The organism is Psychromonas arctica (genome assembly GCF_038155225.1).
Taxonomy (GTDB): Bacteria; Pseudomonadota; Gammaproteobacteria; order Enterobacterales; family Psychromonadaceae; genus Psychromonas; species Psychromonas arctica_B.
This window is the reverse complement of sequence record NZ_JBAKBA010000037.1, coordinates 1-41,513: the sequence shown is the minus strand read 5'-3', so window position 1 is coordinate 41,513 and position 41,513 is coordinate 1. Positions and strand designations below refer to the sequence as shown.

Below are 41,513 nucleotides of genomic sequence, written 5' to 3'. Positions count from 1 at the left end.
CCCAGAGTCAAAGGCTCATAAACTTGTAGCAACAAGTCAAAACAACACACAAAACCGCTGCTGACTGAAGTTAAAGACTAATAATAGTTGTAGAAAGCTAAGAGGTTTCGGTGTGTTGATTTTGAATTGAGGTCGCTTGGCGAATTATGCGAGAGCCTAGTATTATGAGCTGAGGGACTCTGTGAGTCCTGTTTTTAGCTTGCAGATCTTTTGTGTGTTGGTTTTAGAATTTACGAGTTATGTTTTCAGTTTGTAGTTTTTGGTTTTAGGGGCGCACGCTTTAGCTTGCAGATCTTTTGTGTGTTGATTTTTAGGGGGGTGATATTGCCTCCATACTTTCTATTATTCAACTTAAAGCCAAATCAACACATAACCCCCGCAGACTAAAGTCAGCGCCCCGAAGTCAAAAGCTTCGCCTCATTCACTCGAAGTCGGTGACTTTTACAAAGTGTGTAAACTCTTTGAAGTCTACACACTAAAGTTAAAGCTACTGGCTGCAAACCAAACACCCTTACAAACCAAAACTAACTACCTGTAATAACAGTTCTCAATCCGTAATCTAATATCTTACCTGTTTGGCTTTTTACGCTTAGCGTAGTGACTTGTACTTTTTCGCCGTTACATAAATCACTGGTGATTTGACGGATACGTTCTGCATCTAGGCGAGGGGAGTAAGTGTTGGCAATAATAAAACCACCTTTGGCGCGTAATGCTAAGGCTGCTTCTATAAGCTCAGGGAATTTGTTTTCAATCTTCCAGCGCTCTTTCTTTGCGCCGATACCAAAAGCGGGGGGATCCATTATCAAACCTTGGTATTTTTTTCCGCGTTTGATTTCACGCTGGGCAAACTTAAGTGCATCTTCTAAAACCCAATGCACATCTGTTAAACCGGAGGACTCCATGTTCTCTTTGCCCCATTTAATGATTTGCTTAACAGAGTCACAATGCAGCACCTCAGCACCTTGATCTCTTGCCACTAATGAAGCTACACCCGTATAAGCAAATAGGTTTAAAAATCGATCACCAGATTGAAGATTATCAGCAATAAAGTCCCAATTAGCGCGTTGTTCTGGAAACAGGCCAACATGCTTAAACTTGGTTAGATGCAAATTAATAATGATGTTATTGAACTTAATCTGCCAATCATGTTCCAAATTACCTTGTAGTGTCTTCCATTCACCGGCACTACTACTACTTTCAATAAATTCAAAGTGTGCTTTATCCAACCACTGTTTTTTTGAAAGTACAGGCTCAAAGTAAGCATTCATTTCAGGGCGAATAGTATAAACATTTCCCCAACGCTCTAGCTTTTGGTTATTACCGGCATCGATTAATTCATAGTCATGCCAAGGAGTAGTAAAAGTGCGTTTGATCATAGGAATGTTAACTTTTATAGAAAGTGAATAGGAGCGACAGATTATCGTCAGTCATTTTTAATAAATGCGCTTTAAAGTAAAATACACATGAAATTAATTGATGCGATATTTTATATTAATGCCATCACGGTGTCACATTAGTCCTTAGTATATTGCGTTAATTTTTTAAATATAACTAAACGCCTTTATGCGGATCTAAATGCTATCTAAAAATAGACGGGTGTTTTTTAAAGATATTTTTTTGGTGTTTGATATTTTACTCAGTATGACGCTTTATTTTAAATTAGAGTATCATCTGCCATTTATTGATGGTGGTTAACGGAATAAATATAAAGGTTTATGTTTTTAAGATCGCTGAAAAACAGAGTATATTAACAAACGCTTATAGATTGCTCCAATAGCAGCCTTTTGTTATGATTCGTTTCTTTTTTTGTCAAAATTATCTTTTTTAGGTATTTTAAGAGTTGTTATTATGATTAATATTTTATCTTCTAAACATTATAAATACTTATTAGTGCCTGTGGTTTTAGCACTAACAGCGTGTACCAGTAAACCGAGAGAAGTGCATGCTTCTATTCCGCTTGTTAGTAGCAACGAAGCTAAACCTGACCAAACAATATTACCTGCAAACTTTTCATCGATATTAAGTAACCCATCTTCTACACAATTAACACATGGACAATATGACGTTACTGTCATGCCAACCTATGTGTCTGCATTGGGTTACCCCTGTCGTAAACTGATATTTTCAGCATCGAACGTGCAACCTAAAAAAAGAATTGCTTGTGAAATCACTTATAAAGAAAACGATAAATTAGCTAAATCTTGGTTTTTAGAAAATGCCATTATCGAATCTGACGATAATATTGCTTTATAAACATGGCTTTATAAACATGGCTTTGTAGACATTATTTATAAAGATAAAATAACTACCAGAGCAATAAGCGCTGTATAGAACCAAAGTAATTTATAGCATCACAAACTTTTTCAATATTGAGTTAAAAAATGAATTTATTAAAAATGGACTTACTAAAAATAGCCACGGTTGGATTACTTTCAAGCTGTTTTTTCTTGCCTAATGCATTTGCCGCTTTTGAGCCAAGCTCTATTGATCTACAAAGTGGAACAAGCAACGGTATACCGCAAATAGATACAAGCAATACTGAAACAAGCTTAGAAACAGGATCTTACCAAAAGCAAAATCGCTCAGGTGTGTTACTACCAGGTGAAGTAGATGTTCGTGAATTATTACCGTCATCAGGCGAAGATAACCCACCGCCATACGGTGCCAATCTATTTGCTGGTGGATATGAAACAGAACGTGTTGACGGTTTAAATGAAAACTACCTGATTGCCGCGGGTGACAAAATAAACATCTGGATATGGGGAGCGGTCACTTACTCTAATATCGTGACGGTTGATAACCAAGGTAATATCTTCATTCCTAATATTGGCCCTATTAACGTATTAGATGTCCCTGCAAGTAGCATCAATAAACTTGTCCAATCAAAAATAAAACAGACCTACACTAATAACGTAGAAGTTTACGTCAATCTATTAACGGCAACACCTGTTAGTGTCTACTTATCGGGTGCCATCATCCGCCCTGGTCAATATGCAGGTATGGCATCAGACAGTGTTCTGTACTTTTTAAAACGCGCTGGTGGCATTGACTCTGATCGAGGTAGTTACCGTAGTATTCAAATTATTCGTAATAACAAAATATTACAAGAAGTGGATTTATATACCTTTATACAAACAGGTCGACTACCTAACATTACCTTTAAAGATAAAGACGTCATTTTAGTTAAACCACAAAAATCAGCCGTCAACGTTGCCGGTGGTGTAAAAAACCCTTTCCGATTCGAACTAAAAAACCTTCAAACTAAAGGTAGTGAGCTGGCTCAATTTGCCTTACCGCTTGCCAAAATAAGCCATGTGGGTGTGTTTGGTAATCGAGCGACAGGTCCGTTCTCTGTTTATTTAGAATACAAAGACTTCTTAAACTACACATTACAAGACGGCGATAGTTTAGTGTTTAACGACGACTCTCACGCGCAAGTCATCGATGTTCAAGTATCGGGTAGCTATTTAGGCCCGTCATACTTTGCCGTCAAAAAAAGCGCGCGTCTGCATGATGTATTAAATGCTATTCCAATTGTACCGGCACTTACTGATAACAAGTCTATTTATATCCTGCGTAAAAGTGTAGCTGAGCGTCAAAAACAGATCTTAGATGACTCCTTAGACAGACTAGAACGAAGCATATTTACAGCGCCAGCGTCTTCTGATGGCGAAGCTTCTATTCGTGCTCAAGAAGCTGAAATGGTGATGAAGTTTGTTGAAAAAGCAAGACAAGTTAAACCACTAGGTAAAGTGATTGTGTCTGACAATGGTACCACCGCTAATATCTTATTAGAGAAAGGCGACCAAATCGTTATTCCGCATTACACAGACTTAATCAATATTGGTGGTGAAGTGTTAATGCCACAAGCGGTTGTGTTTAATCCTAACGCGACAGTCGATGACTATATTGCATGGGCAGGCGGCTTTACCGACAGAGCAGAAGATGAGCGTATTTCAGTTGTGCGCGCAAATGGCATTGTTATTTTTGTGAAAGAAGGCGAAGAAGCCAAAAACATGAAAATTCAACGCGGTGATCAAATTCTAGTGTTACCTAAAGTGGACACTAAAATTGTGCAAGCCGTGAAAGATATTACCCAAATAGTTTATCAAATTGCTATTGCAGCAAACGTGGCTATTCGATAATGAAAGTTCGTTTAAAAAAGGCTTTCGCAAATGTTGCTGCTCTACTATCAATGAGACTGGTTTAATGGCATCTGTACAAAAACGATCAACCCTAAAAGTATGGGGTGATGTGATATTTGCTATCTTTTTAAGGGAAATAAAAAGCCAATCGACCGATAAAATTGGCTTGACCTGGTCTGTTATATCTCCATTAATTATGATCGGAGGTATGACTGCGATAAGGACCTTTGCATCGGGTAATGGCGATACCCATGGAATGCCGACTATGTTTTTTATGGTATATGGGCTAATTCTTGTACAGTTTTTTTTGATGATTTTGAATAAATCAAGTGCAGCACTTCAAAAAAATAAACCCTTATATGCCTTTAGGCAAGTACAGCCTATTAGTTCTATCCTTGCGATTAGTTTCTTTGAGTTATTAGTTAAAATATTTGTTGTATTAACCATTGTTTTGATTTGTTTTGTTTTAAAAATTGATATCTATGTACATGACGCTATATCAGTTATTTTAAACTTTTTTAAAGTCTGGTTACTTGGGGTCAGTATTGGAACGGTATTTGGACTGGCATACTGCTATATTCCGGAACTAAAAAAAGTACAAATATTATTGTCTCGTCCGTTATTTTTTATCTCAGGTATCTTTTTTAGCCTACAAGATATCCCTCGAGAATATTGGCATTACCTAGATTGGAACCCTTTACTGCATGCGGTCGAGTTGACTCGTTATGCGGCTTATCCAAGTTATGGGCATGAAGGGGTGAGTTATTTCTTTTTAGATATGTGTGTGTTAGTGAGTGTGTTTTTTGCTCTCGCTTGTTATCACGTGAGTTGGAAACAGGCGATAAGCCGATAAATAATTGCTTGAAGACCGTATTGGTTAGATAGTTTCTTTTTATAACAAGCCTTTAAGCACCTAGCTTTGAGCCTTTATGTTAAATGATGACAGAACAACGATTTAAAGTATTAAAAAATTCACTTAAACCTGAACAGTTTAATAATATTGATTTCTTAACAAAAAAGACTGAAGAGTTAGCAAAAACTGACCCTGACTTGTCTGCTCGTATTTTAGCACGTGTAAATAATTTGAAAAAACAACAAGCAAAAGTAAGGTCTAACGCTAAAGTTAATCCTCCGAAAAACACGCATAAAGAAATGCAAGGTTCAAAAAATAGTAAGCAAAATACGCCGACAGAGAAAGGTGTACTCGCAAAAGTATTGAATCTGCCACCCTTTATACTTTTTGTCATTCTTCCGGTGTTAATTTTTTCTGGCTATCAATTACTTTGGGCAACCAACCGGTTTGAAAGCCAAGCAAAAGTCATAGTACAACAACCAGATAGTGCCTCTACATTAGATTCCGGTATGGCATTATTAACTGGACTAGGTGGCTCAGGCGGAGGCTCTGATCCTGATTTAGTGAAAGCTTATATCTATTCTAATGACATGATTGACTACTTAAACGATAAAATAGCACTAAGGGAGCATTACTCTCAATCGTTTATTGATTATTTCAGCCGTATTCATGAATCAGATTCACGAGAAGTATTAGACCAATATTATCAAGAACATCTCAACGTAATTATTGAAGATAAATCGGGCATTATTACCATTAGTGCACAAGCATTCGATAGTGAATATGCACAATTACTCGCTAATACTGTGGTAGAAAGAGCTGAGTGGTTTATTAACTCAATAGGGCATCAATTAGCGAATGCGCAATTAAACTTTATGCAAGGTGAGCATAAGCTAATAGAACAACGTTTAGCAGATGCACAAAAAGATCTATTAACCTACCAGCAGAAATATAATCTACTTGACCCAACGGCTGAAGGGACTGCAAAACAACAAATTACTTACACGCTTGAGAGTCAAATTGCCGTTAAGCAAACAGAAATAAAAACGATTAAAGCCATAATGAGTGCAAACTCTCCGCAAGTGAGAGGGTTGCAGAATGAGTTAAAAGCACTCAATGCGCAATTAGAGATAGAAAGGGATAAATTATCACAGTCAGGGTTAGATGAAATTCCAATTAGTGAACTTTTATCTAAATTTACTGACTATAAAATCAAAATGGATCTTGCATTACAGGCTTATACCTCTTCACAAATCTCATTAGAGAAGTCGAGAATAGAAGCTTACCGTCAACTTAAATACTTAATTGTGGTAGAAAAAGCAACATTAAGTGAAGACAGCAAGTACCCGGACGTGGTTTATAATATTTCGTTGTTTTTACTATTGTTAAGCCTAGCATTTGGTATAGGGAAAATAGTAATCAGTACTATTCGCGAATTAAAATAAGCTTTAATTAAGATAAAAGTTTTCAAAATATGAAAAGGAATTAGCATGAGTAAGAATCCATTAAACCGTAAAGGAATTATCTTAGCCGGTGGTTCAGGCACAAGGCTTTATCCGTTAACAAAAGTAGTGAGCAAGCAATTGATGCCTGTTTATGATAAGCCTATGATCTATTACCCGCTTTCAAATTTATTCATGGCTGGGATTACTGAAATATTAATTATTTCAACACCGTTAGAATTACCTCGTTTCCAAGAACTATTAAAAGATGGTTCACAATGGGGGGTTAGCATTGAATATGTAGTGCAACCTAGCCCAGATGGCTTAGCACAAGCATTCTTATTGGCCGAAGAGTTTTTAGACGGTTGCCCTGCTGCGTTAATTTTAGGTGATAACTTGTTCTATGGTCATGATTTAGCTAAATCATTACAAAGAGCCAATCAACAAGAAAAAGGTGCGACGGTATTTGGTTACTACGTTTCAAACCCAACGTCTTATGGTGTTGTGGAATTTGATGATGCCGGTCAAGCTATCTCGATTGAAGAGAAACCTGAAAAACCAAAATCATCATACGCAGTACCCGGGTTATACTTCTTTGATGCTGACGTTGTTGAATACGCAAAAAATGTAAAACCATCACCACGTGGTGAATTAGAAATTACAGACGTTATTGAGCAATACCTAACGAATGAAACGCTAAAAGTAGAAGTAATGGGTCGAGGCACTGCTTGGTTAGATACAGGTACATTAGATGACCTGCTAGATGCCGCATTATATATCCGCGCTATCGAAAAACGCCAAGGCTTAAAAGTATGTTGCCCAGGTGAAATCGCCTTCCGCATGGGATACATCGACGAGCAAGGCATCAGAAAACTCGCAGAACCATTGAAAAAATCAGGCTATGGCGAATACCTACTAAGCCTTTTAGAACGTAGAATTTTGCCAAGTACCTAGCTAATTATAACCTTAATAGTATGCTGATTTTAGCTAGTAGTATTGTGGCTTTCGCGGCGTTTAGCTGACAGGTCAAGGTAATGAGAAGAAGAGCTCTGCGAGTCTTTTTCAACTTGCTTGTTTTGATTTTAGTCTTTAGATTTTGGTGTTGATTTTGGTATAACGTAATTGACGAACAACATTGTAAGATATGATACATCTTGTAAGGGGCGCTGGGCGAATTAACCGAGAGGTTAGGGCAATGAGCGGAAGAGCTCTGCGATTCCTTTTTTTAGCCTGTTTGTTTTGACCTTAATCTTTAAGTTTTGGTGTTAATTTTTGTTATAACGTAATTGACGAACAACATTGTAAGATACGATACATCTTGTAAGGGGCGCTGGCTTCAGACTGCTTGTTTTGACCTTAATTTTTAATCTTTAATCTTTAGTTTTTAATCTTTAGTTTTTGGATTTTGGTATTGTTTTAGTCATTTATGGTTCGCTTTGCTCAGCGAAGTTAATCGTTGTATGCGATAACTCGCATACTGGCAGGCTAAAGCCAGCGCCCCGAATATCAAGCGACGCTTGATAGCTATCGCAATTATGTTGAGATGAGCGAGGGTGTTGATTTTTGTTATAACGTAATTGACGAACAACATTGTAAGATACGATACATCTTTTAAGGAGCGCTGGGCGAATTAACCGAGAGGTTAGGGCAATGAGCGGAAGAGCTCTGCGATTCCTTTTTTAGCCTGCTTGTTTTGATCTTAATCTTTAGTCTTTAGGTTTTAGGTTTTGGTATTGTTTTAGTCATTCATGATTCGCTTTGCTCAGCGAAGCTAATCGTTGTATGCGATAACTCGCATACTGGCAGGCTAAAGCCAGCGCCCCGAGTTCAAAAGCTTGCAGTGTTTACATGTATTAGTTTTTTTTACTTTGTAGTTAACAATTAAAAAACAACACACAAAACCCTACAGGCTAAAGCCAGCGATTAGAGTTCAAAAGTTTAACCGACTCTGCGTATGAGTTCATAACCTTGAACTTCTTAGCTGCTGTGTTTGAGGCTTTAGAGTTAGTTTTCCAATATTATTAAGTGTTATCTAATTTATAACTGAGTGTATATATGAAATTTATAGAAACAAATATTCCTGATGTAAAAATTGTTGAACCACAAGTGTTTGGTGACGAACGTGGTTTCTTTATGGAAACATTCCGTACATCATTATTCAACGAACATTGTGGTGAGCGTGAATTCGTTCAAGAAAATCACAGCAAATCAAGTCACGGTATTTTACGTGGCCTACATTACCAAACTGAAAATACCCAAGGTAAATTAGTCCGCGTAACAAAAGGTGAAGTATTTGATGTTGCCGTTGATATGCGTAAAGACTCACCTACATTTGGTCAATGGGCTGGTGTTTTACTATCAGCAGAAAACAAACGTCAACTTTGGGTACCAGAAGGCTTTGCACACGGCTTTTATGTCACAACTGATGAAGCTGAGTTCGTATATAAATGCACAGACGTCTATAATCCAAGTGCAGAAGTGTCAATCAAATGGGATGATCCTGAAATTAATATCGAATGGCCAATCAACCCAGATCAAACACCATTGTTATCTGCAAAAGATGAAAACGGCTTAAGCTTCTCTGACGCGCCGAAGCTGTAATTAATGCGCATATTTATCTCAATAGTATCCCATCGTCATCATGATGTGATCATCAATTTAGGCACCATTAAAACATTATCTAAATACGATGAAATAACCATCGTCTGCAGAGATAATGACCCTGTCGGTAAGCTAAAAAAATATTGTGATAAATATGGCGCACATTATATTGCAAATAGCCACGAACAAGGATTTTCTGCTAATAACAATGCTAATTACATGCATTGCAAGTTTGAGCTGGGCATGGAAGAAGATGATTACTTCATACTATTAAATCCTGATGTGTTTATTACCAAGCCCAATATATTGACGTTAATTGAACGTTTAAAAAAAGCGACTACATGCTTAGGCGTTGCTAACCTATATCTTGATAGAGAAGAAATGGTGCAAGACGATAATATACGCCTATATCCTAAATTTTTTAGCTTCATAAAAACCTATTTACTCAATGACCGTTCTACCATGATAAATCGTAGAAAAGGCTTATCACCAGATAAAGAGTATTGGGCAAGCTGCGCGTTTATGGTTGTAAAAGCAGATGTTTATAATCAACTTAATGGTCTAGATGAACGTTATTATATGTACTGTGAAGATATCGATTTTAGCTTTAGAGCCAATAAGGCAGGCTTTCCACTTGAGTATTTTGAGGATGTTAAAGCCGTTCATTTCAGACACTGTTCAAGTAAGCAGTTCTTAAGTAAATTCTTCTTTTGGCATGTGCAAAGTGTCTTCAAATATTCATTTGGTAAAAAGCAAGAGTCAGCATCCAATTCTAGCCTCGAATATCAAAACCGTTATAAAAAATGATTGATATCGTACTAGCGACCTATAATGGCCAAGCTTTTTTAGCAGAGCAGATAAAATCAATACAAGCTAATATCGGCTATCATAAATGGGTTAATACAATCATTGTCACTGATGATGGCTCAATAGATAACACACAAAATATTGTTGCTACATTAGCCGAACAAGACAATAAAATAATTTGGATTGAAAATACAAGTGGCAAAAAAGGGCCTAAAGATAACTTTGCTTTTGGATTAAGTCAAAGTACTGCTGACTACATTATGTTGTGTGACCAAGATGATATTTGGTTACCTCATAAAATAGAACTCTCTATGCAACACCTAAAGCAAGCTGAAAGTTCGTTACCACCTCACACACCGTTATTGATTTTTAGTGATAAACAAATTGTAGATGCGCATTTGCAAGAGATTTGTAGCAGCTATTTCAAACTAAAAAATATCAGCAAAAAATGGCATATTAAGTTTAATCAATTATGCCAACAGAACGTCATATCAGGCTGCACCATGTTATTTAATCGTGCATTAATTGATAAAGCCTTACCGATGCCAGAAAAAGCCTACATGCACGATTGGTGGATAGCATTGGTTGCGCACCGCTGCGGTGAAATCGTCTTTATTGATCAAACACTCATTCAATATCGTCAGCATCATGCTAATGTCATTGGTGCAAAGCACCGAGGCCTGTTCTCTTTATGCTTTCAATTTTTTAAACATTTGAAAGCATTTAAAAAAAGCCAACAAGCGCTTATTAATCAAGCAATTGCTTTTAAAGTATTTGAACAAACAAATAAAATGATACCAGATGAAACAATTAAGGTGTTGAGCAGTCTGAATTACCTGCCTATACACAAAAAAATATCTTATTTTTGTAAAGGGAATGTGACTCGTTCTCATTTTTTAGGTAGACTTGCTCTTTTGATATTGCTTTTAACAAGTAAACGTCAACGGCATTAAAAAATACACAATTAAAAATGAATAAGGTTGTTATGAAAGTATTAATTACAGGGAAGGGCGGACAGTTAGCTTGGGAATTAGAACAACTAGCGCCTAAAAATATACAGCTACTCAGTTGCTCTGCACAAGACTTAGATATTACCGACGTAAATCAAGTTAACCATACGATTGAACAATTTCAACCAGATATAGTGATTAATGCGGCTGCTTATACGGCAGTAGACAAAGCAGAAACCGATACAGAAACAGCTTATGCGGTTAATGATCTTGGCAGTGAATACCTCGCCTTAGCTTGTAAAAAAATATCAGCCAAGTTGATTCATGTATCAACGGATTTTGTTTTTGACGGTACCAAAACAACCCCTTATCAAACAGACGATTCAGTTAACCCTATCAACGTTTATGGCGCGTCAAAACTCGCTGGTGATAGTAAAGTTAATGCTATTTTAGGGTGTCAAGCGACCATCATTCGTACCGCTTGGGTATATTCAGTGAATGGCAATAACTTCGTCAAAACAATGCTACGTTTAATGGCTGAAAAAGAACAATTAGGCATTGTTTACGATCAAGTCGGCACACCGACGTGGGCAAAAGGCTTAGCGACCATGATTTGGGCGTTAGTAGATAAAAACCAAAGCCCGCAAGAGACTGAGTCAGCACAAACATCAAACACAGCTCAAATCTTACATTGGACTGATGCCGGTGTTTGCTCATGGTATGACTTTGCCGTCGCTATTCAAGAATTAGCGATAGAAAAAGGCATGCTTGATAAAGCCATTCCAGTACGTCCGATACCAGCAAGTGCTTACCCTACACCAGCACAACGTCCAAGTTTCAGCGTGATTGACAAACAGTCAGCTGAGCAAGCAAGTGGCGTAGAAACAACGCATTGGCGCAAGCAGTTATCAGAAATGATGAATGAGTTGAAAAGTACAAGTTAAGAGATTGAAGATACAAATTAGAAGATAAGATATAGACGAAAGAGACAAGATAAAAGATGCAGTAACAACAAACAAGATGATAATTTTTTGGTTTAGAATTCCATCTTCGTGTTCTCTGTGAAGCGCAGCGCTTCGTGGTTACTTTAAAGGTGAGAGTTTAGGGTTTTTCTTGAAACTTGAATCTGCTTCTGAATCTTCCAATTAAAAATATTTAAAAGACTGTTTTATCAGTCTTCACAACATGAGAGAAAGAAAATGGCAACTCGACACTTATTAGTAACAGGTGGTGCAGGTTTTATTGGCGCCAACTACGTTTTATATTGGCTAGCAAATAACCCTCAAGATAAAGTAGTGGTATTAGATGCATTAACTTATGCAGGTAACCGTGAAAGTCTTGCGTCAGTTGAAGACAACCCAAATTTCGTATTTGCACAAGGTGATATTTGCGATACAGCGTTAGTAGAAACGTTACTAAAAGAACATAGCATTGATACGTTAGTGCATTTTGCTGCTGAATCACATGTTGACCGTTCAATCACTGGTCCAGATGCGTTTATTGAAACCAATATTATTGGTACTTACAGTTTACTTAAAGCCGCTAAAAAAATCTGGATAGATGAACCGAAAGCAAACGGTCAAGCACCGCTTAAGCATCGCTTTCACCATGTATCAACAGATGAAGTGTACGGCGAACTAGGGCCAAACGATCCGGCGTTCACTGAAGAAACAGCTTATGCACCAAATTCCCCTTATTCAGCGTCTAAAGCAGCATCTGACCATCTAGTACGTGCTTATCACCATACTTACGGTTTAGAGGTGACTACGTCTAACTGTTCAAATAACTATGGTCCATATCATTTTCCAGAAAAATTGATTCCGTTGATTATTACTAATATTCTGCATGATAAACCACTGCCAGTTTACGGTGATGGCCAACAAATTCGTGATTGGTTATATGTAGAAGATCACGCGCGTGGCATTGAACTTGTTTTAAACAAAGGTCGTCTAGGTGAAAACTACAATATCGGTGGCCATAATGAATGGGCTAATATCGATATTGTTAAATTAGTTTGTGAACTAATGAACGAACAGTTCCAAAAAAATCCTGCACTTGCGACTGCATATCCACTGGCTAAAACAGTATTTGAAAATAAAGCTGAACAGTTAATTACCTTTGTAGAAGACAGAGCGGGTCATGATTGGCGTTATGCGATTGATGCGACTAAAACCAATAATGAATTGGGTTATAAGCCTGTAGAGTCTTTTGAAACGGGTATTCGTAAAACGATTGAGTGGTATTTAGAAAATGAAAGTTGGTGGATTGAGTTACTTAAGGTTAGTGAGATTTAATTATGAAAAATGATATAAAAGAAACCTCTAATACCGATGATAAAGCAATCATTAGAGGCGTTGTTGATTCATGGGATGGTATGACAATTAGCGGTTGGGCTGTTTCTAGTGATAGCGATAATTTTGAATTGTGCATCTTAGCTGATGGTATTGAGATTAAAAGGTTTATTCCTGATCAATATAGAAGTGATTTATACGAACAAAAAATTTCTACCACAGGGTTTTCAGGGTTTAAAGTTGAGTTAAATGTATACGAACTAATAGATAAAAATTTTTCAGAAATAGAAATAATTGAATGTGAAACTAAATCTCCACTAGTTGGTGTTCCGTTAAATATTTATTCTCCTGTAATTAAAGGGCATATTGATTCCCAATCTATATATAACATTATTGGATGGTGCTTTGATAAGTCTTACCCAGACAGAAATGTAGACATTGATGTTTATGTTAATGAATCTTTAGTTACGACAATCGCAGCTAATATTCTAAGGCATGATTTAAGAGATGCCGGTATTACTAGCTTTTCATCTGGATTTTCTTTAAATATTGGCCAATATATCGACCATTTAAAATTAAATTCAGTTGTATTTAAAGTTGCAGGTACACAACAAATTATTCTAGATGAAGTTAAATTGTTTCCTAAAACAGCGAGAATAAATACACTTGTTAAATTGCAAAATATAGTAAAAAAAGCAACCCTGTTAAATGATAGTCCTGAGCTTACTTGGTTAACACAAAGTATTATTCCAGAATTAATCGATAAAACGAGAGCAGATCAATTTGCCCAAGGCGATTATTCTTTTGCAGATAAAACATTAGTTACCAACGGTAAAAAAAGCATTGATATTATTGTGCCTGTTTACAAAGGATTTGAAGAAACAATTAATTGTATACAAAGTGTTTATGATGTTAATTGTAAGCAAAATTTTAATGTTATCGTAATTAATGATTGTAGCCCTGAACCAGAATTAACCGACAAGTTACGCAACTTAGAGAAAACATTAGGCTTTATTTTATTAGAAAATGAATTTAATTTGGGGTTTGTTGGAACTGTTAATAAAGGAATGAAATACAGTGAAACTAATGATGTTCTACTATTAAATTCAGATACTGTTGTTACAAACCATTGGTTAGATAAAATTGTAGGTGCAGCTTATTCTGATGAAACAATCGGTTCTGTCACGCCATTCTCAAATAATGCGACTATCTGCAGTTACCCTCGCTTTTGTGTTGATAATGAATTACCTAAGCAAATTAAACTTAATGAACTAAGTGAAGTTTTTGCAACTGAAAATAAAAATAAAGTTGTAGATCTTCCTACTGCACATGGGTTTAGTATGTTTATCAAACGTTCGACGCTTAAAGATGTTGGTTTTTTTGATGAAAAAAAATGGGGCAAAGGTTACGCTGAAGAAAATGACTTTTCATTAAGAGCTGCAAGATTAGGTTGGCGAAATGTGATGGCGATGGATGCCTTTGTACAGCACTTAGGTTCGGTATCATTTGCTGGCAATACAGATGAATTTATTGCAACAAATTTGAGAAAGCTAAATGGGATTTATCCTGATTATCCTCAAGCTGTAGAGTCTTTTATAAATGAAGATCCTATAAGACCATTTAGAAATAATGTCGCATTTAACTTATTACAAAAAGAGCAACTTAATACCATTAATAAAAATAGAGAAAATTTAGGCTCTATTTTATATGTATCTTTAACAATTGGTGGAGGTACAGAAGTTGCAACAAATGATATAGCGGCTATCAATAGAAGTGAAGGTAAAAGCGTCTTTATGCTAGTCGCACCCTCAGAAAATATGTGGGAGTTGAAAAGTTTAATTGATAATACAGTAGTGCAATACAAACTACCAGAAGATGAATCTATGTTAATTAAACATTTGAAATCATTGAAAGTAAATATCATTCATTATCATCATACAATACAATTCCCCAAATTTGTGTGGGAGTTATCAGAGCAGTTAAGTGTACCTTATGAAGTTATTTTGCATGATTATCATACTATTTGTCCTCGAGTTAACTTAATTGATGAAACTAAGTCATATTGTGGAGAGCCAAATAGCGATGCTTGTAATAGATGCATTAAACGCAATGGTGTGCATAATGCGTCACTACTTAGTTTTGATGACTTGGGAGGAACCATTGATAGCTGGCGTAATTATTACTTTGAAAAGTTACAAGGTGCCCAAGCAGTAATCACTCCGAGTGTAGATACTCGTGACAGGATTCTTAAGTATTTTGATTTAGATAATATTGAAGCTCGTTACCACCCAGAGTCTGAATTTATTTATGAGCCTATTTCTTTAATAGATGCTAAAGTTTTAAATATAGCTTTTATTGGTGCAATAGGAGTCCATAAAGGATTAAATGTATTAAAGGAATGTGCGAAATATGCTTATAAATTTAATTTACCAGTTAAGTTTATTGTTATAGGTTATACAAGTGATGATGAATATTTTAAAGAACTACCAAATGTAACAATTACTGGTAAATATGAAAAAGAAGAACTTCCTGAGTTATTTAAAATTCATGATTGTCATATTGCAGGATTGTTTAGTGTCTGGCCTGAAACATTCTCTTATACATTAAGCGAAGCTTTGAGGGCAAATCTAAGAATTGCTGCATTCAATCTAGGAGCTATAAATGAAAGGTGTAATGTAGATTATTTAAATGAAATTGGTACTCCTTCAAATGTAATTATGAAAAACATATTAGGTATAAATTAAAATGAAAATATATTTACATATAGGCACGCATAAAACTGGTAGTACTTCTATTCAGAATGTCCTTCATAAAAATAAAGAGGTGCTTATTAAAAATGGATTTTATTATCCAGAGGTAATTGATAACCATACTGGTCAACACCATTTGGCTTGGATGTTAATTGGTAATGATTTTGTAAATGCAGAAAAGTATCTCTCTACTGAAGTATCAAAAGCTATTGAGTTAAATTGCCATTCAATTGTATTAAGCTCTGAAGAGTTTGAGTTTTTAAATAGTATTGAAAGAATCAGCTTTTTTAATAACTTCGGTGAAGTTGAAGTTATTATAATGTTGAGAAGACAAGATGACTTTTTAGAAGCAGAATATAATCAGTCAGTTAAAATGCCAACTGTTAGATATCCAAAAGATATCTTTCATTTTTACATAGAAAAGAATTTTTCAAGTCGAATAAACTATGCTCATTTATTGCAAAATTGGATTACAGTATTTAAAGATGATGCTATAAAAATTGTTTCCTATGATTTTGAGAGAAAAAAGCGAACACTGCTACCTACTTTCTTTAATTTATTAGGGCTTACTGTTGATGACTTTCCTGTTGAAAAAAATTATACCGCTAATGTTTCACTACCAAATAATGCATTAATTTATTTGTCACGCCTAAATAAAGATAAAAATATACCTACGAATAAACACTTAGAAGCTATTAATTATCTATCTGAGAAATTTAAGGGTAGCCGTGATAGTTTTCTCGATAATGAATTAAAAGAAATATTATTCGAAAGGTACAAGAATATGAATATAAAACTATTTCATAAAATAGATTGTCAACTTGAGAGTTTTTATTCAACTGAGGTAAATCAAAGAAAACTTATTAATCATTATGAAGATTTTCAACCTGATGTTTATAGTGCTTTATTGAAGCATTTGGATCTTTAGTTTGCGTATTATATTTGAAGATGAAAACATTGCGCTGGGGGTAGATGAAAAAAATAATACCCCCACAGCTATAATAACATTTACTTCGTTATTTTTACCTAACCAAAGGGTTAAAGATGACTCTTGGAATTCTTTTTCATTTGGTTTTAATGAAAAATATATTTCTACTTTAGATATAAATGCTTTTTATTTTGTATCAAAGAAAAACAATTGGTATGAATCTATTAGTCTAGATTTGGCTTTAGAGTGTTTATTTAAAGATGCTTTTTTTTTGTTTATAAATACAAAAGTGTTACATTCAACTTCTATGGGGGCGTATGGTTGCCTGAAGGTTTGTAATAAATTATCTGTTGATTATCTATTTCTTGGTTCTCCTCAATTTTCTATAGACAATAAAATAGCCTTGAACGAAAAACGCTGGAGTGAATTAACATCAGATTTGACTCTTATACATAATGATGCAATTCAGAATATAAATAAATTTACAGGTAAAATAATAATAATATTAGACCCAAATCATTTTTTAGATATGAAACAACTTGAACTCGCCAACCTGAATTTTGCAGAAGATATAATTTTTTTACCAGGAGCAGGTCATATGCCATTTCAATATTTAATGAAGGCTGGTATTTTAGAATTATGCTGTGATCTCGCATTTAGCTTTGATGATAGTAAATTTTACTCTATTAGAAATGTTATTAATGATTTTTATCAAAAAAAATTAGATTGGGATCTTGTAGAAAAAGCTTTGTCGTTGCCTGCATACGCAGATACATGCAGAGAACTAGCATTAATTGATTCCTTTCCTCCAGGCTTGAGAATGATATTAATAAAAAAAGCTTTGAAAGAAAGACCAAATGGGCCTTATATAAAAGCAGTATATAAAAAATTAAGTGAAAAATTAATTAAGTAACTTTTTTATGGGGGCAATAATTAACAATATTTTTTACTTATATAAAGTTCATATTAGATCTCCATTGTTCCAATAAATATAACCAAGCAAACAGATTTAAATTGTCATTATTTTTGATTAAACCTACTGCGACTCAATATTTATAATATTACCATTCATTTTTTGTAAACTATCTTTTCAAGTTACAACTAAATATTCGTATACTTCCATTTTTGAATTCCCTATTGATTTTTATTCGTTAGGGCTCGCATCTTATTGGGTGAAAATAACAAGCTTTTTTATAGTAAATTTTATAAAAAGTAAAAATATAAATATAGTCGTAATAAAAGCCTCGAACTAATACTTATTCTTTTGGTCTGAATATTTAAATGATAAAAAAACACTAACTTATTGATATAGTTGATGCTATTTTTGTGGCTTTTTATTACACTATTCATTCTTATTTGTTTGAAATGAAAACAATATTAATGGACTAAACTTCTCTTCTTAAGCGGTATTTTCATCATGAACTCAAAATTAAAGAAACTTTTTAGATTTGCTCAAAAACCAGCAAATGCTGACCAAGAGCAATTGAATATTATTAATGAATCTGGCTTATTTAATGAGGAGTATTACACAACAACTTATGGCCAATGTACTCCTTACAAAAGCGCATTAGATCATTACATTGTTGAAGGTGCTAATAAGTTTTATAATCCTCATCCACATTTTTCAACTGCTTTCTATTTATATGAAAATGCCGATGTTAAAGAATCAAACGTTAACCCTTTATTGCACTACGTTCTTCACGGTGAAGCAGAAGGGCGTAAACCTAATCCTTATTTTTCTCCTTCTGCTTATGTTGCTCAAAATCCTGATTTAGCAGGTTGGGAAGCCAATTTATTATTACATTTTGTTAATCATGGTTGTGCTGAAAATCGAGCTTATTGTGATTTTAGAACAGAGTCTAATTCAGCGACTTCTCAATCGTATCAAGAATGGGTTAATAATAATGAAGTCATGACCGCTTCTTTAGCATTGCAGAATATTAAAGCCTTTGAACATAAACCCCTTATTTCTATTATCGTGCCTGTTTATAATCCTGAAAAACAGTTGTTAATTGAATGTATTGAATCAGTTATTAAACAGTCTTATGACAATTGGGAACTTTGTTTAGCTGATGATAAGTCACCTAAAAAGCACGTTCGTGAAGTATTAGAAGACTACGCTGCGAAAGATAAGCGTATTAAAGTTATTTTCCGTGATGAAAATGGCCATATCTCTGAAGCAAGTAACAGTGCGCTAACTATTGCAACGGGTGAATGGTCTGCATTATTAGATCACGATGATGAGCTTCACGTACACGCTTTATATCATGTTGTTGAAGCCTTAAATCTTAAGCCTGAGACTGAACTTATTTACAGCGATGAAGATAAGATTGATGAAGACGGTATGCGCAGTGGCCCTCACTTTAAAGCTGACTGGAATTTAGACCTGTTATACAGCCAAAACTATGTGTCTCATTTAGGTATTTATAAAACAGATATCGTTAATAAAATTGGTGGTTTCCGTAAAGGCTATGAAGGCAGTCAAGACTTCGATTTGCTATTACGTTATTCACGTGAAATAGACCAAGCTAATATCGTGCATCTTCCTAAGGTACTTTACCATTGGAGAATGGTTGAAGGCTCTACTGCGCTTGCTTCTGAAGAGAAAACCTATACCACCGATGCCGGTATTAAAGCGTTACAAGATCACTTTGAAGCGTTAAATAAGGATGTCACCGTTGAGAAAGGGGCTGGTGCTAATATGTATAAGGTTAATTGGCAAATTGCTAAAGAGCCTTTGGTGTCGCTGATTATCCCTACTTATAATGGCTATGAGATTACTAAACAGGCCATTGATTCTATATTAGAGAAAACGACTTACCAAAATTATGAAATTTTATTAGTTGATAATAACTCTAATGACCCTATTGCTTTAGAGTACTTCGAAGAGCTTGATAAGCATGAAAAAATAACGGTGCTTCGTTATCCTTATCCGTTTAACTATTCTGCTATTAATAACTTTGCTGCGAAACAAGCTAAAGGTAAAATCATTGGTCTTGTTAATAATGATGTAGAAGTCATTACGCCTGAATGGTTAACTGAAATGGTTTCTCATGCGCAACGTGAAGATGTTGGTTGTGTCGGCGCTATGTTGTACTTTGAGAACGATACGATTCAACATGCTGGTGTGATTTATGGCTTAGGTGGTGTTGCGGGTCATTCTCATAAGTATTTCCCTCGAGACCACCCTGGTTACTTTTATCGTTTAAAACTAGTGCAAAATTTATCAGCAGTAACGGCCGCTTGTTTGATGGTGCGTAAGTCAGTATTTGATGAAGTTAGTGGATTAAATGAAGAAGATTTAACGGTTGCATTTAATGATGTTGATTTTTGCTTGAAAGTGCAAGCTGCAGGTTATAGAAACCTATGGACGCCTTATGCAGAGTTATATCATTATGAGTCAATCAGCCGTGGTGCTGAAGACAATCCTGAAAAAGTAGCGCGTTTTAATAAAGAAGTCGATTACATGAAAAATACATGGAACACAGATAAAAAATCGGATCCTTGCTATAGTCCAAACCTTAGTTTAGAAAGAGAAGATTTTTCATATAATGCATAAATTAATTTATAGTAAAAGTGAGTGGAGTAATACACAGTATCGATTTCATCTTGATAATAATGTGAACTGTGATGTTTCAACTTCTATTTTAGCTGGATGGTTTGTCAATCTTGATGATAATAATTATGTTGTTAGAGTTATTGATCAAGCAGGCCTGTTAGTTAATGCAATTGAATATTCAAAAAACAGACCTAAACTTGCAAAAATTTATTCTGATATTAATGATGTTAGTACTGCAGGTTTTGAGATTGATATGAGAAAGCTTGATAAAAATAGTCGTTATTCCATTGCTATTTTTAATGAGAATGAGTTAATTACAAAAGTACTTGCTTTTGTTCAAAAAACACCACTTCTTTATATACATATTGCTAAAACAGCAGGTTCTACAGTCAATAAGGTTCTAAGGGAATGTTTCGGTACAGAAAACTCTTTAGTTCATGCTGAGTCAATCCCTGATTGGCCTGTGCAGGTTAAAGAAAATAAAATTGATTTTTTATCAGGACACATTCCTTATCAAGCATTTATTAAAGCTAAAGAATTACAGTGCTATAAAAAAGCAATTACTTTTAGAGAACCTTATTCCCATGTTGTTTCTCATTTATCTTGGATTCGAGCACTTGCATTAGACGAACATAAAAAACGTTATGATGCTCATCCTGAATATATTCAAAAGTTAAGTGATAAGTTAGCAAGCTATGATTTATCTTCACCTGAGCAAGTTAGCCATGTCATAAAGACATTTAATGGACTCGAACTTCGTTTATTAGATAACACACAAACACGTTATATAAGAACAAACTTAACAAAATTATTGGTCGATGAAGTTGATATTATTTCATCATTAGATAATTTAAAAAGTTTTGATTTTGTTGGCACTGATAATGATATTGATGCATTTCTCTCCGATATAACTAAATATTATGGTGTTAAATATGAAAATGAAGGTCGTAGAGAAAATGTACTTAGTAATAAATTTGGATTAGATATCAGCAATTTGGAAATCAAAAAAGCTTTATTACCATTGGTTAAATTTGATCTGGACTTGTATCTTGCTGTTCTGGCTTTGAATCCTTAACTGATAGCTGAAATTAATAAGTACGGAAGAATAATTATAATTAGGAAAACCATGAAAAATTTATATTTACATGTTGGTTTAAGTAAAACAGGCTCATCTGCTTTACAAAGTTGGTTGTCACTTAATGCGAGTGTGCTTGCTCGACAAGGTTATTATTATGCAGATTTAGTGCCTTCTGCAAAAGAAGGTAAAATAACTGCAGGAAATGGGGTTGCACTTTTTAATGCTTGTAAAAGTGAAGATTTTGTTGAAGTTGAAAGACTGATTGCTGATGTGTATTTTGGCTCTTATAAAAAAGCGATTATCAGCAGTGAAGCATTGCAAAATATTCCTCTTGAATCTATTTCGAAAATAAAAGAAATTTGTGACAGGAATAAAGTAAAAGTAACTGTTCTAGCTTATGTAAGAAGTGCCTATGAATTATTTTATTCAAACTATTTACAGGGTGTTAAACGTCATGGTTTTGATTATAAATTTGGTCAGAAAGGTGGTTTTTCATACTCAATGCAAACAAAGTTTTTAAAAAACTATTTAAGTGTTTTTAAAGAATCATTAATAGTAAATAACTATGACTTTGTGAAAAATGACATATTTATTTCTTTTGCTAATTCATGTGGTTTCAATAGCAAGCTAACAAGTATAAAAAATAAAACAGTGAACCGAAGTTTGACGCATAATGAAGCAGAAGTTCTTCGAAAAGCTAACGCTATTCACAGAGGACTTTTTTCCGCAGAAATATCTAATTATTTAATTGATAAAACTCCTGAGAAAAAAACTGTAGTTTATTATAGAGAAGAACTAATCAATAAAGTTATAAATAACTGTATTGATGATATTTCTTGGATAAATGAACAGTTTTTTATAGGGAAAAAGAGTCTAGATATCTGTTTGTATGATAAGACACTAACACCTATCAATGAATCTAATGATACGGTCAATGATGTTTATAAAATTATTGTTGAATGGTGCTTAGATTGCCAGAAATCCTCTAAAGAAAATGGCTTTGTTGAATTTATTCGCGATCTTGGTGTAAGCATTGAAAAAAACAATTTAGATCTAGCTTATGTCTTAATGAGAAAAGCACACAAATTAAGACCTAACGGTCCTTTTATAAAGAATAGATTAGCCATTTATGAGAAAAGACTAAATCAAATATAATCGTTTATCTGTCAAATTTCTTTATTTACGTAAATAGAAAATTGTAATTAGTTAAAGAATAAATGAAATAAGGTATTGGAAATGTATAGACTTTCTGTTGGTGCAATAATAAAAAATGAATCAACTTATATTTTAGAATGGATCGCTTATCACCTGCTAGTAGGAGTTGAACATTTTTATATTGCAGATAATTGTAGTGATGATGGGCAATATCAACTTCTTGAAGCATTGGAAAAGTTAGGAATTATTACTCTTATTCATCAAGGTAACTTGGAGAAATCTAGCGCGCAAGTAGCTGCATATAACAAGATAATTCAAATGTCAGTCGACAAATCAAAGTTGATTGCCTTTATTGATGGCGATGAGTTTATAGCTATTAATGATTTAAAAAAATTCAATAAAGAATTAGATGTTTTAATTTCAGATGATCAATATGGTGCAATGGCCTTAAATTGGAAAACTTTTGGCTCTTCTGGTAAAGCTAAATATGAAGATAAGTTAGTTATAGAGCGCTTTCTCCAATGTGGCAATGATCAATATAGAGGAAATTGGACTATAAAAACTATCTCTAAGCCTACTTTTGTTGAAAGACAACTTATTCATCATGCAGTTCTTAAAAAAGGGCAGTATAAGCATGTATCTTTAGATAAGATCTCTTTTGAAAATGGTGAGAATGAAGGTCCAAGAACCACTGATTTTGACTATAGTGTTGCCCAAGTAAACCATTATGTTATTAAATCGAAAGAAGAGTTTGTTCTAAAGAAAATGAATCGCGGCTGTGCAAACAGAGGGAAAGATAAAGTTAAGTTTTTGCAATACTTTGATAATCATGATGTAAATGACGAGTGTTGCTATCTTGCCAATAGTCTTGTTGACGAAGTTAGTCAAAAAGTTAAAGAAATAACTAATGAACTTGATCATTTAGGTTATTTTTCAAATTTTGATTTCAAGTTTGATCGTGCTGAAAAAAATGAATTTTCTGGATGGGTTAAATATAAAGATAAAATGGAATCTGCTAAGTTGAGAGTTTTGATCGACGATTCTGAAGAATTCTTTTTTGATGCTGATATGCATAGACCAAAATTATTTGAATTAAGTGGTGGGATATTTGGGAAGTATGGGTTTAACTTTAAACTTCCTCGAAAGGCGTTAAAAAGCATTGTTATTAATGTAGTAGGAAATCATGCCCCACCAATTTATATAGCCAAGATTAATTAAAGTTTATGTTTATGTTAATTGAGCTATTTTAAATTTTTTATCTTTAAGATTTATACCGTATGTATTTAATTAATTATTGGGCCCTCAACATATTAAAAATTAATATGTTGAGGGCCCAATAATTACTATTATCTATCTTTAACTTTTTACTCTTATAAGTTTTGTTTATTATGCAACTAGATTCATTAATCAATAAAGGCGTAGTGCTCGTTAATCCTAGTCAACAGGAACCTGCGAAAACTATCGTTGTTGTAGGCGTTGCTCGAGGAGGAACATCAATTATTGCTGGTTCATTAAGTCACCTTGGTGTTTTTATGGGTAATGCTTGCGATCCTGTCTATGAAGATACTCGATTAAGTTTAGCGTTTGAAAAGAAGACAAAAGAAAAGTATGAGTCTGTGATTGCAGGTTATAATCAACAACATGATACTTGGGCTTGGAAGCGCCCATCAACGCTTCATGAGTTAACGCGTATCGCTAAAAAACTGCGTAACCCTCATTTCATTTTTGTTTTTCGTGATTTATTGTCTGTTGCTAATCGTAATAAAATTTCTATGAAGCTAGGGGTCGTAGGTGGCCTTGAAGCTGCGTTAGATGATTATAAAAAAGTGCTTCGCTTTCTTAAAAAATCTACTTATCCTGCTTTATTAGTTTCCTCAGAAAAAGCGGTTAAACATAAGCAGGAGTTTGTTAATGCGTTAATTGATTTTTCAGCATTGACGCCCACACAATCACAAGTTGATAAAGCGATTTCCTTTATTACGCCTGACCCATCTGAATATCTTAAAGTAAGTAGAATTGACCGAGCTAATGGTTGGATAGATGAACAAAAATTACAAACAGGACATTTATTTGGTTGGGCTTATCAAGCACATAATAAGAAAACCATAGAATTGTCTATTTATATTAATAATGTACTGGTTAAAACATTACCTGCTTCAAACTTCTATGCCGATTTTAAAGGCAAAGTCCATCCTACTGGAGAGTGTGGTTTTTCTGTCAATTTGATTGAACTTGGGGCAAAACCAAGTGACCTGATCGAAGTGAAAGCAAAAGATGATGATGTCACTGTGTGCGGTATTGATGTTGACTTAAATGGTTTAAAAACGTGGCTAATACCTGGTCAAGTTCAGAAACAGGTTAAACCTAGAGGTGTAGTTAACTTAGCCTTGCTACAAAAGGGGCTATTAAGAGGATGGGCTGTATCACATCGCCATGATTTATATGCACGTGTCGGTATTTATATTAATGGCAATAAATATGCAGAAATTCCTGCATCTATTCTTCGTAAAACCTTAATCACTGCAGATATACATCCTACAGGGGAGTGTGGTTACGAATTTAATTTAAAGCAATTTAATGTTAAACCAGATGATGAGCTAGAAGTTAAGTTGGAAGATTCTGAGGTAGTTTTATACTCCCGTAAAAAGATGTTTCCTAATTTAAGTTCTTGGTCTGCTAAAGCGCCATCAAACAATAAAGGTAAACAATGATAGTTAATTACTTGCCGGCAGGACTTAAAAACGTTTTAAAGTCTATTCCAGGTGTGCATAAATTGTATCTTATGTTGTTTCGTTGTTTATCGCCTTACTTTAATCGACAATATAAACACTGGATTGCTAAGATCGAGCCTTCTTTATGGTTGCCTGTATTACCTGAACAAGATTTATGTTTGTCTATTATTGTGCCTGTTTATAATCCGCCTATTGCTTTTTTAAAGGCTTGTGTGAATTCTGTTTTAGAGCAAAATTATACTCACTGGCAATTGGTTATTGTTAATGATGCCTCTACCAACCAACAAGTTAATCGTTACCTTGAGTCGTTAAATGCTAATAACCAACAGGTAGTTGTGATTACTCATGAGCAAAATAAACATATTAGTGCTGCGACTAATACCGGTCTTGAGCATTGCCATGGTGATTATGTTTTATTATTAGATCATGATGATTTATTAGCACCACAAGCGCTTAACGAAGTCGCTTCATTACTTAATGAAAAACCTACTTTACAATGGGTATATAGCGATGAAGACTTTGTGAATAAAAAAGGCAGGCGTGTTTCTCCTCACTTTAAATCTGATTGGAATCCTTATTTATTAGAAGCTCATAATTATATTACTCATTTGTCTGTTTATAAGCGGTCGTTATTAATAGAGTTGGGTGGCTGTAGAATCGGTTTTGAAGGTGCGCAAGATTATGACTTGGCATTGCGGGTTGCTGAAAGGTTACAACCAGAGCAGATAGCGCATATTGCGAAAATATTATATCACTGGCGAGTGCATGATGGCTCGAGCTCATCGAGTAATGATGCTAAACCTTATACTGTTAAAGCAGGCCGAAATGCTTTGATTGAACATTTTCAACGAGTTGGTGTTAGCTGTCATATTGAAGATGGAAACTTAGATAATTTTTATCATGTCCAATATGTGCCTACCACCTATCCTAAAGTCTCGATTATCATACCTACCCGAGATCATAAAGAAGTGCTTGAGAAGTGTATTAGTAGTGTATTGGCAAAAACGGACTACGTAGATTTTGAAATAATAGTGATGGATAATCAATCTCAAGCACTGGACGCATTAAGTTATTTAACGGAAATAGCCGTTCATGAAAAAGTGTCTGTGATTGAACATGATAAACCGTTTAATTATTCAGAGATCAATAATCGCGCCGTTGAATTGGCCAGTGGTGAGGTAGTCGTTTTATTGAATAATGATACTGAAGTGATTAATCGCACTTGGTTAAAGGAACTTGTTGGTTTAGCGATGCAACCTGATGTTGGCTGTGTTGGGGCAAAGCTGCTTTACCCTGATAGTTCAATTCAACACGCGGGTATTGTTATGGGGCTAGGCGGGTATGCGGCTCATTCTCATCGATGTCTACCTCAAGGCAGTTATGGTTACTTTAACCGACCTCATATTAACCAAGTAATGTCTGGTGTGACAGGAGCTTGTTTAGCGGTACGTAAACAGATTTATAGGGATGTTGGTGGTTTAGATGAAGGCTATCAAGTTGCTTATAATGATGTGGATTTTTGCCTTAAAGTCATGGCATCTGGTTATTATAATGTTTATTGTGCGCATGCAGAGCTTTATCATTATGAGTCTAAAACACGCGGCGATGACGGTGATAATGCGGAAAAAATAAAGCGTTTTGAAAAAGAGAAGGCCTTACTGTTAAAACGATGGAGTGATGAAATTGAGATGGACCGTTATTATAGTTCACATTTAACTCGCTCAGCTGAAAATTTTTCAATAAGAACAGAATCTTATAAGTTAAAATAAAACTTTATCTTATAAGGAAATTAAACGTTATATTTCATTGTAAAAAGATATTGAATCTTCTCAGTACTACACCCTATAGTAAAAAATATGTAATCGGGTATGGTGTCTTCTCGTCATATTGTTACTTTTTTACGAAACCCGTTAGAAAGAGTTATTTGTCATTATAATCATAGTTTTAGTTATCAATATTTTAAATAAGATTTGTCGAGCTTTTTAAAACAACCCCACACCTCCAACCTTCAAAAAAAGATTTTGAATGCCTTACCATTTGGGTTGATCGGTTATATTGGTCTGACTGATTGTTTTGATGAAAGTATTAGCTTGATCAACGGTTACTACGGACTGAAGCTAGATGCTAAGAATACTAATGTGAATGATAAGAAGACGATTGAGAAAGAGGTTATTTCTATTGAGCTTCAGAAGGCAATTACTGAGCTGAATTTGTTAGATATTGCGTGTGTTGAACAGGCGCGTTTTTTACATCGTCAACGTGTTGCTTTGGTTAAAGAAAACAAAGAATGGGTTTATAGTCATTTCACGATTAATCCACATAATGTGTTAGTGGGTTGTGCTTATTATAGTCATTCTGCTAAGCCTGTAGAGTTTGAGTTTTTTTGTAATGGAGAACTGATCGATTCTTTTATTGCGCAAAGTTTTTATCATGGTTTTGCTAAGGTTAACTTCCCTCGTGAGCGTTATATTGGGGTTCATATACCACTGACTAAACTAACTAAGAAAGGCGATAAGTTAGAAGTGTTTGCTAAAGAAACAAGGCAGCAACTGACTTATAAACCTTTAATTGTTAAGAAGTGATGATTTACATTATTTAACGACTTAATTCATTTTTACCTTGTTGTTTAAGCATTTTATTAAAAGGCACTGAAATAACTCAGTGCCTTTTTTTCATTTTTTATTCCAATTTAGTGCTTCGTTATCCATTACCTTCTCATTTTTAAATATATTACCTCGCTATTTATTATCATTATTCTTACGTTGAACCATACTCAATAAAAATGCTTTGGGAGGGTTTATGCAGATACTTCATCATGGTGCAGTTAATGGAGTGACAGGGTCATGTCATCAGTTGATTGTTGACGCTCATAATAGTTTGCTAGTTGATTGTGGTTTGTTTCAAGGTGCTGAAACGTCTGGGCGAGGTGACGATGATTTGTTATCTATCGAGTTTGGTATTAGTACGGTTCAAGCTTTATTGGTGACGCATTGTCATATTGACCATGTAGGTCGATTGCCTTATTTATTAGCCACAGGGTTTAATGGGCCAATCATTGCTACGGAAGCGACTGCGGCTTTGTTACCGATGGTGATTGAAGATGCTTTAAAAGTAGGAGTCACACGTAACCAATCGATTATTAAAGCTTGTTTGGCTCGTTTAAAGGAACAGTTGATTACGGTGCCTTATCAACAATGGTTTGAGGTGACGTTAAAAGGGGCGAGTCGCACTAAAGTTAAGTTCCAACCAGCAGGGCACATTCTTGGTTCTGCTTATATTGAAATTGACGTTAAGGCTCATGTTAAGGGCTCTGAGCAGGCTGCTAAGCGGGTTGTTTTTTCAGGGGATCTTGGCGCCACTTATTCTCCATTATTAGCTTCTCCTAAAAGTCCTTATAAAGCAGATATTGTGGTTATTGAAAGTACTTACGGTGATAAGAACCATCAAGGGCGACGTGACCGTGCTAAGAGTTTAGAAAAGGTATTAGTTAAAGCGATCAGTGATAACGGTGTGGTGATTATTCCTGCTTTTAGTATTGGTCGTACGCAAGAGCTGCTTTATGAGTTAGAGCAGATCACCGCGAAGGCTAAGTTTAAGAAGCTCGCTGATATTGAAGTGATTGTTGATTCACCGATGGCGGCTAAATTCACTGAGCATTATCAACATTTTCAGACGTTGTGGGATGCTGAAGCTAAAAGACGAGTGAAGCAAGGCAGACAACCTTTAAACTTTGATAGTTTGTATACGGTTGATACGCACCAAGAGCACATGCAAGTGGTTGAGTATCTAGCGAATCGTAGTAAACCAGCGATAGTGATTGCCGCTAGTGGTATGTGCAGTGGTGGGCGCGTAGTGAATTACTTAAAGCGATTTATCAATGAACCGACGGCTGATGTACTATTTGTGGGTTATCAAGCACAGGGGACGTTAGGACGCCAGATTCAGCAATATGGACCAAGCGGTGGTTATGTGTTTATTGATGGTGAAAAGTTAGATGTGAAAGCAGGTGTGCATACGATCTCAGGTTACTCCGCACACGCAGATCAGTCTAACTTAGTGAATTTCATTAAACGCATTCGTAAAGGCCCTGAAAAGGTCATCATCGTACATGGCGATCAACAAGCGAAAGAAAGTTTGAAAGATAAGTTATTGGGGCTGGATAAAAGCATGCTTGTAGAGATAGGAAAAGGGTAGTTGTGTGATATTGGGTTTTAGATTTTAGGTTTGCTATTCGGGGGGGCATGGCTTTAGCCTGCTTGTTTTGACCTTAATCTTTTGAGCTTAAAGTTTGAACCTAGTGCCATTTATGATTCGCTTTGCTCAGCAATGCTAATCGTTGTATGCGACAACTCGCATACTGGCAGGCTAAAGCCAGCACCCCAAGGTCAGAGCACTGCGCCTCCTGTTTTCAGCTTGCAGATGTTTTTTTGTGTTGTTACTTTTTTTACATAAACTCAAAATGCAACAACCACTAAAGGAAAAATCACACGTCATCTTTTACAAAAAAACGAACGTTAAACTAAACTGAATTTCTAAAGCTAATTTCATGACATAGCGACGAGGTGGCGATGAGTGGTAATTTATTTCACATAGATCAGAAAAATACTGTTCAGTTCGTTACATTTAGAACACATGAAAGTGTTGCTTATTATCTCAAAAAACATAACAAGAAAATAATTGAAAGTACCTCAAAGCAACAGCATCAGTTAGATCAGTTTTTAGATACTAGCAGGGCAGGTGCAATATTAAATAATGAAACCATTCCTTTGCTTATTTCATTATTCAAATCTAAAGATAAAATCGAATACAACTTATTTGCAGTCTCTATTATGCCTAATCATGTACATCTACTTTTTCAGCAACTAAAGCCTCTAAGTCTGATCATGCATAACGTCAAAGGATCTAGCGCATTTATAATCAATAAATACAGTTCAGAATCAGGAAAGTTATGGGAGAAAAGTTATTATGACAAAGCCATCCGAACCGAAAAGCAGTTTCAAATGACTTATCAATACATTAAAAATAATGCATATAAAGCAGAGTTAGAAGATGCAAATAAACGATTCTATGGTGTTTATGAAAGTGAGTGATTAAATCTAGAGTTATGCTTAAGGGAACTCTGCAAATCCTGTTTTTAGCTTGCAGGATTTTTTGTATTGCTCTTGAATTGGATATTTCTATTCATAATTATTAATACAAAGCCAAAAGAATAAACCCTAACACCAGAAGCTCCGCAGGCTAAAGCCAGCGCGCCAAAGTCAAGAGATCTGTAAATTCTGTTTTTAGTTTGCAGGTGTTTTTTGTTTGGGGGCGCACGCTTTAGCTTGCAGGATTTTTTGTGTTGATTGTGATTGTATGTTTTGGCTGTGAAGATCAAAAAAATAAGGTCAAATGATTAAAGCTTAACACCAGAACCTCTGCAAGCTAAAGCATGCGCCCGAGGTTAAAAAATAAGGTCAAAAGAATAAGGTCAAATGATTAAACCTTAACACCAGAACCCCTGCAAGCTGAAGCATGCGCCCCGAGGTCAAAAAAATAAGGCCAAAAGAATAAGGTCAAAGGATTAGCTCTTAACACCAGAAGCTCCGCAGGCTAAAGCCAGCGCGCCAAAGTCAAGAGATCTGTAAATTCTGTTTTTAGTTTGCAGGTGTTTTTTGTTTGGGGGCGCACGCTTTAGCTTGCAGGATTTTTTGTGTTGATTGTGATTGTATGTTTTGGCTGTGAAGGTCAAAAAAATAAGGTCAAAGGATTAAACCTTAACACCAGAACCCCTGCAAGCTAAAGCATGCGGCCCGAGGTCAAAAAAATAAGGTTAAATGATAACCCTTAACACCAGAATCCCTGCAAGCTAAAGCATGCGCCCCGAGGTCAAGAGATCTGTAAATTCTGTTTTTAGCTTGCAGGATTTTTTTGTTTGGGGGCGCACGCTTTAGCTTGCAGGATTTTTTGTGTTGATTGTGATTGTATGTTTTGACTGTGAAGGTCAAAAAAATAAGGTCAAATGATTAAAGCTTAACACCAGAACCTCTGCAAGCTAAAGCATGCGCCCGAGGTTAAAAAATAAGGTTAAAAGAATAAGGTCAAAGGATTAAACCTTAACACCAGAATCCCTGCAAGCTGAAGCATGCGCCCCGAGGTCAAAAGAATAAGGTCAAAAGAATAAGGTTAAATGATTAAACCTTAACACCAGAATCCCTGCAAGCTGAAGTATGCCCCCGAGGTCAAGAGCTCTATAAATTCTGTTTTTAGTTTGGAGGTGTTTTTTGTTTGGGGGCGCACGCTTTAGCTTGCAGGATTTTTTGTGTTGATTGTGATTGTATGTTTTGGCTGTGAAGGTCAAAAAAATAAGGTCAAAGGATTAACCCTTAACACCAGAATCCCTGCAAGCTAAAGTATGCGCCCCGAGGTCAAAAAAATAAGGTCAAATGATTAAACCTTAACACCAGAACCCCTGCAAGCTAAAGCATGCGGCCCGAGGTCAAGCGAATAAGGTCAAAGGATTAACCCCTAATACTAGAAACTTAAGAGGCTGAAGTTAGCCTCAAGGCATGAAGCTTAATCGCTTATGCTTTGAGGCTAACTGCTTTTAAGGTTAGTGGTTTGCTCGGCGCATTTCTCTTTCTGCTATTTTTTGTGCGCTGTCTAGCGCTTGTTTTACGCTGATTTTACCTTCGAGTGCTTCTGTTATTTTTTGTCCTGCAAAGCCTGCGATGGAGACGAATTCAGGGATCGTTACAAATTGCACACTAGAGTAAGGCGATGGGTATAGCGTGTTGTTTTCTGGGTCTATGCCATTGAGTGCGGTTAGCTCTGCCTTGGCAAAGTCACCTACTGCTTTTACATAGTCTGGGTTGTTGTAGGTTGATAAACGTGTTCCTGTTGGTACATTCGCCCAACCATTTTTATCGGCAATACGTTTTATATAGTCTTTTGATGTAGCCCAGCTAATAAATTTCTTTGCTGCTTCAACATTTTTTGATTCTTTTGGGATTGCTAATGCCCAAGACCATAACCAGCTCGCGCCTCTGGTGGTTATTTGATATGGCGCTTCTGTATAAGACCACAGTGAGGCATATTTACTTTGTGTGCTGTCGGTTAAGAATGACGCGGCAATTGAAGCATCAACCCACATTGCACACTTTCCTTGTCGAGATAAGCTTAGAATTTCGGTAAAGCTGTTTTTTTCTGGATTCGGTGGACCGTAATTGTTGAGTAAGTCTACATAGAAGTTGACTGCTTTGTTCCATGCATTTGTATTAATTTCTGGTTGCCAGTCCATATCAAACCACCGACCACCAAAGCTGTTCGCTATGGTTGACACTAATGCCATGTTGTCGCCCCAGCCTGGTTTACCACGTAAGCAAATGCCATAAACTTCGTTGTCGGGATCGTGCACTGCTTTTGCTGCGTTTTGTATCTCGGTCCAGTTAGGTCTTTTATTAAAAGAGATATTGGCTTTATCTAGTATGTCTTTACGGTACATTAACATAGAGCTTTCACCGTAGAAGGGCGCTGCGTAAAGCTCTCCTTGGTATGACAAACCTGCTTTGATTGAAGGAAGCAGATCGTTTACGTCATAGCTACTATCTGGTGATAATGGGATTAACCAGTTTCGTTTTGCCCAAATAGGTGTTTCGTATAGACCGATGGTCACAACATCGTAGTGGCCACCTGCCGATGCAATATCTGCAATCGCACGCATTCGCAAACTACCTTCGTTATAAATATGCCATTTGAGTTTGATATCTGGATTATCTTTTTCGAAAGCTGGTGTTAATGCTTTCATTTCCATCATATGTGCATTGTTTACTGTGGCAATATTAAGATCTAGTGCAGAGACATTCGTGCTGAATGCTAACGACACTAAGGTGAGGAAAAGGGTAGATGTTTTTTTCATTTGGTTTCCATCCTGGAATTTTTTACAAGGTTAGTCGCGTTTGAATCATCGTGTGTGTATTCATCTATTTTACCGTCTATTATATATAAAAAGTGTTAGTTAATTGATGAAAGTAACAAAATAATAGCACTGCTAGTATAAAATCAAAGCTTAAAAATCGACTTGAAGCGGTTATTTTATGTGTTAATAATTTTATTATTCGATTTATTTGATAATTAATCTAAACTAATCAATTAGTTGTAGTTATTTGACGTTTAAATTTACAAAATACAAAAAATATAGTCAAATAGTAGAGTTATGATCTCTGTTATGGAAAGAGGGACAAATACGGATGAAAAGGGATTTATGAAAATATTTAATATTAATTTATCGACTAAAATCATACTGAGTTTTGGCTTGATTGGTTTTCTTTTTATTGGCATGGTTTTGTTTAGCTTTGTTAATGGAAAGCAAGTTATATCTGGTTTGACATTAATTAATAATGAGTCGTCACCGGTGATTAGTTTCTCTTCTAAAACTAATGAATTGGTTAAAGCCACTGAACCATTAATTTTAAAATTATTGGAGAGTGAAACAAACGAACAATACAAACAGACGTCAAATAAACTTACTGCTAATAATCAACAGATCGTTTCTACTTTACATGACTTTGGAGAGCTTAATTTAAGTCGTGAATTTTCAACTGTGGTTGATGAAACGTTATTGCAGTTAAAAAATAATATGCAAGAAGTGGAAGCAAATTCATTATTGTTGATTGAAAAGCAATCGCAAATAGTGAATGCCATTGAAAGTACACATAGTATTGTATTAACACTTGATGCTTTATTAGAAAAAATTGCACCATTGCTTTCTGATACGCTAATTGAGTTAGAAGATGAAGCAACCATTTCTATTGTCAATGAAGTTAATGCTTCAGTTATTTCGGGTATGTTGATTATTGAAAAGACCGCGAATGCTCAGTCTTTAGAAGCGTTGGCCAATAGTAACCAACAATTTGTTAGCTGGCAGAATCAACACTCTAGTTTATTACCTTCCCTTATTTTTGCTTCAAACGATGGGTTTTATCAAAACTTTGTTCGTAGGTTATCTGAGCTGACATTATCTTTATTAGACGCTATCGAGGGCGAACAAGGGTTATTGTCTATCCAGAAAAAAAGATTGGCAGCGATTAAACAACAGAAAGCTGATTTTGCGACATTAAAAGAGCAAACAGAGAGTGCTAGCGTGTTAACTGGGTTGTTATTAGATAAGTCATTTGCACAAAACAAAAAACTCGCGACTGATATCAATGAAAGCACACAAAGCCAAAATAATATTAGTATTGTTGTCGGCATTTTTATTCTGCTTTGTATTATCGTGCTGTCTACGACGATGACACGTCTTATTCGTCGTTCCATTAAGCAGTTTATGGGAGAGTTAGATGCGTTATCTAACGGCGTATTACGTAATATACCTGCCTCTAAATCAAATGATGAATTTGGGAAGTTAAATAATTATCTTATTAAGGTGATTAATAACTTAAAGCAGACGGTATTAGATATTGAAGATTCTTCCAAGAAAGTGGAAGAGTCTGTTGAGTCGGTTGTTAATACTTCTCAAAACACACTCGATATAGTTAACCAGCAAAAAGATGAATTGGACATGGTGGCAACAGCTTTGGTTGAAATGAGTTGTACTGCGAACGAAGTGGCTGAGCATACTGAAAAAACCCATGATGCGGTTATTAATGCGGTTGAGTTGTCTAAAAATGGCCGACAAAGCGTGTTAGATAATCACCAAAGTATTGAGCAGGTTGCTTCGCAAACCAAACTTACTTTATCGGCTATCAACAATTTACATAACGGTGTTAAAAGTATTCAAAATATTGTGGATACGATTACTGAAATTGCAGACCAGACCAATTTGTTAGCCCTTAATGCTGCCATTGAAGCAGCACGTGCAGGGGAGCAAGGAAGAGGTTTCTCTGTAGTAGCTGATGAAGTACGTACTTTAGCAACTCGGACACAAAGATCTACTTTAGAAATTCAAGAGAAAATATCGACGATGATCCTTGATTCTAAGATGACGGTGGATGCAACGACTAAAAGTGAAGGTTTGGTAAATGAAAGCCTTAAGCAAGCGAAACTAGCTGATGAAATGATCGCGAGTTTTGAAAGTAAAATGTCTGAGGTGCAAGATTTAAGTTATTTGATTTCTACTGCGACAGAAGAGCAAGCGGTAACAGTAACTGAATTAGATAAGAATATTAATAAAATAGCGATGCTGGCTAATGATACCAACAGCAAAGCTGAGTCAGCTAAAGATGAAGCAACGTCACAAATTTTTATTGCTAAAAACTTACAAGAGAATGTAGCAAAATTTGTTTTTGAACGTTAGGGCGTTTAAAGCTTTTGAACTTTGAGGCGCATGACAAATTAGGCGACAGCCTAGTGTTATGCGCGGAAGATCTCTGCGAGTCCTGTTTTCAGCTTGCAGGATGTTTTTCGTGTTGATTGTGATTGTTAGTTTGTTATTTCGGGGCGCACGCTTTAGCTTGCAGGATTTTTTGTGTTGATTTGTATTTTTTGTTTTGTTCGCGAAGGTCAAAAGAATAAAGTCAAATACATAAATCCTAACACCAGAATCCCTGCAGGCTAAAGCCAGCGCCCCAAGGTCAAGAGCGTTGCGAGCCCTGTTTTTAGCTTGCAAGATCTTTTGTGTTGCTTTTGATTGTGTGTTTGTTATTTCGGGGCGCACGCTTCAGCTTGCAGGTGTTTTTGTGTTGATTTGTATTTTTTGTTTTGATCGCGAAGGTCAAAAGAATAAAGTCAAAGACATAAATCCTAACACCAGAATCCCTGCAGGCTAAAGCCAGCGCCCCAAGGTCAAGAGCGCTGCGAGTCCTGTTTTTAGCTTGCAGGATTTTTGTGTTGCTTTTGATTGTGTGTTTTATGCTTTGATCGCGAAGGTCAAAAGAATAAAGTCAAAGACATAACCCTTAACACCAGAATCCCTGCAGGCTAAAGCCAGCGTTCCAACGTCAAGAGCGCTGCGAGACCTGTTTTCAGCTTGCAAGATCTTTTGTGTTGGTTATTTTGTGCTTTTTACTTTGAAAACGAAGGTCAAAAGAATAAAGTCAAAGATATAACCCTTAACACCAGAAACCCTGCAGGCTAAAGCCAGCGCCCCAAGGTCAAGAGCACTGCGACTGCTGTTTTCAGCAGCTTGCAGGATTTTTGTGTTGCTTTTGATTGTGTGTTTTATGCTTTGATCGCGAAGGTCAAAAGAATAAAGTCAAAGACATAAATCCTAACACCAGAATCCCTGCAGGCTAAAGCCAGCGCCCCAAGGTCAAGAGCGCTGCGACTGCTGTTTTCAGCAGCTTGCAGGATTTTTGTGTTGCTTTTGATTGTGTGTTTGTTATTTCGGGGCGCACGCTTCAGCTTGCAGGTGTTTTTGTGTTGATTTGTATTTTTTTGTTTTTATCGTGAAGGTCCAAAAGCATAAACCTTAACATCAGGAACCCTGCAGGCTGAAGCCAGCGCCCCTAGGTCAAAGTACTAAAGTCACAGAGGCAAAGGACTGAAATTACAGATCAAAGGGATAAAATCAGAAGGATGAAGTAAAGAACTGGTTGAAGTCGATTGTTCAAACTAACCAAAATTAAATAATCATTGTTTTATTTAGGGGGATCTTGCTCCCTTTTGTGAATAAAGATAAGCTAGCGATCCACTTTTTAATAAAGCTTTGTATAAAACTATGATTAAATTGCAAAACCTCACCAAGTATTATCCTTCTGATTTAGGCCCTCAATTTATTTTTCAGAATATTAATTTTGATATTCCAGATGGTCACAATATTGGCATTTTAGGATCGAATGGTGCAGGTAAGTCAACTTTATTTAGAATCTTAGCGGGCAGTGAGTATCCGAATAAAGGTAAAGTAGTGACAGATAAAGCTATCTCTTGGCCTGTTGCTTTATCCACTGGTATTCATCCGCAAATGACTGGTCGTGAAAATACGCGTTTTATTGGCCGTGTGAATGGGGTTGAGAATTTAGATGAGTATGAAGAGAAAGTTAAAAAATTTGCTGAATTAGGCATCAAATACGATTTGCCTGTTAAAAACTATTCAAGTGGTATGAAGTCTCGACTTGCTTTTGGTTGTTGTATTGCGATTGATTTCGATGTCTATTTAATTGATGAAGCGACTTCGGTTGGTGATCAAAAATTCCGAACCAAGGCTCGCCAAGCTTTGTTGGCTAAACGAAAAACGGCCAGTTTGATTATGGTGAGTCATGATCTTAAAGAAATTGAAGAGTTCTGTGATAGTGCGATTATTTTACATCAGGGGGAATTAACTTTTTATCCTGACTTACAGCAAGCTTTGAGTATTTATAAAAGCCTATAATTTTTTATAAGTAGTCTGTAATTATGCATTTATTTCACTCGTCGTTAGATAAGCTGTGTTTTTGCTTATTAAAATATAAATGAACTTATTAATCGTCAGACTCTCTAAAGTATTGACTATTTAGTTATATATGTCTGATTTTAACAGTGAAGAAGATACTTGTTGTTATAGGCTATATTAAAAGTACTTTAAAAATAGTTAGTTAGAGTGCTATTATTAGGACTCAAATGGAATTGCCACTTGCATGATAAAAGTGAACAATAAGTAAGTAAATAATAAAGGTGTCAGTTATGTTAGGTTCGATGATAATAACGTCGCTTATGTCTTTTGTTGTCTCATCTTTTCTGTTTTATTTTTTCCATCCTAAAGCGATTCAATTTGGGCTGGTGGATAAAGCTAACCATCGTAAACTACATAAGGGTAATATCCCTGTTATTGGTGGTCCTGCCATTTATATTGCGTTAGTTTGCGTCTTATTTTTCGAACAAAAATTTACTGCTGAAGTCTTGTATTTTGTCTTGTGTAGCGGTTTTTTAATGTTACTAGGCGTGATTGATGACAAAATAAATTTAAAGGTATCACTGCGCCTACTCTCCATTATTGCGATTACCACTTTCCTTTATCATTTTGCGCAATTTAAAATAAACTCTTTGGGGAATTTATTTTCCTTGGGCGACATTAATTTATATGACGCATCGCTGTTTTTTACGGTGATTGTGGTGATTGGGGTGATCACTGCTTTTAATATGGTTGACGGCGTTGATGGCTTACTGGGTTGTTTGAGTATCATCTCATTTTTATCTCTGGCTATGCTATTTGGTATAAACGAACAATTTAAGCTCACTTCAATTTGTATCTGTTTTATTGCCGCTTTAATTCCTTTTTTGTTATGTAATTTATCGATACTCCCTGGAAATCGCTATAAAGTATTTATGGGCGACTCGGGAAGCTTCTTCATTGGTTTTGTTGTTATTTGTTTATTGGTGGTTGGTAGCCAGTCTTCAATGTATGTAGACAGCCAAGCTGGAGAATCTGACTCATCACTTGCTTTTAGACCTATTACGGCTTTATGGGTGATGACGGTGCCATTATTAGATATGATTGCTAATATTATTAGACGTATAAGAAGCAAACGGTCACCATTCCAGGCTGATCGCGGGCATTTACATCATAAATTACAAGATATTGGCTTATCAGATAAACAAGTACTGGTTTTTATCTCTATCTTTGCTTTGATTGGGGCAACTATCGGCGTTGTTGGTGAAGTTTATCATTTACCTGAAATTGTTATGTCTAGCTTACTTATACTTTTATTTGTCGTTTACTTTCACTTTTATTCACATACTTGGAAAGTGAGCGGATTAATTCATCGTTTATTTGGTAACAAGTTACCGGTTTCATAGGAAAGGTTATTTTATGCATTATGATATTTTTAACGGGGATGCCGACGGCATTATTTCATTAATACAACTACGTTTATCTACCCCTTTGAAATCTTGTCTTGTTAGCGGTGTGAAAAGAAATATCCAATTGTTAAAAACGGTATCTGCTAATGCTGAAGATACGTTTACTGTGTTAGATATTTCAATGGAAAAAAATACGCAGGCATTAATTGATGTGCTTGAAAAAGGCGCTGAGGTATTTTATGCCGATCATCATCGTGCTGGCGATATTCCTGAGTATGAAAAACTAACGGCACTGATTGATTTAGATGCGAATACTTGTACTGCGCTGATCGTTGACCAACATTTAAAAGGACAATTCCATGATTGGGCTATTTGCGCAGCGTATGGTGATAATTTAATTGCTAAAGCTGATCAGTTAGCATCTGCAGCAGGTTATAGCGAAGCACAAGCAGAGCAGTTGAAAGAGTTGGGTACGTTAGTTAATTATAATGGTTATGGTGCTGATATTGCAGATTTACATTTTGACCCTGCTGAGTTGTTTACGGCTTTGTTAAAATATAAAAGCCCATTTGATGTGTTTGAAGATAAAGCATCGCCTTATTATGCTTTACAAGCGGCTTACCAAGATGATTTAGAGAACGCATTGGCTATTGCTGCTGTTTATAGTGGTAAAAAATTGAGTGTATTTGAATTACCTGATGAAAAATGGTCTCGTCGTATTAGTGGTGTTTACGGAAACTTACTGGCTAATCAACAGCCAAACAGTGCTTTTGCGGTCTTAACTAAGAATGAGCAAGGTGGTTATTTGGCTTCTTTACGTGCTCCACTAGAAAATAAACAAGGCGCTGGTGATATTTGTAGCCAATTTGAAACAGGCGGTGGCCGTGCAGCGGCAGCGGGTATTAATCACCTTCCTAGTGAGTCGTTACAACATTTTATTAATACTGTTGAAACTTATTACGCTTAATTATGATCTTAATAATGTGTATCGGTGAGCGCTACCGATATTAAAATATAACGTTTAATATATTGAAAACCTGAAAGTAAACATTATAAATAATTGCGCTTTACTCGACTTTCAACTTATCAGAACTGAGAAAATACAGATATAATCACCTTGTTCATATTTTATTAAGTGATTCACTATCTACACAGAGAGATTTAAAATGAGAAAAATAGCAGTTGCTGGTACCGGCTATGTCGGATTATCTAATTCAGTTTTATTGGCTCAACATAACCAAGTCATTGCTGTTGATGTTATTGCTGAGAAAATTGCATTTTTGAATCAAAAAAAGTCGCCTATTGCTGATGTTGAGATTGAAGACTTTTTAAAAAATAAACCATTAAACTTTACAGCTACGTTAGATAAAGAACTTGCTTATAAAGATGCTGAGTTTGTTATTATCGCGACGCCAACTGACTATGATCCAGAAACAAACTATTTTAATACATCTTCAGTTGAGTCTGTTATTAAAGATGTGATGGCGATTAATCCGAATGCAGTGATGGTGATTAAATCAACGGTACCTGTTGGTTACACTAAGAGTATTAAAGAAGAATTGGGTTGTGAAAACCTTATTTTCTCTCCTGAATTTTTACGTGAAGGCCGTGCATTATACGATAACTTACATCCTTCTCGTATTGTAGTCGGTGAACAGTCTGAGCGCGCTAAAGTGTTTGCTAGTTTGTTAGTGGAAGGCGCAATTAAAGAAAATATAGATGTATTGTTTACGGATTCAACCGAAGCAGAAGCGGTTAAGCTATTTAGTAATACTTACCTTGCTTTACGTGTTGCTTACTTTAATGAGTTAGACAGCTATGCTGAAGCACACAATTTAAATTCACGTCAAATCATTGAAGGTGTTGGCTTAGATCCTCGTATCGGTAATCATTATAATAACCCTTCTTTCGGTTATGGTGGTTATTGTTTACCTAAAGACACGAAACAACTACGTGCAAATTACGCAAACGTACCAAACAATATTATTGGCGCGATTGTAGATGCGAATACCACACGTAAAGACTTTATTGCTAATTCAATTATTGCAAAACAACCTAAAGTGGTTGGTATCTATCGATTAATCATGAAGTCAGGATCTGATAACTTTAGAGCCTCAAGTATTCAAGGCATCATGAAACGCATCAAAGCAAAAGGTATTGAAGTGGTTATTTATGAACCTGTATTTGAAGGTGAAGATTTCTTTAATTCTAAAGTCATTAAGTCTTTGGAAGCATTTAAAGGCATGTCGGATGTGATCGTTTCAAACCGTATGGTTGACGAAATCAAAGATGTAGCCGATAAAGTTTATACCCGTGATTTGTTTGGTAGTGATTAACTTATAGTTTAATAATCTCAGTGCTTCTGACTTCAAAGCGCTGATTTTATTCTAAGCCTTTGACCTCGGGGCGCTGACTTTAGCCTGCAGGATTTTGTGTGTTTGGTCTAGCTTTGAATGTTAGGCATGTGTCTTTGACCTCGGGGCGCTGGCTTTAGCCTGCAGGATTTTGTGTGTTTGGTTTAGCTTTGAAG

At 35.6% G+C, this 41,513-nt stretch carries 29 protein-coding genes; 27 read left to right on the top strand and 2 right to left on the bottom strand.

Annotated elements, in window-relative coordinates; translation table 11 throughout:
* Positions 1–524 precede the first annotated feature (524 nt).
* Positions 525–1,376: a class I SAM-dependent methyltransferase gene (locus V6255_RS14140; RefSeq protein ID WP_341628741.1), complete on the bottom strand. Its 852-nt coding sequence runs from the start codon at positions 1,374–1,376 to the stop codon at positions 525–527.
* 472 nt (positions 1,377–1,848) lie between these two features.
* On the opposite strand from V6255_RS14140, the gene V6255_RS14135 reads away from it, so the two are divergent.
* The 22 genes from V6255_RS14135 to V6255_RS14030 all read left to right on the top strand — a co-directional run bounded on the left by V6255_RS14135 (position 1,849) and on the right by V6255_RS14030 (position 30,381).
* Positions 1,849–2,253 (top strand): hypothetical protein, encoded by a 405-nt coding sequence (locus tag V6255_RS14135; RefSeq protein WP_341628740.1) that lies wholly within the window; start codon positions 1,849–1,851, stop codon positions 2,251–2,253.
* Between the two features lie 128 nt (positions 2,254–2,381).
* Positions 2,382–4,145: a polysaccharide biosynthesis/export family protein gene (locus tag V6255_RS14130; protein WP_341628739.1), complete on the top strand. Its 1,764-nt coding sequence runs from the start codon at positions 2,382–2,384 to the stop codon at positions 4,143–4,145.
* Positions 4,146–4,209: 64 nt separating this feature from the next.
* On the top strand, positions 4,210–4,998 hold the full coding sequence (locus V6255_RS14125; protein WP_341628738.1) for an ABC transporter permease: 789 nt from the start codon (positions 4,210–4,212) through the stop codon (positions 4,996–4,998).
* A gap of 86 nt (positions 4,999–5,084) precedes the next feature.
* Positions 5,085–6,443 carry a lipopolysaccharide biosynthesis protein gene (locus tag V6255_RS14120; protein ID WP_341628737.1) on the top strand — a complete coding sequence of 453 codons (1,359 nt, stop codon included), beginning with the start codon at positions 5,085–5,087 and terminating at the stop codon, positions 6,441–6,443.
* Between the two features lie 45 nt (positions 6,444–6,488).
* Positions 6,489–7,394, top strand: coding sequence for a glucose-1-phosphate thymidylyltransferase RfbA (rfbA, locus tag V6255_RS14115; protein ID WP_341628736.1), 906 nt, complete (start codon positions 6,489–6,491; stop codon positions 7,392–7,394).
* Positions 7,395–8,495: 1,101 nt separating this feature from the next.
* Entirely contained in the window at positions 8,496–9,041 is a 546-nt protein-coding gene (rfbC, locus tag V6255_RS14110; RefSeq protein ID WP_341628735.1) for a dTDP-4-dehydrorhamnose 3,5-epimerase, read from the top strand.
* 3 nt (positions 9,042–9,044) lie between these two features.
* Positions 9,045–9,848: a hypothetical protein gene (locus V6255_RS14105; RefSeq protein ID WP_341628734.1), complete on the top strand. Its 804-nt coding sequence runs from the start codon at positions 9,045–9,047 to the stop codon at positions 9,846–9,848.
* Positions 9,845–10,801 (top strand): glycosyltransferase family 2 protein, encoded by a 957-nt coding sequence (locus V6255_RS14100; RefSeq protein ID WP_341628733.1) that lies wholly within the window; start codon positions 9,845–9,847, stop codon positions 10,799–10,801. The genes V6255_RS14105 and V6255_RS14100 overlap by 4 nt, the downstream gene beginning before the upstream one ends.
* A gap of 32 nt (positions 10,802–10,833) precedes the next feature.
* Positions 10,834–11,742: a dTDP-4-dehydrorhamnose reductase gene (rfbD, locus tag V6255_RS14095; RefSeq protein WP_341628732.1), complete on the top strand. Its 909-nt coding sequence runs from the start codon at positions 10,834–10,836 to the stop codon at positions 11,740–11,742.
* Between the two features lie 255 nt (positions 11,743–11,997).
* Entirely contained in the window at positions 11,998–13,092 is a 1,095-nt protein-coding gene (rfbB, locus tag V6255_RS14090; protein ID WP_341628731.1) for a dTDP-glucose 4,6-dehydratase, read from the top strand.
* A 2-nt stretch (positions 13,093–13,094) separates the two neighbouring features.
* Positions 13,095–15,833, top strand: a complete 2,739-nt coding sequence (locus V6255_RS14085; protein ID WP_341628730.1) for a glycosyltransferase — start codon at positions 13,095–13,097, stop codon at positions 15,831–15,833.
* A 1-nt stretch (position 15,834) separates the two neighbouring features.
* Positions 15,835–16,767: a hypothetical protein gene (locus V6255_RS14080; RefSeq protein WP_341628729.1), complete on the top strand. Its 933-nt coding sequence runs from the start codon at positions 15,835–15,837 to the stop codon at positions 16,765–16,767.
* A 1-nt stretch (position 16,768) separates the two neighbouring features.
* The gene (locus V6255_RS14075) at positions 16,769–17,680 is read left to right on the top strand and encodes a hypothetical protein (RefSeq protein WP_341628728.1); all 912 of its coding nucleotides are present in this window, start codon (positions 16,769–16,771) and stop codon (positions 17,678–17,680) included.
* A gap of 504 nt (positions 17,681–18,184) precedes the next feature.
* Complete coding sequence (locus tag V6255_RS14070) at positions 18,185–20,326, top strand: glycosyltransferase family 2 protein (protein ID WP_341628727.1); 2,142 nt, start codon at positions 18,185–18,187, stop codon at positions 20,324–20,326.
* Positions 20,319–21,401 (top strand): hypothetical protein, encoded by a 1,083-nt coding sequence (locus V6255_RS14065; protein WP_341628726.1) that lies wholly within the window; start codon positions 20,319–20,321, stop codon positions 21,399–21,401. The genes V6255_RS14070 and V6255_RS14065 overlap by 8 nt, the downstream gene beginning before the upstream one ends.
* A gap of 51 nt (positions 21,402–21,452) precedes the next feature.
* Complete coding sequence (locus tag V6255_RS14060) at positions 21,453–22,559, top strand: hypothetical protein (protein ID WP_341628725.1); 1,107 nt, start codon at positions 21,453–21,455, stop codon at positions 22,557–22,559.
* 81 nt (positions 22,560–22,640) lie between these two features.
* Entirely contained in the window at positions 22,641–23,777 is a 1,137-nt protein-coding gene (locus tag V6255_RS14055) for a glycosyltransferase family 2 protein (RefSeq protein WP_341628724.1), read from the top strand.
* A 170-nt stretch (positions 23,778–23,947) separates the two neighbouring features.
* Positions 23,948–25,270, top strand: a complete 1,323-nt coding sequence (locus V6255_RS14050; RefSeq protein ID WP_341628723.1) for a hypothetical protein — start codon at positions 23,948–23,950, stop codon at positions 25,268–25,270.
* Complete coding sequence (locus tag V6255_RS14045; RefSeq protein WP_341628722.1) at positions 25,267–27,060, top strand: glycosyltransferase family 2 protein; 1,794 nt, start codon at positions 25,267–25,269, stop codon at positions 27,058–27,060. The genes V6255_RS14050 and V6255_RS14045 overlap by 4 nt, the downstream gene beginning before the upstream one ends.
* A 252-nt stretch (positions 27,061–27,312) precedes the next feature.
* Positions 27,313–27,873, top strand: a complete 561-nt coding sequence (locus V6255_RS14040) for a hypothetical protein (protein ID WP_341628721.1) — start codon at positions 27,313–27,315, stop codon at positions 27,871–27,873.
* A 217-nt stretch (positions 27,874–28,090) separates the two neighbouring features.
* Complete coding sequence (locus V6255_RS14035) at positions 28,091–29,485, top strand: MBL fold metallo-hydrolase (RefSeq protein WP_341628720.1); 1,395 nt, start codon at positions 28,091–28,093, stop codon at positions 29,483–29,485.
* A gap of 374 nt (positions 29,486–29,859) precedes the next feature.
* The gene (locus V6255_RS14030) at positions 29,860–30,381 is read left to right on the top strand and encodes a transposase (RefSeq protein WP_341628719.1); all 522 of its coding nucleotides are present in this window, start codon (positions 29,860–29,862) and stop codon (positions 30,379–30,381) included.
* 1,502 nt (positions 30,382–31,883) lie between these two features.
* On the opposite strand, the gene V6255_RS14025 is transcribed toward V6255_RS14030, so the two are convergent.
* A complete protein-coding gene (locus V6255_RS14025) occupies positions 31,884–33,188 on the bottom strand; it encodes a sugar ABC transporter substrate-binding protein (protein ID WP_341628718.1) in 1,305 nt (434 codons plus the stop codon).
* A gap of 345 nt (positions 33,189–33,533) precedes the next feature.
* On the opposite strand from V6255_RS14025, the gene V6255_RS14020 reads away from it, so the two are divergent.
* The 5 genes from V6255_RS14020 to V6255_RS14000 all read left to right on the top strand — a co-directional run bounded on the left by V6255_RS14020 (position 33,534) and on the right by V6255_RS14000 (position 41,319).
* Positions 33,534–35,564, top strand: a complete 2,031-nt coding sequence (locus tag V6255_RS14020) for a methyl-accepting chemotaxis protein (protein ID WP_341628717.1) — start codon at positions 33,534–33,536, stop codon at positions 35,562–35,564.
* Positions 35,565–36,926: 1,362 nt separating this feature from the next.
* Complete coding sequence (locus V6255_RS14015; RefSeq protein ID WP_341628716.1) at positions 36,927–37,577, top strand: ABC transporter ATP-binding protein; 651 nt, start codon at positions 36,927–36,929, stop codon at positions 37,575–37,577.
* A gap of 290 nt (positions 37,578–37,867) precedes the next feature.
* Positions 37,868–38,980, top strand: a complete 1,113-nt coding sequence (gene wecA, locus V6255_RS14010; protein ID WP_341628715.1) for a UDP-N-acetylglucosamine--undecaprenyl-phosphate N-acetylglucosaminephosphotransferase — start codon at positions 37,868–37,870, stop codon at positions 38,978–38,980.
* 13 nt (positions 38,981–38,993) lie between these two features.
* A complete protein-coding gene (locus tag V6255_RS14005; RefSeq protein WP_341628714.1) occupies positions 38,994–39,950 on the top strand; it encodes a DHH family phosphoesterase in 957 nt (318 codons plus the stop codon).
* A gap of 199 nt (positions 39,951–40,149) precedes the next feature.
* A complete protein-coding gene (locus V6255_RS14000) occupies positions 40,150–41,319 on the top strand; it encodes a nucleotide sugar dehydrogenase (RefSeq protein ID WP_341628713.1) in 1,170 nt (389 codons plus the stop codon).
* Positions 41,320–41,513 lie beyond the last annotated feature (194 nt).

Bases quoted from the DNA above. Each gene is read 5' to 3' on its own strand.
- V6255_RS14030 (WP_341628719.1), top strand. From the start codon at position 29,860: ATGAGTGGTAATTTATTTCACATAGATCAGAAAAATACTGTTCAGTTC.
- V6255_RS14025 (WP_341628718.1), bottom strand. From the start codon at position 33,188: ATGAAAAAAACATCTACCCTTTTCCTCACCTTAGTGTCGTTAGCATTC.
- V6255_RS14130 (WP_341628739.1), top strand. From the start codon at position 2,382: ATGAATTTATTAAAAATGGACTTACTAAAAATAGCCACGGTTGGATTA.
- V6255_RS14020 (WP_341628717.1), top strand. From the start codon at position 33,534: ATGAAAATATTTAATATTAATTTATCGACTAAAATCATACTGAGTTTT.
- V6255_RS14080 (WP_341628729.1), top strand. From the start codon at position 15,835: ATGAAAATATATTTACATATAGGCACGCATAAAACTGGTAGTACTTCT.
- V6255_RS14050 (WP_341628723.1), top strand. From the start codon at position 23,948: ATGCAACTAGATTCATTAATCAATAAAGGCGTAGTGCTCGTTAATCCT.
- V6255_RS14000 (WP_341628713.1), top strand. From the start codon at position 40,150: ATGAGAAAAATAGCAGTTGCTGGTACCGGCTATGTCGGATTATCTAAT.
- V6255_RS14015 (WP_341628716.1), top strand. From the start codon at position 36,927: ATGATTAAATTGCAAAACCTCACCAAGTATTATCCTTCTGATTTAGGC.
- V6255_RS14140 (WP_341628741.1), bottom strand. From the start codon at position 1,376: ATGATCAAACGCACTTTTACTACTCCTTGGCATGACTATGAATTAATC.
- V6255_RS14070 (WP_341628727.1), top strand. From the start codon at position 18,185: ATGAACTCAAAATTAAAGAAACTTTTTAGATTTGCTCAAAAACCAGCA.
- wecA (WP_341628715.1), top strand. From the start codon at position 37,868: ATGTTAGGTTCGATGATAATAACGTCGCTTATGTCTTTTGTTGTCTCA.
- V6255_RS14125 (WP_341628738.1), top strand. From the start codon at position 4,210: ATGGCATCTGTACAAAAACGATCAACCCTAAAAGTATGGGGTGATGTG.
- rfbD (WP_341628732.1), top strand. From the start codon at position 10,834: ATGAAAGTATTAATTACAGGGAAGGGCGGACAGTTAGCTTGGGAATTA.
- V6255_RS14105 (WP_341628734.1), top strand. From the start codon at position 9,045: ATGCGCATATTTATCTCAATAGTATCCCATCGTCATCATGATGTGATC.
- V6255_RS14060 (WP_341628725.1), top strand. From the start codon at position 21,453: ATGAAAAATTTATATTTACATGTTGGTTTAAGTAAAACAGGCTCATCT.
- V6255_RS14045 (WP_341628722.1), top strand. From the start codon at position 25,267: ATGATAGTTAATTACTTGCCGGCAGGACTTAAAAACGTTTTAAAGTCT.
- rfbB (WP_341628731.1), top strand. From the start codon at position 11,998: ATGGCAACTCGACACTTATTAGTAACAGGTGGTGCAGGTTTTATTGGC.
- V6255_RS14120 (WP_341628737.1), top strand. From the start codon at position 5,085: ATGACAGAACAACGATTTAAAGTATTAAAAAATTCACTTAAACCTGAA.
- V6255_RS14005 (WP_341628714.1), top strand. From the start codon at position 38,994: ATGCATTATGATATTTTTAACGGGGATGCCGACGGCATTATTTCATTA.
- V6255_RS14035 (WP_341628720.1), top strand. From the start codon at position 28,091: ATGCAGATACTTCATCATGGTGCAGTTAATGGAGTGACAGGGTCATGT.
- V6255_RS14135 (WP_341628740.1), top strand. From the start codon at position 1,849: ATGATTAATATTTTATCTTCTAAACATTATAAATACTTATTAGTGCCT.
- V6255_RS14065 (WP_341628726.1), top strand. From the start codon at position 20,319: ATGCATAAATTAATTTATAGTAAAAGTGAGTGGAGTAATACACAGTAT.
- V6255_RS14085 (WP_341628730.1), top strand. From the start codon at position 13,095: ATGAAAAATGATATAAAAGAAACCTCTAATACCGATGATAAAGCAATC.
- V6255_RS14100 (WP_341628733.1), top strand. From the start codon at position 9,845: ATGATTGATATCGTACTAGCGACCTATAATGGCCAAGCTTTTTTAGCA.
- rfbA (WP_341628736.1), top strand. From the start codon at position 6,489: ATGAGTAAGAATCCATTAAACCGTAAAGGAATTATCTTAGCCGGTGGT.
- V6255_RS14055 (WP_341628724.1), top strand. From the start codon at position 22,641: ATGTATAGACTTTCTGTTGGTGCAATAATAAAAAATGAATCAACTTAT.
- rfbC (WP_341628735.1), top strand. From the start codon at position 8,496: ATGAAATTTATAGAAACAAATATTCCTGATGTAAAAATTGTTGAACCA.